The sequence below is a fragment of the Mycobacterium sp. pW045 genome, assembly GCF_041287085.1.
GTDB classification, from domain to species: Bacteria; Actinomycetota; Actinomycetes; order Mycobacteriales; family Mycobacteriaceae; genus Mycobacterium; species Mycobacterium algericum_A.
In genome coordinates, this window is the sequence record NZ_JBGGKU010000014.1 from 1 (window position 1) to 55,802 (window position 55,802).

Here is a 55,802-nt window from a genome sequence, read left to right on the forward strand (position 1 = left end):
CGGCGGTCCCAGTTTCGGCTCTGCTTCGTCGAGCCTCGCTGAACCGCGGTGTTGATGCGGCGGTCCCAGTTTCGGCTCTGCTTCGTCGAGCCTCGCTGAACCGCGGTGTTGATGCGGCGGTCCCAGTTTCGGCTCTCCTTCGTCGAGCCTCGCTGAACCGCCGGGGTTCGGCGATATACGGTTGCACCCATGGAACAGACGCCAGAACTGGCAGGGCGTGCGCTCGTTGTCGTGGTCGACGACCGTACCGCGCACGGCGATGAGGACCACAGCGGTCCGTTGGTCACCGAGCTGTTGGCCGAGGGCGGGTTCATGGTCGATGGTGTGGTCGCCGTCTCCGCCGACGAGGTGGAGATCCGCAACGCGCTGAACACGGCGGTGATCGGCGGGGTTGACCTGGTCGTATCGGTCGGTGGCACCGGGGTCACCCCGCGTGACGTCACACCCGAAGCCACCCGCGAGCTCCTGGACCGCGAGATCCTCGGGATCGCCGAGGCGCTGCGTGCGTCCGCGTTGGCTGCCGGCATACCCGACGCCGGGTTGTCGCGTGGCCTGGCCGGAGTCTCGGGCAGCACCCTGGTGGTGAACCTGGCAGGTTCCCGGGCCGCCGTTCGCGACGGGATGGCGACGCTGAATCCGCTGGCAGCCGTGATCATCGGCCAACTGTCCAGCCTGGAGATATAACGGCGATGCCCGGCCCCGACGAGCGCCAGGAATCTTCCGACGAGCGCGATCCGGACGACGCGCGGGAGGCCGAGGAGCGCGAGCGGTGGCTGCGTGACAACGTGCCGCCGCATCACGGTTGAGATTCGACTTCGCCCAAATTCCCTTATGGGCTCGGCGACCGATATTACGGTTCGCCGTAGGCGGCGTGACGCCGCTTGACAGTGGACTCCTACAAAAGGGGATTGCGGTGCTCAAGGGATTCAAGAATTTCCTGATGCGTGACGACGTCATCACTGTGGCCATCGGTCTGGTGGTGGCGCTGGCATTTTCCAACCTGGTCGAAGCCTTCACCGACAGCGTGATCAATCCGCTGGTCTCGGCCATGCAACCGGATGCCTCCGGCTTGGGCCTGGGCTACCAACTCGGCGAGGAAGGCAACGCCGCGACGTTCATAGACCTCGGGGCGTTCATCTCGGCGATCATCTACTTCATCGTGTTCATGGCCACCATCTACTTCTTCATCGTGTTGCCCTACAAGCACATTCAGAAGCGGCGCGGTAAGACGGTGTTCGGTGACCCGGCACCCACCAAGACCTGCCCGGAGTGCAAGTCGGAGATCGACCCCGAAGCGACCAAGTGCAAGTTCTGCGCCAGCCCGCAACCTGCCGCGGCCTGAGGCGGTTCAGCGCAGGGTGAGGGTCACGGCCTGAGCCAGCGTGGCGCCGGCCACCGCCACTGCGGCGGTGGCCGGTAGCGCCACGAGCACCACCCGATCGTCATGATTCTGTTTGTCGGACACCAGCACTACGATTCCGCCGGTCGCGAGCACCTTCGGTGCGCCAGGGGGATCCGAGGCGTCGTCGGTCGCCACAATGTCGACGACGTCGCCGGTGCGCACCAGATCGGTCAATGCGGCGTCGGCCGGGTGTACACCGACGATACGGGCGTCTCGCCCGGCGACCGCTTCGGTGAGGCGACTGCCCAGTAGTCGGACGTCGGTGAGTAGTTCGCCGCGACGCGCCGGCCCGGCCAGAGTGGTGTGCAGCACCGATGAGATGTCGGTGGCGACGCCGTCGGGAACCGTTCGGGCCGAGCGGGATTCGAGCGAGACGTCCTCGGGGGTCAACGGCGTGCCGGGAGCGATGTCGCGGCTGGCCACTACGACGTCGACCCGGTCGCTCTGCGGGTCGGAACGGATCGTTGCGACACCGGCCAACACCACCAGTGCGCCGGCGACCACCCGCCGCGCCAGCATGGTGCGGGCCCAATCCGGGCGCAGCAGCGAAGAGACCCGGCTGACCAAGGTCGGGTTGAGCGACTCGCCCATGACGGCCACGTTAAACGGCCGGACCGCCCGGGACGCTCGCCGCCGGAACCGGCCTGTGGATAACTGGTTAAGCGGAGGCGGCAGCAGTGGTGGAAGCGGTGCTTGCCTTCGGCTTGTCGGCCGATTTGGTGCCGCTGTCGCCGGAAGACTTGTCGGCGGACTTGGTGGCGCCCTCACCCGAGCTGCCGGAGTCGCTCGAGGCCCCAGCGGCTCCAGCCTTGGCGGAGCTGCTGCCGTTGGACGACTTGCCGGCATCGCGGCTGTCGGTGCGGTAGAAGCCGCTGCCCTTGAACACCACGCCGACCTTGCCGAAGATCTTGCGGAGACGGCCGTTGCACTCCTCGCAGGTGGTCAGCGCGTCGTCGGTAAAGGCCTGGACCACGTCGAAGCGGTTGCTGCACTCGGTGCAGGCGTAGCTGTAGGTGGGCACGCGAACCTCCGTGGATCGAACAATCGGGTTAGCACTCTACCGTGCTAAGTGCTAGAACCGCTATTCGGCCTTGCGCATTCCGGGCTGCGACGGGCCGTCGGGATCACGCCAGGGCCACTACGCCGAGCCCCGGGGTCAGCGCGTGGGTCATGGGCACATCGTGCGGCTCGGCGGGCAATTCGTCGAGCAGTTCGGTGTCGCGCACCACCGCTACCAGCGGGATCTGCGGCCGCCGCAGTAGCAGAGAGCGATCGTAGAAGCCCGCACCGCGGCCCAATCGCGCGCCCCGACGGTCGATGGCCAGCGCCGGGACGACGATCAGATCCGCCTCGGCCAGCACTTGGGCCGGTAGCCAGGGCGGCGCCGGTTCGAGCAGGCCGAACGGCCCGGGGACGAGGTTTTCGGGCCGGTACTCGCCCCACATCAGCGCCAGCGGTGTGCCGTCGTCTTCGGTGCGCACCACCGGCAGCAGCACCCGGATGCCCCGCCGCGTCAGGCCGTCGAGCATGGCGGTGGAGCCGGGTTCGCTGCCCACCGGCAGGTAGGCGCTGACCGTTCGGGCGCCGCCGGCGAGCTGCTCCAGGTGGCCGGCCAGCGCGCGGGCCTCGGCGTCGTGCACCTCGGGAGGTACCGCGCGTCGTGCCGCGAGCAGGCGCGCGCGCAGGGTGGACTTGGCGGTCACCGCCGCGTTGTCGGTCACGCCTTCAGCCTGTCAGTCCCGGCTCGCCCACCGCCAGCGGCGGAACTGGAGTTGATTGCGGTTATCGTGTGAACAATGCCCACGCCGAACGCTTCCATTCCGCGTACCGCCATTGTGCCGGCGGCCGGTTTGGGTACCCGTTTTCTGCCCGCCACCAAGACGGTGCCCAAGGAGCTGCTGCCCGTCGTCGACACCCCCGGCATCGAGTTGGTGGCCGCGGAGGCGGCCGAGGCCGGCGCCGAGCGACTGGTGATCATCACCTCGGAGGGCAAGGACGGGGTGGTCGCGCACTTCGTCGAAGACCTGGTGCTCGAAGGCACGCTGGAGGCGCGCGGCAAGAAGGCGATGCTGGCCAAGGTGCGCCGCGCCCCGCAGCTGATCAAGGTGGAGTCGGTGGTGCAGGCCGAGCCGCTCGGGCTGGGGCACGCCATCAGTTGTGTCGAGCCCACGTTGTCCGCCGACGAGGATGCGGTCGCCGTCCTGCTCCCCGATGACCTGGTGCTGCCCACCGGGGTGTTGGAGACGATGTCGAAGGTGCGGGCCCTCCAGGGCGGCACCGTGCTCTGCGCGATCGAGGTCAGCCCCGACGAGGTCAGCGCCTACGGTGTTTTTGACGTCGAGCCCGTTCCCGACGGTGACAATTCCGACGTGTTGCGGGTTAAGGGCATGGTCGAGAAGCCCAAGGCGGCCGACGCGCCATCGATGTATGCCGCCGCGGGCCGCTACGTGCTGGACCGCGCGGTATTCGACGCGTTGCGGCGCATCGACCGCGGCGCCGGCGGGGAGGTGCAACTGACCGACGCCATCGCGCTGATGATCGCCGAGGGGCACCCCGTACATGTCGTGGTTCACCGCGGCTCGCGACACGACCTGGGAAATCCGGGCGGCTACCTCAAAGCTGCGGTTGACTTTGCCCTGGATCGTGATGACTACGGTCCGGACCTGCGCCGGTGGTTGGTGGCGCGGTTGGGCTTGGCGGAGAACTAGGGGACCGTCAGCCCGAATCGGACCGAGGTTTTGAGAAAGGCGCGCCGTGCGTTCGGTTGAGGAGCAACAGGCTCGGGTGTCGGCTGCCGCGGTGGCGCCCCGCCCGGTCCGGGTGGCGATCGCCGAGGCGCAGGGCTTGATGTGCGCTGAAGAGGTGGTCGCCGAGCGGCCCATGCCCGCCTTCGACCAGGCCGCGATCGACGGTTACGCGGTGCGCAGCGTCGACGTACTCGGCGCCGACGCGATCGGCGACAGCTCCGATGAGCGCGGCGATATCGCTGATTCCCCCATCACGCTTCCGGTGTTGGGCACCATCGAGGCCGGGGCGCGCACCCCGACTCGGCTGCAGCCCAAGCTGGCGACCCGGATTCAGACCGGGGCGCCGATGCCCACCCTGGCCGACGCGGTGCTGCCGCTGCGGTGGACCGACGGTGGTAACTCCCGGGTGCGGGTGCTGCGAGCCGTGCGTCCCGGCGACTATGTGCGCCGCGTCGGCGACGACGTGCAGCCCGGTGATGTCGCCGTCCGCGCCGGCACGGTCGTCGGCGCAGCTCAGGTGGGGCTGTTGGCCGCCGTCGGCCGCGACCGGGTGCTGGTTCATCCGCGCCCGCGACTGTCGGTGCTGGCGGTGGGCGGCGAGTTGGTCGACGTGAACCGCACCCCCGGCAACGGGCAGGTCTACGACGTTGACTCGTATGCGCTGGCGGCGGCCGGCCGCGATGCCGGGGCGGAGGTCACCCGCGTCGGGATCGTCAGCAGCGAACCCACCAAGCTTCGCGAGGTGGTCGAAGGGCAGCTCAACCGGGCCGAGGTGGTGGTGATCGCCGGCGGGGTCGGTGGGGCCGCGGCCGACGCGGTGCGCGCGGCCTTGTCGGGTCTGGGCGAGCTCGAAGTCTCCCGGATCGCGATGCATCCCGGTTCGGTGCAGGGTTTCGGCCAGCTGGGACCGGAAGGGGTCCCGACGTTTCTGTTGCCGACCAACCCGGTCAGCGCGCTGGTGGTGTTCGAGGTGATGATCCGTCCGCTCATCAGGCTGTCGCTGGGCAAACGCGAGCCGATGCGCCGGATGGTGCGGGCGCGGACACTGGGCCCGATCAGTTCGATGCCCGGCCGCAAGGGCTATCTGCGGGGTCAGCTGATGCGCGATGAGCAAACCGACGAGTACCTCGTGCAGGTGCTCGGGGGCAGCGGGGGCACCTCGTCGCATCTGCTGGCGACCCTGGCCGAAGCGAACTGTCTGGTGGTGGTTCCCGAGGAGGTCGAGCAGATCGGCGCCGGGGAGATGGTGGACGTCGCCTTCTTGGCTCAGCGGGGTTGAGTCGGGGCGCATGCTGGTCAACCTGTGGCCTTTCAAGGCCGTCCAGCACCCCGGCTGGCCGACGGTGCTCGGACCGCTGCGAGTGCCGGCCGGGGTGATCCGGCTGCGGCCGGTGCGGATGCGCGACGGCGTGGCCTGGAGCCGGATCCGATTGGCCGACCGATCCCACCTGGAACCGTGGGAGCCCAGTGTCGAGGCGGACTGGGGCACCCGGCACAGTGCGGCCGCGTGGCCGCCGGTGTGTTCGACCCTGCGTACCGAAGCCCGCTACGGGCGGATGCTGCCGTTCGTCATCGAGCTTGACGGACGGTTCTGCGGCCAGTTGACGGTCGGCAACATCGCCCACGGCGCGTTGCGGTCGGCCTGGATCGGCTACTGGGTGTCCAGTTCGGCGGCCGGCGGGGGAGTGGCAACCGGGGCGGTGGCGCTCGGGCTCGACCACTGCTTCGGGCCGGTCCGGCTGCACCGGGTGGAAGCGACGGTCCGGCCCGAGAATGCGGCCAGCCGTGCGGTATTGGCGAAGGTCGGGTTTCGTGAAGAGGGCCTGTTGCAGCGTTATCTGGATGTCGACGGGGCGTGGCGGGACCACCTGCTGGTGGCGATAACGGTCGAGGAAGTCGCCGGGTCGGTGACCGCCGGACTGGTGCGGGCGGGCCGGGCGTCGTGGGTCTGAGTGATTTCGTCAGCCGTGTTGCCCGTGTGATAGTTGTGACTACCGAGGTCAGCGAGTAAATTACAACTGTGTAATTGGCTCGGCGCGCCGTCCGGAGTCGTGTGGGTCACAGACCTAGCCTTGGCTGGGAAAGGAGCAGGCCACCATGCCCAGCATCCCGCAATCATTGCTCTGGCTCTCCCTGGTCGTCCTCTGGCTGTTCGTACTGGTGCCGATGCTGGTCAGCAAGCGAGACGCGGTGCGGCGCACCAGTGACGTGGCGTTGGCGACCCGGGTGCTGACCAGCGGGAGCAGTGCACGGTTGCTCAAGCGCGGCGGCCCGGCCGCCGGCCACCGCAGTGACCCGGACTGGCAGCAGCGCGCCACCGACACCGACCTTGATGACGTCGATGCCGTCGACGACGTCGCCGACGACGAGCCGCCCCGCCGGCGACCGCGGGTCTTCGTCGCCGCGGCCGGTGAGCAGGGTGAACTGGACCTGGACGTGTTGGACGTCGAGGTCGTCGCCGACGATTCCGCTGAATTGCCGTTGTCGGAAGCCGGCTTGGCCGCCGAAGTCGAAGCGCAGGAGCGGGCCCAGGCCGAGGCCGAGGCCGAGGCCGAGGCGCAGGCAGCGGCAGCGGCTCGCGCTCAGGCGGAGGCCGAGGCGCTGGCGGAGGCGCAGGCCCAAGCCGAGGCTGAGGCGCAGGCCCAAGCCGAGGCGGAGGCGGAAGCCGAGGCGGAGGCCGAACCGGAAGCCTTTGCCGAAGACGAGGCCGAGGCCGAATCCGATGCTGACGGCTATGAGTACGAATACGTCGAGGACAGTTCGGGTTTGGAAGCCGAAGCCGATTCGTCGGCTCCGGTAGCGGCGCGGCCACGCCGCTACGACAGCAACACGGCCGCGGCCGTCAGCGCCCGCAAGTACGAGTTCCGCAAGCGGGTGCTGATGTCGCTGGCGGTGATCCTGGTGTTCTCGGCGCTCACGGCCTTCACCGTGGCACCGACCGCGTGGTGGCTCTGCGGCGGTGCGGCCGGTGCGACGGTGCTCTACCTGGCCTACCTGCGACGGCAGACCCGCATCGAGCAACAGGTGCGGGCGCGGCGCGCGCGGCGGGCGGACCGGCCTCGTGCCCGGCGGGAGAGCGTCGGTGCCGAGGCGTTCGAAGTGGTGCCCTCGCGGCTGCGCCGGCCCGGCGTCGCGGTGCTGGAGATCGACGACGAGGACCCGGTGTTCGAGCACCTCGAGTACGCGGCCACGGCGCGCGAGTACGGCTGGCGCGGCGATCTACCGCGGGCATCGGGCCAATAGCGTCTCGGTTTCAGGGCACCGGCCGCGGGCTGGTAGCCTGCTAGCGGTCAAGGGGCTATGGCGCAGTTGGTAGCGCGACTCGTTCGCATCGAGTAGGTCAGGGGTTCGATTCCCCTTAGCTCCACAGAGTTTGTGCAGGTCAGGATGTTTCCTGATGAGCGGCAGCATCCACTGCGTAAGGCGCACCGAGGAATCGGCGCACCGCGGCTTCTTCCTCGTCGGCGCCCTGGATGGGCCAGTACCAGAGCGCCAGAAACACCCGGATCAGCCACTGCGCGGCCAGCGGATCGGGGTTGTCGTCGCCGACCATTTCGGCGGCGAAGCGGGCGATGACCGGGGAGTCGGTCAGCCAATCCGTGCCGGGAGAGCCGGTCATGGCGCGCATGATCTGCGAGAGCGGTTCGGCGCGCAGCCGCTGTAGGGCGACGAGCGTGGCGGTGACAATGCGCTCCGACCCCGTCAGCCCGGTGATGGCTTCCCGGACCGAGTCGAGAATGCGTTCTGCTTGTCTGGTCAGCACCGTGTCGCGGATCGCCGCCTTGCCTCCGGCATGGCGGTAGATGGTCGCCGGCGAGCAGTGCACGACGGCGGCCAGGGCGTCGATGGTGAAGGCGTCGTAGCCCTGCCGCGATATGAGCTCGGCGGCTGCGGCGTAAATCCGTTCGGCGCCCTCGCTGCGGCGATCCCGGCCGATCAGCCAGTCGGGTGCTGCCACCGATATCTCGCCCTGGGAGAATCCATAACGCATTTTTATCATCATGAGAAAGATTTCGGCGGACCTCTCACCGCTGGCGCTGGTCGGCACGGTCGGCTGAGAAGGCCCGCACCTTTTCGTTTCGGACCCGCCTCGCAACTTCGATGCGCGCCGTTGACGCAGGTCACGAGTGCAATACAGCCTGGTGGGCATGAGTGCCGTGGTGGACGCGACCGACTTCTTCGGCCACGCCGCGATCCAAGATCCCAACCCGTTGTACGACACGATGCGCCGCCGCGGCGGAGTGAACCGGATCGGTGATTCTGTTTTCTACGCGGTATGCGGCTGGGACGCGGTCACCGACGCGGTGCACCGCGTCGAGGACTTCTCGTCGAACCTGACGGCGACGATGGTCTACCACGACGACGGGACGGTGACGCCGTTCGACATGGGGCCGCTCGGTGGACCGATGCATGCGCTGGCCACCGCAGACGATCCGCTGCACGCGGGACACCGGAAGTTGCTGCTGCCCCACCTCTCGGCCAAGCGGGTGCGCGTCATCGAAGAGTTCGCCGAAGCCACCGCCAAGCGACTGTGGGCCGAGGCGAGCGACGGCGGACAGGTCGAGTGGATGAGCACCATCGCCAACCGGCTGCCGATGACGGTGGTCGCCCGCCTGCTCGGTCTCCCGGATGACGACGTCGACAAGCTGATCCGGTTGGGCTACGCCACCACCACCCTGCTCGACGGCATCGTCAGTGCGTCCCAGCTCGAGGCGGCCGGCGTGGCCGCCATGGAACTTTCCGGCTATGTCCTCGAGCACTTCCAGAAGGCGGCCGAAAACCCGCAGCCGGGCCTGATCGGTGACCTCGCCACCCGCACCAAAGCCGGTGAGCTGGAGCAGCTTCCCGCGCTGGCAATCATGCTCACCCTGTTCAGCGCGGCCGGCGAGTCGACCGCTTCGCTACTGGGCAGCGCCGCGTGGATCCTGGCCGACCGCCCCCACATTCAAGAGCAACTACGTGCCCACCCCGAGTTGCTGGATGCGTTCCTTGAGGAGACCCTGCGCTGTGAATCGCCCTTTCGCGGCCACTATCGGCATGTGGTCGCGGATACCACCCTGGGCGGAGTCGAATTGCCCGCCGACTCACGCCTGCTGCTGATGTGGGGCGCAGCCAATCGCGATCCCCAGCATTTCGACGCCCCCAACGACTTTCGGCTCGACCGCAGCACCGGCAGAGGGCACTTGGCCTTCGGCAAGGGCGCACATTTCTGCGTCGGGGCGGCGCTGGCCCGCCTGGAGGCCCGGATCGTGTTTCGGATGCTGCTTGAGCAGACCAGCTGGATCGAGGCGGCCGAGGTCGGCGAATGGTTGCCCAGCATCCTGGTCCGCCGCCTGGAGCGGTTGCAGCTCAACATCCGCTGACGTCGCCGGCCCCTGGGAGGAGTCAGGGGTGGGTGACCAGATACGTCTCGTTGTCCAGCCCCTCGGTGAGTTCGGCAACGTCAAAGGGCCGGGCGAGGCGCGCACGCAACGCCGTCGGGTCGATCAACAGGCTTATCTCGGCGGTCTGCCGGGCGAACAGTCGCCCGATCAGCGGGTAGAGCCGGCGCATGATCACTCGCTCGGCCGCGGTGCAGCGCGATGCGCAGTAGCCGACGTGTCCGATCTCGTCGGTGAGAATCTCGCTGTAGAGCAGCGTGATGCGTTCCGCGACCTCGGGTTCGTCGGCGAACAGCTCGATGCCGACGCGGCGCAGTTCGTCGAACAGGATGCAGCCCGCCATCTCTGCGGCTCCGACGAACATGAAACCGAGCCGCTCGGGTAGGAACACACCGGCCTTGACGAACTGCCGCAACACAAATGGGGGCGGCACGACTTGGAATGTCAGGTCGAAGACGTCGAGGGCGTAGGCCAGCAGCCGGGTGTGGTAGTGCTCCTCAAGCTCGAGGTAGACGTTCTCGGGAGGCAGGCTCTCGTCGCTGTTGCGTCCGTAGGTCTCGCCGAGCCCGACGCCGAACCGTTCTGCCTGATTGAGTTTGGCGGTCGCCAGCAGGAACAGCATCTTGCGGTCCAGGCCAGGTTCGGGTCGCCGGCGCCGCAGGTTGCGAAGGAACGTCGCGCGGTCGGCGGGTGCAGCGGAGCGGACCGGGTTCGCTTCCAGCTCATCGAAGAACCTCTCGCGGTTCGCCAACCGCCGGTTGAGCAGGTCCGCCTCGCCGTCACGCCGGGCCAGGTAGTCTCGGTAGCCCTCGATACCGGTGCGATTCATCGGTTCTCCATTCCCTTGACAATCGTTGTCACATAACGGTCCAGCAGGTCGGCGTCGTGCGCTCCGGTGGCCAGCAGGGCGAACAGTCCGGTCAGGAAGAACGTTCCGAGTTCGCCCGCGTCGAGCTCCGGCGACACCTGTCGGCGGTGCTGCGCCCGGCTGATCACGCCTTGCAGGAACGACAGGAGGGGGTGTTGCGCGAACTCGTCTTCGGCGGGACGGGTCGAGGTGAAATGCAGCCCGAGCATGTCCCGGAAAACAACAGGCCCCAAACGGCGTTCGGCGCTGAGGACGTGGTCGATCAGTTGGGACAACACGGCGGCCAACTCGCCGTCGGCAGCCCCGAGTTCGTCGACGATTCGGGCCTCCTCGTTGTGCTCCAGCTCGACCAGGACGTGCTCCTTGGTGGGGAAGTGGAAGTAGAACGTGCCGCGCGCCACCCCCGCCGCGCCGGCGATCGCGCTGACGTCGGCGCCGGCGAGTCCGTACCGGCCGATCTCGGCTACCGCGGCCTCGAACAGCCGCGCCCTGGTCTCGAGCCGGCGAGTCTCCCGGATGCCTCCGGCCCGTGACGGCGGCGCGGTCAATTCGCCTGACGACATATCCGCACTCTAAGCATGTGGCTGACGACTGTCAATGACGGGCGTCAACGAATACCGCCGCGAGTAGGCTGGGTCCGTGGCCGATAACGCCCCGCCGGGCATGTCCGACTACGAGCGCAGGGCCTGGGAAGCGCTGCTTGAGGCCGCCACCGGCACCGAGCGATCCGGCCCGCTGGAAAGCCTGAGCCGCGGCATCACGGGACGTGCCAAAGCGCTGGCCGCCGAAGCCCGTTCCACGGTCGAACAGATCCCGGGTGCGACCGTCGCCATCGGCAAGGTCGATGATCTGACCACCAGGGCCATGGAGACCCTGCACGCCGTCGTGGTCGAGCGGGGACTCAATTCGGTCAAGCCGGCCGACGTTTTTGCGATGTTCGCCGACGAGGGCGTCACGGTGGCGTCCTACGAGGAGGTCAGAGAACTCGACCTGAAACACTGCGACCGCTCGGTGCCGCGGCGCAAGGAACGCTACATCGCCCTTGCGATGGCCGGCGGCGCGGCGTCATCGCTGGCGGTGACGGGGGCGGCCGTGTCGAGCCCCGTCACCGGCGGCACCACATTGACCGTCGCGGCCTCGGCCGTCGTTGCTGACATCACCGCCGTGATGGCCGGGATGGGGCGCATCGTGGCGTTGGTTGCGGCGCACTACGGTTACGACGTCAGGGTGCCCGATGAGCAGGCGTTCGCCTCCGGGGTGATCGCCTATTCTGCCGCGGGTGACCCGGCGGAGAAAGCCGCGGCGTTGGCTGCGCTGTCGCGGCTGACACAGCAGATGATGGGCCGGGCGTCGTGGCAGCGACTCCAGCCGCGGCAAGCCGACAACGTAATCCGGCAGGTTTCCCTGGCGCTGGGGTTCCGGCTGGCCAAACGCAAACTGGCGCAGGCGGTTCCGCTGCTGGGCGCGGTGGTCAACGGCGGGCTCAACGCCCGCATCGCGCAGCAGACCTTCGAACGGGCCCAGCAGGCCTACCGGCTGCGGTTTCTCACCGAAAAGCACGACCTGGACGCCGGCCGGTGGGCACCGGCGGGGTCGGACGACCCGATCGACATCCCGCTGATCGACGAGGTGCTCGACGCGGAACTCGCGTCCAGATCCGGTGACGCCGCGGGCGACACCGATTAGGTCAGGGTTTCAGGGCACAGTTCGTGCTGGGCGATGTTGATCACCGGGCGCAGGTTAACCGTCAGGTCATCGACCATCGACGGTCCACCGAACGACGGCCGGCGCACGTAAGCGTCCACGACCTGATCGACCGTGGCGCCGCTGCGCAGCTGGTTGCAGAACCGGTGTCCCGCCGACAGTCTGGCGTTCGGCGGGCCGGACCGGAAGACGCCGTTGGCGTCCAGGGCGGCGATGTAGCTGGCGTCGTCGGCGTGGGCTGCCGGCGGGCCGCCGAGCAGCGCCATGCACGCGACACCGGCAAGCGCGGCCGTGCGCAGAATCCAAGTCATACCGGCGATGCTACGTCCAAACAGTCCGCCAACGAGCCCACTTCTGCGTCACCGGCGCAAAGCTGCGAGCGCACTCCGCCCGGAAAGCCATGGCTCAGCGCCAACCGGGTTAGATCAGGCCCAGCGCGGTCATCGCGTCGGCAACCTGAATGAAGCCCGCGATGTTGGCCCCCACCACGTAGTTGCCGGGGGCGCCGTACTCGTCGGCGGTGACCAGACAGCGGTGGTGGATGCTCTGCATGATGGCCGCCAGGCGCTGCTCGGTGTATTCGAAGCTCCACGAGTCACGTGAGGCGTTCTGCTGCATCTCCAGGGCGCTGGTGGCCACCCCGCCGGCGTTGGCGGCCTTGCCCGGGGCCAGCGTCACACCGGCTTCGGTGAACAGTTTGGCGGCCTCCGGGGTGCAGGGCATGTTGGCGCCCTCGGCGATGATCTTGCAGCCGTTGCGGGCCAGCGTGGCGGCGTGGTTGCCGTCCAGTTCGTTCTGGGTGGCCGACGGGAACGCGATCTGGCAGGGCACATCCCAGATGGAGCCGCCGCTGTTGACGAACTGCGTCGCGCCGCCGCGGGCGGTGGCGTAGGCCTCGATGCGCTCGCGCTTGACCTCCTTGACCTCCTTGAGCAGCTCCAGGTCGATGCCCTTCTCGTCGACGATGTAGCCGCTGGAGTCCGAGCACGCCACCACGACGCCGCCCAGTTGGTGGATCTTCTCGATCGCGTAGATGGCCACGTTGCCCGATCCCGACACCACGGCCCGCTTGCCCTCGAAGGAGTCCTTGGCCGTCTTGAGGATCTCGTCGGCGAAGAACACCGCGCCATAACCGGTCGCCTCGGTGCGGACCTGCGACCCGCCCCAGGTCAGGCCCTTGCCGGTCAACACGCCCGACTCGTAGCGGTTGGTGATCCGCTTGTACTGGCCGAACAGGTAGCCGATCTCGCGGCCGCCGACGCCGATGTCACCGGCGGGGACGTCGGTGTACTCGCCCAGGTGGCGGTAGAGCTCGGTCATGAACGACTGACAGAACCGCATGATCTCGTTGTCCGAGCGGCCCTTGGGGTCGAAGTCCGACCCGCCTTTGCCGCCCCCGATCGGCAGACCGGTCAGCGAGTTCTTGAAGATCTGCTCGAAGCCGAGGAACTTGACAATCCCGAGGTAGACCGACGGGTGGAACCGCAGCCCGCCCTTGTAGGGCCCCAGAGCCGAGTTGAATTCCACCCGGAAACCGCGGTTGATCTGCACGTTGCCGTTGTCGTCGAGCCACGGCACCCGGAAGATGATCTGACGTTCGGGCTCGCACATCCGCCGGATGACCGCGCTGTCGACGTAGTCCGGATGCTTGGCCACCACAGGGCCGAGGCTGCTGAGTACCTCGAAAACGGCCTGGTGGAACTCGGCCTCGCCGGGGTTACGGCGCAGCACCTCTTCATAGATCTCGTGCAGCCTCGGATTCAGTTCGCTCATGTCCTGTGATCTCTTCCTCAACGTATCGCTGTCAGCGGGCACAGGGTAGCCGTCTTAAATCGCTAACGCCGAATCGAGTTGATTATGTCGCTGTTAAATCATCACCGCTCCGGGCCACCGGTTAGCCTTGATTGGCGAACAAAGGCGGAGCAATCCATGGGGATGTCGCGGCGAGACCGGGTGAGTGAAGCGTTGTCCACCCCGGAGCTCGCGGCGATGGAAATCTTCGCCGGTTGCAGCCACGCCGAGCTGTCGCCGCTGGCCGCCGGCTTGCAGCCGCTGCAGGCCACGACCGGAACCGAACTCATGCGGCAAGGCGAGCCGGCGGTGTCCTTCCTGCTCATCTCGTCGGGGTCAGCCCAGGTCAAGCATGTCGGAGACGACGGCGCGGTGGTCGTCAGCGAGGTGTCGGCCGGGATGGTGGTCGGCGAGATCGCGCTGTTGCGCAAGGGCCGCCGGACCGCGACCGTCACCACCTCGACGCCGCTGACCGGCTGGATCGGCGACGAGCAGGCCTTCGACGAGATGCTGCAGATCCCGGAGGTCATGGGCCGGCTGGTGCGCACCGCACGCCAGCGGCTCGCCGCCTACATCGAGGCCGTGCACTTTGCGGCCCGCGATGGCACCAGGTTCTTGCTGCGGCCGGTGTTGCCCGGCGACGGCGCGCGAACCGTGCACGGCCACGTCGAGTTCTCCACCGAGACGCTCTACCGCCGGTTCATGTCCACCCGCACCCCGAACCCGGCGCTCATGCACTACTTGTTCGAGGTCGACTACGTCGATCACTTCGTCTGGGTGGTCACCGAGCTGGACGGGTCGATCGTCGCCGACGCACGGTTCGTCCGGGACCTCAAGGACCCGACGGTCGCCGAGATCGCGTTCACCGTCGGCGACCGCTACCAGGGCCGGGGGATCGGCACCTACCTGATGGGAGCGGTGGCCGTCATCGCCCGGCTGGAGGGCATCGAGAAGTTCACCGCACGGGTGCTGTCGGAGAACGCGCCGATGCGCGCGATCCTGGACCACCTGGGCGCCTACTGGGAGCGCGACGATCCGGGCATCGTCACCACGATGATCGATGTGCCCGGTGAGCACCAGCTGCCGTTCGGTCGTGACATGGCCGAACAGATCAAAGAGGTTGGCCGCCAAGCCATCCAGGCCGTAGGGTGACCGCCGCCACCCGCGGCGGTCGGCGTTGGGTAGATTGGCTGCGATGTTGAACCTTCGCGCGGTGCTGGCAGTGGGCTGTGTCGGGTTGCTCGCGGCCTGCAGCTCCGATCCCGGCGAGGTGACCGCCGACATCGGCAAAGTGGCCGACCTCGAGTCCTCTTTCGGTCCGGAGTTCCAGGTCAAGGCCATCGCGCCGACCGGTCTGGACCCGAAGTTACTGGCAGCCAACACTTTGCCTCCGGGCTTGAAGTTCGAGCCCGCCGACTGCTCGAGGTTCGCAGTCAGCCAGCAACTGCCGCAGGGCGTGCAGGGCAATATGGCCGCTGTGGCTGCCGAGGGCAACGGCAACCGCTTCATCACCATCGCCCTGGAGACCTCCGAGCCGGTCCCGTTCAACGAACCCGGAAAGTCCTGCCGCCGAATCGGCTTCGCCGGCGAACGGATGCGCGGCCTGGTCGAAACGGTCGAGGCGCCGCGCATCGACGGCGTGCAGACCATCGGCGTGCATCGGGTGATCGAGGCGGTCACCGGCGGCCAGTCGCGCGTCGGCGAGCTGTACAACTACTCGGCGTATTTCGGGCCGTATCAGGTGCTTGTCACCGCCAACCCGCTGGTGGCGCCGGACAAGCCGGTCATCCCGGTCGACACCGCCCGAGCACGCGAGCTGCTGGTGGCCGCGGTCGCCGCGGTGCGGGGCTGATCCGTCGCGCTAGCGCACGCCGCGCGGCCGGAATTGAATGCTGATCCGCGGGCCGACGGGTGCGGCCGTCTTCGGTATCGAGTGCTCCCAGGTGCGCTGGCAGGAGCCGCCCATCACCAGCAGGTCGCCGTGGTGTTGCGACAGCCGCAGCGCAGTGCCGCCGCCCCGGGGACGCAGCGCGAACGTGCGGGTGGCGCCGACGCTGACGATCGCGACCATGGTGTCCTGGGTGGCGCCGCGACCGAGGGTGTCGCCGTGCCAGGCCACACTGTCGTTGCCGTCGCGGTACAGGCACAGCCCCACCGTGGCGAACGGTTCGCCGAGTTCCCCGGCGTAGATGTCGTTGAGCCGCCGGCGCAGCCGGCCGATCGCCGGGTGCGGTGCATCGCCGGCGGCCAGGTCGTGGAAGCTGACCAGTCTTGGTACGTCGAGCAGCCGGTCATACATCCGGCGGCGCTCGGCTCGCCAGGGGACGGCGGATCGCAGTTCGGCGACCAGATCGGTGCCTTCCGTCACCCAGTTGGGACGGACGTCGAGCCAGGCGCCGTCGCCCAGCTGCCGGCGTTCGCTCAGGTCGAACAGCGACTCCTGTACGGGTACCGCCACGGCCGCCAGCCTATCGCACACCAGTTCGATTCGTCGAGAACCCTACGACCAGCTGGGCAGCCAGATCTGCATGTTCCAGGTGGCCGGCGAGATCGGCACCCCGGTCAGGATCGGGTACAGCCAGGCGAAGTTCGTCAGCACCAGCGCGACGTAACAGCACACCGCGATCAACCCGAGCGTGCGCCGCTCCTCGCCGCGTGAACGCCCGCCGGAGACGATGTCGCTGCAGATCAACGCCAGCAGCACCGCGAGGAACGGTGCCATCGGCACGGCATAGAAGAAGTACATCTGCCGATCGATGTCGGCGAACCACGGCAGCCAGCCGGCGCAGTAGCCGACCAGTGCCGCGGCGTAGCGCCAGTCATGGCGCACCAGGGTTCGCCACAACGCGTAGCCCAGCACCGGCACCGCGAGCCACCACATCGCCGGTGTGCCCACCAGCATCACGGCTTTGACGCAGGACTGGGCGCCGCAGCCGGGCACGTCGTGCTGGTCGATCGCATAGAGCACCGGGCGCAGCGACATCGGCCAGGCCCACGGCTTCGATTCCCAGGGATGGTGGTTGCCGGCGGCGTTGGTCAGGCCGGAGTGGAAGTGATAGGCCTGATAGGTGTAATGCCACAGCGAGCGCAGCGCGTCGGGCACCGGGAACCGGCTCTCCAGCCCGATCGACTGGCCCTCCTCGTGGCGGTCCACGCCGGTCTCCGAGGCGAACCACGCCGCATACGACGCCAGATACACCCCGAACGGGATCAGCACCATCGCGTAGCCGGTGGGGCCTACATCGCGGCGCAGCGTTCCCAGCCACGGCCGGCGAACCCGGTACTGCCGGCGGGCGGCCACGTCGAACGCGCACGACATTGCCCCGAAGAACACCACGAAATACAGCCCGGACCACTTGGTGGCGCAGGCCAGACCCAGCAGCACCCCGGCGCCGAAGCGCCACCAGCGCACCCCCAGCCGGGGGCCCCACGGCGTTGCGCCGCAACGGCCTTCGGTCAGCACGGTATGCATTCGCATACGTACCTGATCGCGGTCGACGAGCAGCGCCCCGAACGCCGCCACCACGAAGAAGGTCAAGAAGCCGTCCAGCAGCGCGGTGCGCGCCGCCACGAAGCTGACGCCGTCTCCGACCAACAGCAGCCCGGCGATCCCGCCGGCCAGCGTCGAGCGGGTCATCCGGCGCACGATGCGCACCAGCAGCGCTATCGCGAGCACCCCAAGCAGCGCACTGGTGAAGCGCCAGCCCAACCCGTTGTAGCCGAACAGCGCCTCGCCGATCGCGATCAGCTGCTTGCCGACCGGTGGGTGGACCACCAAGCCGTAGCCGGGATTGTCCTCGACGCCGTGGTTGTGCAGCATCTGCCAGGCCTGCGGCGCGTAATGCTTCTCGTCGAAGATCGGGGTGCCGGCATCAGTCGGGGTGTGCAGGTTCGAGAACCGGGTCACCGCGGCCAGCGTGGTGATCGCCGCGGTCACCGCCCAGCCGCGGGCACGGTCGGTCGGCCCGAAGTCGGCCACCGGCACCAGTAGTCCCGGGCTGATCATCGGAGCGGTGCGCTCCGGCACGGCCGCGGAGCTGGTAGCGGTCGGAGCGCTCATCCCCACGATCGTAGGCTGTGCGCCATGGCCGCGCGCCGACGAACGATGCGGTGGGGGCACCCCCAGCCGCGCAGTGGCAAGGGGGACGAAGCGATGAGGAGGGGCGGCGCATGACCCACGGGCGACTGCTGCTGGGTGCCACTCCGCTGGGTCAGCCCGGTGACGCCTCGCCGCGGCTGGTCGCGGCACTGCGCACCGCCGACGTGGTCGCTGCCGAGGACACCCGGCGGGTGCGGACCCTGGCCAAGGCGCTCGACGTGCAGATCGCCGGCAAGGTGGTCAGCCTGTTCGATGCCAACGAGGCGGCGCGGGTGCCCGCGCTGCTGGCCGAGATACGGGCCGGGGCAACCGTGCTGGTGGTCAGCGACGCCGGGATGCCGTTGATCAGCGACCCGGGCTACCGCCTGGTGGTCGCCTGCGCCGAGGCGGGGCTGCCGGTGAGCTGCCTGCCCGGCCCGTCAGCGGTGACGACCGCGCTGGCGGTATCGGGACTGCCCAGCGAGAAGTTCTGTTTCGAGGGCTTCGCGCCGCGCAAGCCGGCGGCGCGCCGGGCGTGGCTGGCCACGCTGGCCGACGAACGGCGCACCTGCGTGTTCTTCGAGTCGCCGCGGCGGCTGGCCGGCTGCCTGCGGGACGCGGCCGACGAGCTCGGTGGGCAGCGGCGGGTAGTGGTGTGCCGGGAATTGACCAAGACCCACGAGGAGGTGCGGCGCGGGACGCTGGCCGAGCTGGCCGACTGGGCCGCCGACGGGGTGCTCGGCGAGATCACCGTGGTGCTGGCCGGGGCGACGCCGCGTGCCGACCTGCCGGCGCTGGTCGCGGAGGTCAACCGGCTGGCAGCTGATGGAATGCGGGTCAAAGACGCCTGCGCGCAGGTAGTCGCCGACGCGCCGGGTGCGGTATCGCGGCGCGAGCTCTACGACGCGGTGCTGCGCTCCCGGGACTGACCGGCGGCGACGATCGGGGCGGCCTTGTGCAGGCACTCCTGCCATTCGGCGTCGGGATCCGAATCGGCGGTGATACCGCCGCCCACCCCGAGCACCGCGCCACCCGCGGCGTCGAACTCCACGGTGCGGATCGCCACGTTGAGTTCACAGCCGGCCAGCGGTGACGCCAAACCCACTGTGCCGCAGTAGGCGCCACGGCGGGACCCTTCCCACTCTGAAAGCAACTGGCGGGCACGGTGTTTGGGGGTTCCGGTCACCGAGGCGGGCGGGAAGGCCGCGTCCAGCAGTTCGGACATGGTCAGCTCTTGCGGCACCCGGGCCGACACCGTCGACACCAGGTGCCATACTCCGGGCGCCGGCCGGACCGCCAAAAGCTCGGGCACCGTGACGGTGCCGGTGATGGCCACCCGGCCCAGGTCGTTGCGGACCAGGTCCACGATCATGATGTTCTCCGCGACGTCTTTGGCCGAGGCGCGCAACGCCGACGGGCGGGCGTCGAGTGGCAGCGTCCCCTTGATCGGGCTGGACGCCACGCGCTCGCCGCGGCGGCGCAGAAACAGCTCGGGCGACAGCGAGGCCACCGCACCCCAGCCGCCGGCGAGGTAGGCGGCCCGCGCGGGGCCGGTGCGGGCCACCGCGTCGGCGAAGAAGTCCAGCGGGGCGCCGGCGACCGTCCCGGTGAAGCGGGTGCAGACGCATGCCTGATACACCTCGCCGTCCCGGATCGCCTCCAGGCAGGCCAGCACCCCGGCGCGGTGCGCCTGCCGGTCGGGTGTCTCCCAGAAGATGCGGCAGCGGCGCTCGGGCGCGGGCGTGGTCAGCGCCTCGGCCAGCCAGCCCGGTATCGGCGCGCCGGAAAGACTCTCGAACCACCACTGCCCGGCCGTGGCGTCCTGGCGCAACACGCAGTCGGTCCAGCCGCCGGCAGCCTCGGGAATCCGGGGGCCCAGGTCGTCGGCGCCGGGGTCCGGGTAGGACAGGTAGCCGATCCAACCGCCGCCCACCGCGTCGCACCGCCGGCCGGGCGAGACGTCGAACACCCGGGCCGGGTCGACGGGCTCGACGGCCACACTGGGAGCGATCACGGCGCGGGCGCCGAACCACTCGCCGGTCAACGCGGCCGGCGGCGGCAGACCACACCGGGCGGTCGCCGCACCGACCGCGCGCAGCACCTGCGGTGCCGTGCCCAGGTCGCCGAGCGGCTCGATTCGCACCGCACCAGCTTGTCAGACGTCTTAGCTGCGGGTGATCTCCCGGGCGGCCGCCAGCGCCGCCAGCTTGTCCGGGTTGCGCATCGCGTAGAAGTTGGTGATCAGGCCGTCGATGATCTCGACGGTGAACACGCCTTCGAGCCGGCCCGCGCTGTAGAGCAGCACTGCCGGGGCCCAGTTGCAGTTCGCCACCTCGACGTGCACGTCGGGCAGCGCCGCGCCCCGGCGTAGCAACCCGATGACCGCCCGAGACACCTTGTCGGCTCCGACAACCGGCTGGCGTGCCGCGGTGGCCTTGCCACCGCTGTCGGCGGTCCACACCACGTCGGGAGCCAGCATCGACAGCACGGCCGTGATATCTCCGCCGGCTGCCGCAGTCATGAATTCCTCGGTGATCCGGGCGTTCTCGGCCGGGTCCACCGGGGTGAAGCGCGGCCGCCGGGCGTGCACGTGGCCGCGGGCCCGATGCGCGATCTGGCGCGCCGCGGCGGGGGATCTGCCCACCGCGGCGCCGATCTCGTCGTAGCCGAACCCGAACACCTCGCGCAGCACGAACACCGCGCGCTCGTCGGGGCCGAGCGTCTCCAGCACCACCAGCATCGCCATCGAGACCGACTCGGCGAGCACCACGTCGGCCGAGGGGTCCTGGTCGTCGAGCAGCAGCGGTTCGGGCAGCCACGGCCCGACGTACTGCTCCCGGCGCCGGGCACCCGCCCGCAGCGCGTTGAGCGCCTGGCGGGTGACCAGCTGAGCCAGGTAGGGCTTGGCGTCGCGTACCTCCGCCAGATCCACCTCCGCCCACCGCAGGTAGCTGTCCTGCAGGACGTCGTCGGATTCGGTCGCCGAGCCCAGGATTTCGTAGGCGATGGTGAACAGCAGCGGCCGCAGCTCGGTGAACCGTTCGGCGTGTTGGTTGCTCACACCGCCGTCTCCTGTTCAGCCGCGACCGGCCGCGCGCCGGCCTTCAGCCAACGGTACGAGCCGGGCTTGGCGCCCTCGCGCCGAATCCCCCACACGGTGGCTTTGCAGATCGTCTCCTTGATCGCCGCGGCCAGCCGGCCGCCGATGAACGCCTTGACCGGGGTGTCGTCGCGGCGGGCCAGCTGCACGGTGGCGGCCTGACGGCCGACGCTGATGCACTGCCCGGTGAAGGCCTGATCCAGTGCGCCCGCCGGGCTGCCGGCGATCCGCGCCAGCACGGTGTCGGCGGCCTGGGCGCCCAGCGGTATCGCAGCCTGGCAGCTCATCCGCAACGGTCGGCCCGACGGCGCCGCCGCGTCCCCGGCCGCGACGATCCACGGATTGTCGATGCTGGTCAGGGTCTCGTCGGTGACCAGCCGGCCCAGCGCGTCGGTGGCCAGCCCACTGGCAGTGGCCAGGTCCGGGACGCCGAAGCCGGCCGCCCAGACGGTTACCGCGCTCGGCAGCACGGAGCCGTCCTGCAACTGCACCTCGTCGGAGCGCACCGCGGTGACGGTGGCGGCTTGACGCACCTCGACACCCAACTTGCGCAGCGCCTTGGCCAGTGAGCGGCGCCCCGGGGCGCCCACGGACGGGCCCAGGATTCCGCCACAGACCAGGGTGACCGGCCGACCCTGCCCGGCCAGTTCGGAGGCGGCCTCGATGCCGGTCAGCCCGCCGCCGACGACAATCACCGGGGCGTCGGCGGTCACCTCGCCGAGCCGGGCCAGCAGCCGCTGTGCATGCTCCAATTCGCTGAGGGAATAGGCGAATTCGGCGGCACCCGGAACGGTGGGCGTGATCGCACCGGTGCTGCCCACGGCGTAGATGAGGAAGTCGTAACGCAGTACGGTGCCCGACGCCAGCCGGAGCCGGCGGTCGGCGGCGTCGATCCGGTCGGCGGCGTCGACCACCAGCTGGACACCATCGCCCAGCAGGTCGCCGTAGTCGCGGACGGCCTGGTAGTTACCGGCCACATGCTGGTGCAGCCGGATCCGCTCGACGAACACCGGACGCGGGTTGACCAGGGTGACATCGACGTCGGGACACTTCAGCAGGCGGTTGGCGGCCATGGTGCCGGCGTAGCCACCACCGACGACGACAACGTGGGTGCGAGTCATGAGTTGCTCCTGTCTCTGCAGATGAGTGATGCCCTCAAGACACCCCGGCCGGCCGGTATGTGACGCACTGTGAGCTGTCTCACCTCGACTCACCGCAACTTCTCCGGCGACGGCGGGCCGTTGACGATCCGGCTCGACGGCGCGGACCGCCCCGGGCACGCGGGCGCGGAGCGGGACGAGGGGGGCCGGGTGAAAGTGGTCGTCCGACTGGACCCGCGGTAGGTGTCTGGTCGGCTCAGGGCTGGTAGCGCGGGAATACCCCGGATGGCGCGGGCAGCGTCAGGCCGGGTGTCAGCCGGTGCGGCACGGCGGTGAACATCCGCTGCTCGGCGGTCTGGCCCAGCAGGTCGAGCAGCTTGCCCGCCGATTCGGGCATCACCGGCTGCGCCAGCAGCGCCGCGATCCGCACCACCTCCAGCGTGGTGTACAGGACGGTGCCGAACCGGGCCTGATCGGCGGCGGACTCGCTCTTGGCGAGTTTCCACGGCTCGTGGGCGGAGAAATATCGGTTGGCCGCACCCAGCATGAGCCAGATCGCCTCCAGACCCAGGTGCATGGCCTGGGTGCCGAACGCCGCGCGCACCTTCGCCAACAATCCGTCGGCCTGCGCCAGCAGCTCTTCGTCGTCACCGGTGGGCGCCAGCGGTTCCGGGACCACCCCGGCCAGGTTCTTGGCGACCATCGACAGTGACCGCTGCGCCAGGTTGCCCAGCTCATTGGCCAGGTCGGCGTTGATGCGGCTGATCAACGCCTCCTCGGAGATGCTGCCGTCCTGACCGAAGGGGATCTCTCGCAGCAGGAAATACCGCACCTGATCGACTCCGAACTTGTCGACGAACTCGACCGGGTCGATGACGTTGCCCACCGACTTGCTCATCTTCTCGCCGCTGTTGAGCAGGAAGCCGTGAGCGAAAACCTTGCGCGGCAGCTCGATTCCGGCCGACATCAGAAACGCGGGCCAGTACACGGTGTGGAATCGGATGATGTCCTTGCCGATCATGTGCAGATCGGCCGGCCAGTACCGGCGGAAGGACTCGGAGTCGGTGTCGGGATAGCCGACCCCGGTCAGGTAGTTGGTCAGCGCGTCCACCCAGACGTACATCACGTGGTCGGGGTGGCCGGGCACCGGCACGCCCCAGTCGAAGGAGGTGCGCGAGATCGACAAGTCCCGCAGCCCGCCGGAGACGAAGCTGACCACTTCGTTGCGGCGCACCTCCGGGGCGATGAAACCGGGGTTGGCCTCGTAGTGCGCCAGCAGCTTGTCGGTGTAGGCCGACAGCCGGAAGAAGTAGGTCTGCTCCTCGGTCCAGGTCACCGGCGCCCCGGTCTCGCCGGCCACCCGCGAGCCGTCGTCGGCGAGGCGGGTCTCGGCCTCGGTGAAGAACCGCTCGTCGCGTACCGAGTACCAGCCGGAGTAGGCGTCCAGATAGATATCACCGGCGTCGACCATGCGCTGCCAGATCGCCTTGGACGCCGTCAGGTGGTCGGCGTCGGTGGTCCGGATGAACCGGTCGAAGGAGATGTTGAGCCGTTCCTGCAGGCGCTGGAACACATCGGAGTTGCGTCGCGCCAGCTCCGCCGTCGGGATCCCTTCGGCGGCGGCGGTCTCGGCCATTTTCAGCCCGTGCTCGTCGGTGCCGGTCAGGTAGCGCACGTCGAACCCGTCGAGCCGGTGGAACCGGGCGATCGCGTCGGTGGCGATGTATTCGTAGGCGTGACCGATGTGCGGGTCACCATTGGGATAGGTGATCGCGGTGGTGACGTAGAAGGGCTCAAGCTGTCTCATCAAGCTTCACCCTAAGGTGTGCGGGTGAGCTCTAGACGATCAGCCGAACGCCCGGCGCCGCCTGCGCCGGAGCCGCTGACTCCGCTGGTCGACGCGCACACCCATCTCGATGCGTGCGGCGTCGACGACGTGCCAGCGATCCTGGACCGGGCCAGCGCGGTCGGCGTGCACGCGGTGGTGACCGTCGCCGACGACCTGGACTCGGCACGCTGGGTGACCCGGGCCGCTGACGCCGACGATCGGGTGTACGCCGCCGTCGCCCTGCACCCCACCCGCACCGACAGCCTCACCGACGGCGCGCGCGCCGAGATCGAGGCGCTGGCCGCCCACCCGCGGGTCGTGGCGATCGGCGAGACCGGCTTGGACCTGTACTGGCCGGGCCGGCTGGCGGGCTGCGCCGAACCAGCGACGCAAAAAGACGCCTTCGCCTGGCACATCGACCTGGCCAAACGCACCGGCAAACCGCTGATGATCCACAATCGTGACGCCGATGCGGCCGTGCTGGACGTGCTGCGCGCCGAGGGCGCCCCCGAGCGGGTGATCTTCCACTGTTTCTCGTCCGGCCCGGAGATGGCCCGCACCTGCGTCGACGCCGGCTGGACGCTGAGCCTGTCCGGCACGGTCAGCTTCAAAAATGCCCGTGACCTGCGAGAGGCCGTACCGTTGATCCCGCGCGAGCAGCTGCTGGTGGAGACCGATGCGCCGTTTTTGACCCCGCACCCGTACCGTGGCGCGCCCAACGAGCCCTATTGCCTGCCCTACACTGTCAGGGCGCTGGCTGAGCTGCTGGGAGTGTCGGCGGCTGAACTGGCGCAGGATACGAGCCGCAACGCCCGTCGGGTGTACGACTTGCGCTGAAGCCTGAAACGTAGTGCAGGTCACATTCGGTTGCCCGACGCTGGTGGGTTCGTTACCGTCTCGTTATAAATCGGGGCACCGCAAGGGCCCCTTTGCCATGTTTTCGCGTCGTGAGGTTTTTGTTCCTTGAACACTTTGACCAGGCTGCATCAGGCCCCCTCGCCGATGCTGCGGATGCTGGTCGGCGCGCTCTTGCTGGTGCTGACCTTCGCCGGTGGCTTCGCAGTCGCCAGTGCCAAGACCGTGACGCTGGACGTCGACGGCACCGCGGTCACCGTGACCACGATGCGGTCGCGGGTGATCGACGTCGTCGCCGAGAACGGGTTCGACCTGGGCGACCGTGACGACGTGACCCCGGCGCGCGACGCCCGGGTGCAGAACGCCGACACCATCGTGGTGCGGCGTAGCCGGCCGTTGCAGCTGTCCCTGGACGGCCGCGATCCCCAACAGGTCTGGACGACGGCGTTGTCCGTCGACGAGGCGCTGGCGCAGCTGTCGATGACCGACACCGCCCCGGCCGCGGCCTCTCGCGGCAGCCGGGTGCCGCTGGCCGGTATGGCCCTGCCGGTGCTGAGCGCCAAGAACGTCCGGATCGACGACGGCGGTGTGGTGCGCACGGTGCGCCTGGCCGCGCGCAACGTCGCCGAACTGCTGGCCGCCGACGGCGCCCCGTTGGAACAGGCCGATAAGGTCAGCCCCCCGGCCTCGACCCCGGTCACCGAGGGCATGGAGATCCAGGTGACTCGCATCCGGGTCACCCACGTCACCGAGCGGGTGCCGCTGCCCCCGACCGCGCGGCGTGTCGAGGACCCGTCGATGAACATCAGCCGGCAGGTCGTGGAGGATCCCGGCACCCCCGGCACCCAGGATGTGACCTACTCGGTGGCCACCGTCAACGGCGCCGAGACCGGCCGGCTGCCGGTGTCCAACGCGGTGGTGGCTCCGGCCCGCGACTCGGTGCTGCGCGTCGGCGCCAAGCCGGGCACCGAGGTGCCGCCGTCGGTGTACGGCGCGGCGTGGGACCGCATCGCCAACTGTGAGTCGCACGGCAACTGGGCGATCAACACCGGCAACGGTTTCTACGGCGGGGTGCAGTTCGACTACGGCACCTGGATCGCCAACGGCGGGCTGAAGTATGCCCCGCGCGCCGACCTGGCCACCCGCGAGGAGCAGATCGCGATCGCCGAGGTGACCCAGGCGCGGCAGGGCTGGGGCGCCTGGCCGGTGTGCAGCGGGAGACGCTGACCATCGGGCTACTCGGGGCCGGCGACATCAGGGCCCTGGCGGCCGAACTCGACCTGCGGCCCCGGAAAGCGCTGGGCCAGAACTTCGTTCATGACGCCAACACGGTGCGCCGGATCGTCGCGGGCGCCGGGATCACCGCCGCCGACCATGTCCTGGAAGTCGGGCCCGGACTCGGCTCGCTGACTCTGGCCCTGCTCGAGCACGGGCCGACGGTGGTCGCCGTCGAGAAGGATCCGGTACTGGCCGACCGGCTACCGGTGACCGTCGCCGAATACGCACCGGCCGACGCCGACCGCTTGACGGTGCTGAGCCGGGACGTGTTGACGCTGCAGCGCGCGGAGGTGGCCGTCGCGCCGACGGCGGTGGTGGCGAATCTGCCCTACAACGTCGCGGTCCCGGCGTTGCTGCACCTGCTGGCCGAATTCGCCTCGATTCGCACCGTGATGGTGATGGTGCAGTTGGAGGTGGCCGAGCGACTGGCCGCCGAGCCGGGCGGCAAGGACTACGGGGTGCCCAGCGCCAAGGCCCGGTTCTTCGGTGAGGTGCGCCGTTGCGGCACGGTGCCGCCGAGCGTGTTCTGGCCGGTGCCGCGGGTGAACTCCGGACTGGTGCGCATCGACCGGTATGACACCGCGCCCTGGCCGGTCGACGACGCGTTTCGCCGGCAGGTCTTCACACTCATCGACATAGCGTTCGCCCAGCGCCGCAAGACCATTCGTAACGCGTTGGCCGAGTGGGCGGGATCGGGAGCGCAGGCCGCGCAGCATCTGGAGGCGGCCGGGATCGACCCGGCGCGCCGCGGTGAGACGCTGTCGATCGCCGATTTCGTGCGCCTTCTTCAGGTCTCCGGGCCCGGCGGCGTGGCCAGTACCCGGGACAACTGTTCGACGAACTCGGTGCAGGAGTCGTAGCGCCGCGCCGGCAACTTCGCCATGGCGCGTTCGACGATGACGTCGAGGCCGCGGGCGGTCGGTCCGAACGCCGCCGAGATGGGCGGCGGCAGTCGCCGCAGGTGCGCGTCCACCAGTTCGGCGGCGCTCGACGCGGGGAACGGCGGCGCCCCGGTGAGCAACTCGACCGCGGTGCATGCCAGCGCGTATTCGTCGGTGGCGGCCGACGGGGCTTTGCCACAGAGGATCTCGGGTGCGGTGTAGGGCAGCGAGACCTCGGGGTTGCCGGGTTTCCGGGGCCGGTTCCACACGTCCTCGACGACGGCGTGGGCCGAGCCGAAGTCGGTCAGCACCGCCCCGGCGCGGGGGAAGTCGGCGGGGATCAGGATGTTGGCGGGTTTGACGTCGCAGTGCACGATGCCGCTGTGATGGGCGTGGTCGAGCGCGTCGGCGATCTGGGCCAGCGCGCTCAGTTGATCCGGCAACGCATGCAGCCCGGTCGAATTGCCGCCGTCGACGAACTGCATCGCCAGCCAGTACGGCCCGTGCCGATAGACGGTGACGATATGGGGATGGTCGAGGACCCGCGCGAACTCGAACTCGCGGTTCAACCGCGCCTGCTCTCCGGGTGTGCGATGCATTTCGTCGAGAACTTTCAGCGCCACCGGCGGGGCCTGGTCGGCGCGGAGGCGAGGGTCGTGGGCTCGGTAGACGGTGGCGTGTCCCCCGCGCCCGACTTCGTGGTCGATCACGTAGCCGCCGAAGTCGATGCCGGCGTCGCCCATGGGCCCAGGTTATGGGGCCCGGGCCGCCTCCGACGGCTGAAGCCGGGCACCTCCCGGAAAGCTAAGAAAAACATGATCGCAAAGCCAAAAATCAATGACATTTTGCTGGCGGAGGGTGATAATCATCCCAACTTCGTGCGGGAGGTCGTCATGGCAACGGTGGACAGTCGCAAGCTGCGTTCGTTGGGTGCGGTTCCGCTGGCCGTCGCCACCATCGTCGCACTGGGTGTCTCGCCGACGGTGGCGCCGGGCCTGGCCTCGACGGCCAAAACCGTGGTGGCCGAGGCGACGTTGCTGGACACCCAGTCCTGGATCATGGGCGGCAGCGGGCTGCCGGTCCCGCCGCCGCAGTATCTGGCGGCGCTCACCGACCGTTTCCTGGACCCGGCGACACCCAAATTCGCCGGCCAACCGCTGTTCCCGGTGGACGTCACCAACGCGCTGTTCACCCCGGAGGGCCTGTACCCGCTGACCGGCGTGAAGTCGCTGCCGCTGGACACCTCGCTGGACCAGGGTGTCGAAATCCTGCACCAGAAGATCATGCAGGAGACTGCTGCCGGCAATGACCTTGTCGTACTTGGCTATTCGCAGAGCGGTGTCATCAACGCGCTGGAGATCAAGCAGCTGCTGAGCATGCCCGAGGATGAGCGGCCCGACGCCGACCAGCTGTCCTTCGTGATGCTGGGCAGCCCCAGTACCCCCGACGGCGGCCTGCTGTCCCGTTTCGACCTGACGAGCCTGAATCCGAATCTGCCCGAGCTGTCGCTGCCCAGCCTGGGTGTCACGTTCAGCGGCGGCACCCCGGCCGACACGCCGTGGGAGACCGCGTTCTACACCCAGGAGTACGACGGCTTCGCCGACTTCCCCAAGTACCCCTTGAACTTGTTGGCGGACATCAATGCGTTCATGGGCATCATGTTCGTGCACGGCACCTATCCGACGCTGACCGACGAGCAGTTGGCGTCGGCGATCGAGCTGCCGGTCAGCGACGGCTACACCGGCAATACCCAGTACTTCATGATTCCCACCGAGAACCTGCCGCTGCTGGCGCCGTTGCGGGGCAGTGGATTCGGCAATGCGATCGCCGACCTGCTGCAGCCGAGCCTGCGGGTGTTGGTGAACCTCGGCTACGGCGACATCGAACACGGCTGGTCGCAGGGCCCGGCGGACGTGTCCACCCCGTTCGGCCTGTTCCCCGACGTCAATATGCAGGACGTGTTCACCGCCCTGGTGAACGGCGCTCAGCAGGGGTGGACCGACTTCGTCGACGCCCTGCAGAACATGTCGTCGAGCAGCGCGGCGGACCTGTTCGGCGGCGACCTGCTCGGCAGCGCCGACTTCGTCATGCCGAGCCTGACCGACATCGTCAACACGCTGACCAGCGCTGCAGCGACGCTGTATGCCACGTTGCTGCCCACCGCGGACATCCTCAACGCCCTGGTGACCACCTTGCCGGCCTACACCGCGACGATCTTCGCCCAGGAACTGGCATCCGGTGACCTGCTGAACGCGATCGGCCTGCCGCTGGCGGCCACCACCGGGTTGGTCACCATGGCTGCCGGGTTCGAGTTGGAGGTCCTGCTGGGGGCCTTCAGCTCCATACAGGCCGACTTCGCCGACCTGTTCAGCTAGACCGCGCAGCGGATGGACCCGCTAGTGTCATCGGCGTGACCGCATCCGACGGTAGTGCCGCCACCGAGTGGTCCCCGACCGGTTCTGTCACGGTGCGCGCGCCGGGCAAGCTCAACCTCTACCTGGCGGTCGGTGACCGCCGCGACGACGGCTACCACGAGCTCACGACGGTTTTTCACGCGGTTTCGCTGATCGACGAGGTGACCGTGCGCGACGCCGATCTGCTGTCGTTACGGATCGCCGGCGAGGGCGCCGAGGTGTTACCCACCGACGAACGCAATCTCGCGTGGCGAGCCGCGGAACTGATGGCCGAGCACGTCGGCCGGGCTCCTGACGTGGCGATCACCATCGACAAGTCCATTCCGGTGGCCGGCGGGATGGCGGGCGGCAGCGCCGATGCGGCGGCGGTGCTGGTCGGGATGAATGTGCTCTGGGAGCTGGGCGTGCCGCGACGCGACCTGCACGCCATAGCCGCCCGACTCGGCAGTGATGTGCCGTTCGCGCTGCACGGCGGTACCGCGTTGGGCACCGGACGCGGCGAAGAACTGGCGACGGTGCTCACCCGTGAGACGTTCCACTGGGTGCTGGTCTTCGCCGACCGCGGGTTGTCGACGCCGGCGGTGTTCGCCGAACTGGACCGGCTGCGCGACAGTGGGCGCGCCCTTCCGGAGGTGGGCGAATCCGAACCGGTGCTGGCCGCGCTGGCCGCCGGCGATCCGCAGCGGTTGGCGGGCCTGCTCGGCAATGACCTGCAGACGGCCGCGGTCAACCTCAATCCCGCGTTGCGAAGAACATTGCGGGCCGGCGTGGAAGCTGGGGCGCTCTCGGGCATCGTGACCGGGTCCGGACCGACGTGTGCGTTCCTGTGCGCTTCGGCGCCTTCGGCGGCCGATGTCGCCGTCGAATTGGCGGCGGTCGGTGCCGGCCGCGCGGTGCGGGTGGCCAGCGGCCCGGTCTACGGTGCCAGGGTGGTGCCGTCATCGGTAAGCGGGATGTGACGGCGGCCCCAATCTTGCGCCAAGATTTGCCCCTCGATTAAGAGGAGTTTAAGATACTGCGCGGTGACCAGTTGTGGCCAAGAACTCCCCGTCGACCAGACGCACATCGATCTGGTGGGCCGCGCATTACGGTATCGAGACGCAACCGCCACCTATTTGTGCGCGCGCGCCTCTTACGAAGTGGTCTCCGGCAGGTGGAACATGAAATCTCAGCCCGTGGGGAAAGCACCGGTGCCGGCTAGGAGGCCGTCGTGAGCAGGTTTACCGACAACATGTTCCGCAGTGCACGCGAGTCCACCAAGGGCATGGTCACCGGGGAGCCGCACGAACCGGTCCGGCACACCTGGGGTGAGGTGCACGAACGCGCCCGCCGCATCGCCGGCGGGCTGGCCGCCGCCGGTGTCGGCCCCGGAGACGCGGTCGGGGTGCTGGCCGGCGCCCCGGTCGAGATCGCCCCCACCGCGCAGGGCGTCTGGATACGCGCTGCGAGCCTGACCATGCTGCATCAGCCCACGCCGCGCACCGACCTGGCGGTGTGGGCCGAAGACACCATGACCGTCGTCGACATGATCGACGCCAAGGCCGTGATCATCTCCGACCCGTTCCTGGCCGCGATGCCGGTGCTGCAGGAGAAGGGCCTGAAGGTCCTGACCGTCGAGGATCTGCTGGCCGCCGACCCGATCGACCCGGTGGAGGCCGGCGAGGACGACCTGGCGCTGATGCAGTTGACGTCCGGGTCGACGGGTTCGCCCAAGGCCGTGCAGATCACCCACCGCAACATCTACTCCAACGCCGAGGCGATGTTCATCAGCGCCGAGTACGACGTCGACAAGGACGTCATGGTCAGCTGGCTGCCGTGCTTCCACGACATGGGCATGATCGGCTTCCTGACGGTGCCGATGTACTTCGGCGCCGAGCTGGTCAAGATCACCCCGATGGACTTCCTGCGGGACACGCTGCTGTGGGCCAAGCTGATCGACAAGTACAAGGGCACCATGACCGCGGCCCCCAACTTCGCCTACGCGCTGTTCGCCAAGCGGCTGCGCAAGCAGGCCACGCCGGGCCAGTTTGATCTGTCCACGCTGCGGTTCGCGCTGTCGGGCGCCGAGCCGGTCGAGCCCGCCGACGTCGAGGATCTGATCGACGCCGGCAGGCCGTTCGGCCTGAAGCCGGAGGCGATTCTGCCGGCCTACGGCATGGCGGAGACGGTGCTGGCGGTGTCGTTCTCCAAGTGCGGCGCGGGCCTGGTGGTCGACGAGGTCGACGCCGATCTGCTGGCGGCGCTGCGCCGCGCGGTGCCGTCGACCCGAGGCAACACCCGGCGGCTGGCCTCGCTGGGGCCGCTGCTGGAGGGGATCGAGATCCGGATCGTCGACGAACACGGCAATTCGCTGCCGCCGCGCGGGGTCGGCGTGATCCAGCTGCGCGGGGAGCCGGTCACCCCGGGCTACCTGACCATGGCGGGCTTCCTGCCGGCGCAGGACGAGCACGGTTGGTATGACACCGGCGACCTGGGCTACCAGATGGAGAACGGCCACGTCGTGGTGTGCGGCCGGGTCAAGGACGTCATCATCATGGCGGGCCGCAACATCTACCCGACCGACATCGAGCGGGCCGCGGGCCGCGTCGAAGGTGTGCGGCCGGGCTGTGCGGTGGCGGTGCGCCTGGATGCCGGGCATTCTCGCGAGACGTTCGCCGTCGCGGTGGAGTCCAACGCCTGGCAGGATCCCGCCGAGGTGCGCCGGATCGAGCATCAGGTGGCACACGAAGTCGTCACCGAGGTCGACATGCGGCCCCGCAACGTGGTGGTGCTGGGGCCGGGCAGTATCCCCAAGACGCCGTCGGGCAAGCTGCGCCGGGCCAACTCCGTCGCCCTGGTCACCTAGGCGCCCTTTTCCGCGAGGGAGCGTGTTTGTACCCGACACGCCGGGCTTTTGCGTACACACGCGCACGCTCGCGGGCGGAAGCTGGGTCAGCCCCAGGCGTGGACCACATTCTGCGCGGGCTCCAAGCCCAGCTCGATCAGTAACTCGGTGGCGTCGGCGGCCTGCTCGCAGATCGTCGGCAACTCGTCGCGTTCCCGCGCACCAAACGGCTGCAGCACGAACGCCGCCGGATCCTGCCGTCCTGGCGGCCGGCCGATCCCCAGGCGAACCCGCTGAAAGTCCTTGCTGCCCAACACGGTTGCGATAGAGCGCAGGCCATTGTGGCCGCCCTCGCCGCCGCCCTGCTTGAGCCGGATCCGGCCGTAATCCAAGTCGAGGTCATCGTGGATGACCACTACATCAGCCGGCGGCACCGAGTAGAACTTGGCCAGCGGCCCCACCTGGCGGCCGGACTCGTTCATGTAGCAACGCGGCCGGGCCAGCACCACCGAGCGCCCGCGCAGCCGCCCGGTGACCACATCGGCACCGGACTTCTTGTGCAGCTTGAACGCCGACCCGATGCGCTGGGCGAGCAGGTCGACGACCATGAAGCCCACGTTGTGCCGGGTGCGGGCGTAGGTCGGCCCCGGGTTGCCCAGGCCGACCACCAGCACCGGTGGTGACTCGGCCACGCCGTGCTCGGCCTACTCGGCCTCGGGGGCCTCGGCCTCGCCGGCGGCTTCGCCGGCCGCCTCGGCCTCTTCCTCCGAGGGCTCCTCCTCGACACGCGGCTCGACCACGTTGACCAGCAGCAGTTCGGGGTCGGACACCAGCGTCACACCTTCGGGCAGCTCCAGCTCACCGGCGGTGACCTGGGTGCCGGCTTCGGCGCCTTCGATGGAGATCGTCAGCTGCTCGGGAATCGACAGCGCCTCGGCCTCGATCTCCACCCAGGTGGCGTCCTGGGTGACCAGCGTGCCCGGGAACGACTCGCCCTCAAGGACGACGTTCACCTCGACGATGACCTTCTCGCCGCGCTTGACCACCAGCAGGTCGGCGTGCTGGATGGTGCGACGGATCGGGTGGATGTCCAGGGCCTTGGTCAGCGCCAGCTGCTCCGTGCCCTCGATGTCGAGGGTCAGCACCGCGTTGGTACCCGAGTTCCGCAGCACGGCCGCGTAGTCGCGGGCGTGCAACTCGAGGTGCCGCGGGTCGCTGCCGTGGCCGTAGAGGACCGCGGGGACCTTGCCGTCGCGGCGGGCCCGGCGTGAGGCGCCCTTGCCGGTCTCGGAACGCACCGCGGCGGTGAGCTTGTTCGGGGTGGTGGACTTGGCCATCGAAACTCCTGTGGTTGCTACCTGTGCATGAGGCACGGCCAGATCGAGACAACCATCAGGTCTTCGTCGATAACGGCAGCCGCAGGGGCCGCCCTCGCCGTGACGCCCGGTCAGGCTAGCGCATCAGCGCCTCAGAGCGGAAATTGCACCCCGGTGAGCTGCTCGGACAACGTCCACAGGCCGGCGGCGGTGGAGCCGCGCTTGGCCAGCAGGCTGCGCCCGACCGAACCGGTGCGGCCGATGAGGGCGAACCGCGGCCCGACGAAGGTGTTGCCCGACAGATCCTGGGAGGCCGCATACAGCGTCTGGCGCGCCCCGAAGTCGGGGCTGGTGGCCAACAGGCCGTTGCCGATCGTGCGCATCAGTGCGTCGCCGACCCGATTGCCGGTGTGGCCCTGCAGGTTGGTGCTCGAATAGCCGGGATGGGCCGCCAACGCGAGCAGCGGCGAGCCGGCCGCCACCAGCCGGCGCTGCAACTCGCTGGTGAACAGCAGATTGGCCAGCTTGGACTGGCCGTAAGCCAGCCACGCGCGATACCGCCGCGACTCCCAGTTCAGATCTTTCAGGCTGACATACCCCAGCCGGTGCATGAACGACGACACCGTCACCACCCGGTCGGTGAGCTTGGGCAGCAGCAGGTTGGTCAGCGCGAAATGGCCGAGGTGGTTGGTGCCGATCTGGCTCTCGAAACCGTCGACCGTCGTCGAGTACGGCACCGCCATGATCCCGGCGTTGTTGATCAGCACGTCGACGGCGGGGTCTCCTCGGCGAACCGCCGCACCGAGGACAGGTCGGCCAGATCCAGGGCGCGGACCTTGACCCGGTCTTTAGAGCCGGGCATGCCCGCCGCGGCGGCTTGGCCCTTGCCGGTGTCGCGGACAGCCAGTGTGACGCTGGCACCCACCCGGGCCAGCTCACGCGCGGTCACGGCTCCCAACCCACTGTTGGCGCCGGTGATGATCACGGTGCGTCCGGAGAACGAGGGCAGATCGGCAGCGGTCCACGAGGCCATGGCTCCCACCTTAAGGGTGCTCAGCGGCAGTTGTTGGTGTCGATCCAGCGGCCGTTGTAGCCGACACAGGTCTGCACCGGCGGCGGGGGAGGCGGTGGCGGGGGCACGTCCTCGGGCAGCGGGGCGTAATAGGCCGGCGGCGGGGTGAGGTCGGTGCACGTGCTGACGTGGAATCGGCGGCCCACGCCGACACACACGTCGGCGACCGCGGTGCCTGCCGGTGTGACGATGACGGTGCCCGGCAGCACGATCAGTGCCAGTGCCGCCGCGGCGCGGATCCGGCGAGCCATCACTGGCCCAACAAGCCGTGGTCGGCTTCGGGAAGTTCGCAGCGGCTACGGAACTCGACCAGCGGCTGCCGGATACCCAACAGGTCGGTGTGGGCCTGCGGATTGTCTGCGAAGTAGCCGCGGATGGCCTCAGGCACCTCGGAGTCGGGCCGGTCGCGCAGGCCGGAGTAGAACGCGTTGACGTCCGGATGTGCGAACAGGTAACCGGAGGTCGACGCGGCGACGCCCGCGGTCACGTTGGCCAGGTCTGCGGCGGTGCAACCCGGTGGCGGGTCGGCCAGTGCGGCAACCGGTGTCAGCAGAACCGTGGTGGCCGCGGTTACGGCGAGGCCGGCGAAAAGACGCGGCGACCGGCGGGCAAGGGGCATCGTGGAACTCCCTTCAGCAGGCGGGGTGCGTCGCACTGTAGCAAGCCGCGGAAGGGAATTGGGGTCACTTGCGCCGACCCGCTGCGGAATCACTTGGCGGCGACGGTGAACCCGTTCATGATCGCCTCGACGTCAGCGGCCTCCTTGGGCGCCTGTTCGTTGAAGCTGGTGATCGCCAACTGCACCAGGTAGCGCTGGTCGTCCGGTGCCGACCCGGTGGCGATCACCATCCGGAACCAGCTGTGCAGGCGCTGGCCGTCCATGTCGTGGGTGCCCTGCACCATCGACGACGGGAAGCCCTGGTAGTCCTCGTTGGAGGCGTCCAGCAGCCGGAAGTTCTTCGCCAGTTGCGCGTCGACCACACCGTGCTTGATGGCCTCGCGCGAATCGAAATTGCCGTTGAGTTTGACCACGCTCAGGATCGCCCGTGGAAGCTTCTCGCCCTTGCCGATGACCAGGGTGGTCGCCGGCAACATCGCGTTCTCCTTCTTCGTCCACCCCGGTGGCGTCGGGATCGACACCGTCAGGTCGGTCAGCGCGTTGGGGGCCACCGCCTCGGCGGCCACCCCCTTGTCTTCCAGGAAGCGCCCCACCGTCACCGGCGGCTGCGGCGCCTCTGACGTGGTGCTGGTGGTTGTGCCGTTCGACCAAATAGATTGATAGTCGGGGGTTTTGGCGCCGCATCCGGTCGCTGCTCCGGCCAGCGTCACGGACGCCAGCGCTGCGACGGCCGCCCAGCGCAGCAAGGTCACAGTATCTCGCGGACCGCGTCAATCGGGCGGGCCAGCCGGGTGCCTTTGCCGGTGACGACGAACGGTCGCTGGATCAGGATGGGGTTCGCGGCCATCGCGTCGAGCAGTTCGTCGTCGGAGGCGTCGGCCAGGCCGAGCTCCGCATAGACCGACTCGCCGGTGCGCACCGCGTCGCGCACCCCGATTCCGGCATCGCGGATCATGTCCGCCAGCTCCGCGCGCGACGGCGGGGTTTTCAGATACTCCACGATGGCCGGCTCGATACCGTTGTCGCGCAGCAGTTCCAGCGTCTTGCGTGAGGTGGAGCAGCGCGGGTTGTGGTAGACGGTCGCAGTATCGTCGCTGGCCATTTTAGGCTTCTCCGTTGAAAAGTCCGGTGACCGAGCCGTTTTCGAACACCGCCCGGATGGTGCTTGCCAGCAGCGGGGCGATCGAGAGCACGGTCAGCTGGGCGAACTGCTTGTCGTCGGGGATCGGCAGGGTGTTGGTGACGATCACCTCGCTGGCGCCGCAGGACGCCAGGCGCTCGGCGGCCGGCTCGGACAGCACACCGTGGGTGGCCGCGATGATCACGTCGCGGGCGCCGTCCTCGCGCAACAGGTGCACCGCGGCGGCGATGGTGCCGCCGGTGTCGATCATGTCGTCGATCAACACGCACGTCTTGCCGGCCACCTCACCGACCACCCGATTGGACTTGACCTGGTTGGGCACCAGCGGATCGCGGGTCTTGTGAATGAACGACAGCGGAACGCCGCCCAAGGAGTCGGCCCACTTCTCGGCGATGCGCACCCGGCCGGAGTCGGGGGAGACCACCACCATGTCGGAGTCGGCGTAATTCTCCTTGATGTAACCGACCAGCAGCGGTTGAGCGCGCATGTGGTCGACCGGGCCGTCGAAGAAGCCCTGGATCTGATCGGTGTGCAGGTCCACGGTGACGATCCGGTCGGCGCCGGCCGTCTTCAGCAGATCGGCCACCAGCCGGGCCGAGATCGGTTCACGGCCGCGGTGCTTCTTGTCCTGGCGGGCGTAGGGATAGAACGGCACGATCGCGGTGATCCGTTTGGCGCTGCCGCGCTTGAGTGCGTCGATCATGATCAGCTGTTCCATCAGGTGCTTGTTCAGCGGCGCCGGGTGCGACTGCAGAACGAAGGCGTCGCAGCCGCGGACCGACTCCTCGAAACGCACGAAGATCTCGCCGTTGGCAAAGTCGCGGGCGGTCTGCGCGGTCACCGGGACGTCCAGTTCTTTGGCGACCTGATCGGCCAGCTCCGGGTGCGCTCGACCAGCGAAGAGCATCAGGTTCTTGCGGTTGTCTGTCCACTCGTGGCTCACGCGCTGCCCCCGCCGTTGGAGATCTGGGAAATTGGTCGAGTTAATTCGGGCCTTATGGTACGTAGTCCGCCGAGCGATTTCGCTCCGGGCTGCCTCAACGCGACCAACCTCACGATGACGGGTCCGATCGCGAACCGCCGGAGGCCTGGGCCTTCGCGGCCGCCTCGGCGGCAGCGCTGCCGGGCCGCTTGTGCTGCACCCAGTTCTCGATGTTGCGCTGCGGGCCGGCCGACACGGCCAGCGCGCCCGGTGGCACATCGTCGCGCACCACCGTGCCGGCGCCGGTGTAGGCACCGTCGCCGACAGTGACCGGCGCGACGAACATGGTGTCCGAGCCGGTGCGCACATGCGAGCCGATCGTGGTGCGCCGCTTGTTCTGGCCGTCGTAGTTGACGAACACGCTGGACGCGCCGATGTTGGAGTGCTCGCCGATGTCGGCGTCGCCGACGTAGGTCAGATGCGGGACCTTGGTCCCGGTGCCGATGGTGGAGTTCTTGGTCTCGACGAACGCCCCCAGCTTGGCGTCGGCGCCCAGTGCGGTCCCGGGCCGCAGGTAGGCGAACGGCCCGACCGTGGCACCGGCGCCGATCGACGACGAGGCGGCGTGGCTGCGGACCACCGAGGCGCCTTCGTCCACGGTGACATCGGTCAGCGTGGTGTCCGGGCCGATCTCGCAGTGCGCACCGATCACGGTGGTGCCGAGCAGCTGGGTTCCGGGTGCGACGGTGGTGTCGCGTCCGATCGTCACGTCCACGTCGATCCAGGTGGTGGCGGGGTCGACGATCGTGACACCGGCCCGCTGATGGGCGGCGATCAGCCGGCGGTTGAGTTCGGCCGCCAACTCGGCCAGTTGCACCCGGTCGTTGACGCCGGCCACCAGGGCGGCGTCGTCGACGTGGCGCGCGTGCACCGGCCGGCCGTCGCCGCGCACGATGCCGATCACGTCGGTCAGGTACAGCTCGTGCTGGGCGTTGTCGGAGCCCAGCCGGCCCAGCGCGGACCGCAGCGCGGTGATGTCGAAGGCGTACACCCCGGCGTTGACCTCGCGGATCTCGCGCTGCGATTCGGTGGCGTCGGCCTGTTCGACGATCGCGGTGACTTCGCCGTCCTGGGTATGCAGGATGCGGCCGTAGCCGGTGGGGTCGGCCATCGTCGTGGTCAGCACGGTGACCGCCGCCGGGGCGTTGCGGTGGGCATCGACCAGCGCCCGCAGCGTCGCGGTGTCCAGCAGCGGAATGTCGCCGGAGGTGACCACGACGGTGCCGTCGAAGTCGTCCGGCAGCGCCGACAGGCCGCACAACACCGCGTGCCCGGTCCCCAGCTGCTGGTCCTGCAGGGCGATGTCGATGCGGCAGTCCAGGGCCTGCGCCAACTCGGCCACCGGCCCGGTGATGCGTTCGTGGGCGTGGCCCAGCACCACCACCAGGTGGCGGGGGCCGAGCCCGGCGGCCGCGCGCAGGCAGTGCGACAGCATGCTGCGCCCCCCCAGCGTGTGCAGCACCTTGGGGGTGTCGGAGACCATCCGGGTCCCGGCCCCGGCCGCCAGCACGATGACGGCGTCCTGGCGATCGGCGTCCTGGCGGTCGGCATCCTGGCGCGAGGGAGCGTGTTTGTGCGTCGACACGCCGTCTAGCCTGTCATTCTGCGCACGCTCGCGGCAAAGGGTGGGGCAAATCCGTGCCCGTTGAGCTCCGTCGCCAGGACTCGAACCTGAACTATCTGAACCAAAATCAGAGGTGCTGCCGATTACACCACGACGGATGGATTGCAAGGAGACTCTACCGAACTGGATATCCTGGGCATCGTGGCTGCTCTGGACAGGGATGGCAGGCCCCCGCGGGCCCGGATGACCGGCAGTGAACGTCGGCACCAACTCATCGACGTCGCGCGCTCACTGTTCGCCGAGCGCGGTTACGAGGGCACCTCCATCGAGGAGATCGCGCTGCGCGCCAACGTGTCCAAACCGGTTGTCTACGAGCATTTCGGTGGCAAAGAGGGACTGTACGCCGTGGTGGTCGACCGGGAGATGTCGGCGCTGCTGGACGGCATCACCACCTCGCTGACCAAGTCGACCAACAACCAGTCCCGGCTGCGGGTCGAACGGGTCGCCCTGGCGCTGCTGACCTATGTCGACGAACACACCGACGGTTTCCGGATCCTGATCCGCGACTCCCCGGCATCGATCAGCTCCGGCACCTATTCGACCCTGCTCAACGACGCGATCGGCCAGGTGTCCTCGATCCTGGCCGGCGATTTCTCCCGGCGCGGCCTGGACCCCGAGACCGCGCCGTTGTACGCCCAGGCGCTGGTCGGCTCGGTGTCGATGACCGCGCAGTGGTGGCTGGACGTGCGCGAACCCAAGAAGGAAGTGGTGGCCGCCCACCTGGTCAACCTGTGCTGGAACGGGCTGATGCACCTCGAGGCGGACCCGGCACTGCACGACGAATAAGGCATGCACCGCAACGCAAATCGGCGTCCGGGCAGCCACCGCCTAGAATTGCCCGCATCATGACCGCACCGGGGCACGCCAGCCCAGCCACCCCGATCGCGGGGCTCGTCGAAGCCGCATTGAGCGCGCCGACCTTCGTCGATCTCATCGAGCGCGCCGACAGCCGGCCCGCCGAGCTCAATGTGGTGGGCCCGGCCGCGACCAGGCCTTTCGTCGCGGCCGCATTGGCCCGCAACAGCCCGCTGCTGGTGGTCACCGCCACCGGCCACGAGGCCGACGACCTGGCCGCCGAGCTGCGCGGCGTCTACGGCGACGCCGTGGCGCTGTTCCCGTCCTGGGAGACGCTGCCGCACGAGCGGCTATCCCCGGGGGTGGACACCGTCGGAGCCCGGATGCTGCTGCTGCGGCGGCTGGCACGGCCCGACGACGCGCACCTGGGACCGTCGCTGCGCGTGGTGGTCACCACGGCCCGGTCGCTGCTGCAGCCGATGACCCCGCACCTGGATGCGATCGAGCCGGTCACCCTGACCGTCGGCGAGGAGACATCCTTCGAGGCGGTGATCGCCCGGCTGGTCGAGCTGGCCTACACCCGGGTGGACCTGGTCGGCAGACGCGGTGAGTTCGCGGTGCGCGGCGGCATCCTCGACGTGTTCCCGCCGACCGCCGAGCACCCGGTGCGCGTCGAGTTCTGGGGCGACGAGATCACCGAGATGCGGCCGTTCTCGGTGGCGGACCAGCGCTCCATCCCCGAGATCGACGCCGGCACCGTGGTCGCGGTGGCATGCCGGGAGCTGCTGCTCACCGACGACGTCCGCGCCCGCGCGGCGCAACTGGCCGGCGATCACCCGCTTACCGACAACACCGTCACCGGCGGTGTCGGCGACATGCTCGCCAAACTCGCCGAGGGCATCCCGGTCGACGGCATGGAGGCCCTCGGCCCGGTGCTGCGGCCCGGACCGCAGGCGCTGCTGACCGATCAGCTGGCGGCCGGCACCCCGGTGCTGATCTGCGACCCGGAGAAGGTCCGCGCCCGCGCCGCCGACCTGATCAAGACCGGCCGCGAATTCCTGGAGGCGTCCTGGTCGGTGGCGGCGCTCGGTGGTGACGCGCCGATCGATGTCGAGCAGCTGGGCGGTTCGGGATTCCGCGACCTCGCCGAGGTGCGCAAGGTGGCGCTGGACGCCGGGCATCCGTGGTGGACACTGAGCCAGTTGCCCGACCCGGAGGCGATCGAACTCGAGGTGCGCCCGTCGCCATCGGCGCGGGGGCGGCAGCGCGACATCGAAGCGATCTTCGCCATGCTGCGGGCGCACACCGCGACCGGCGGCGCCGCGGCGATCGTGGCCCCCGGCGTGGGCACCGCCCGTCGGCTGGTCGAGCAGCTGGCCGAATCCGACACCGCCGCAACACTGATGGAGCCCGGTGCGGCCCCGCAACCCGGCGTGGTCGGGGTATTGCAGGGCCCGTTGCATGACGGCGTGGTGATCGGCGGCGCCAACCTGGTGATCGTCACCGAGACCGACCTGACCGGAAACCGGGTCGCCGGACCGGAGGGCAAGCGGCTGGCGGCCAAACGCCGCAACGCCGTCGACCCGCTGGCGCTGACCGCCGGTGATCTGGTGGTCCACGACCAGCACGGCATCGGCAAGTTCGTGGAGATGACCGAGCGCACCGTGGGTGGGGCGCGACGCGAGTACCTGGTGCTGGAATACGCCTCGGGCAAACGGGGCGCCAACGGCACCGACAAGCTCTATGTGCCGATGGACTCGCTGGACCAGCTGTCGCGCTACGTCGGCGGCCAGGCGCCGGCGCTGTCCAGGCTCGGCGGCAGCGACTGGAGCCAGACCAAGACCAAGGCGCGCAAGGCGGTGCGCGAGATCGCCGACGAACTCGTCGCGCTCTACGCCAAGCGCCAGGCTGCGCCCGGCCACGCGTTCGCCCCGGACACTCCGTGGCAGGCCGAGATGGAGGACGCCTTCGGGTTCACCGAAACCGTCGACCAGCTCACCGCGATTGGCGAGGTCAAGGCCGACATGGAAAAGCCGGTCCCGATGGACCGGGTGATCTGCGGCGACGTCGGCTACGGCAAGACCGAAATCGCGGTGCGGGCGGCGTTCAAGGCCGTCCAGGACGGCAGGCAGGTCGCGGTGCTGGTGCCCACCACGCTGCTGGCCGATCAGCACCTGCAGACCTTCAGCACCCGGATGGCCGGATTCCCGGTGACCGTCAAGGGCCTGTCGCGCTTCACCGACGCAGCCGAGTCCAAGGCGGTCATCGACGGACTGGCCGACGGCTCCGTCGACGTGGTGATCGGCACCCACCGGCTGCTGCAGACCGGGGTGGCATGGAAGAACCTCGGCCTGGTGATCGTCGATGAGGAGCAACGGTTCGGCGTCGAGCACAAGGAGCACATCAAAGCGCTGCGGACTCACGTCGATGTGCTCACCATGAGCGCCACCCCGATCCCGCGCACCCTGGAGATGAGCCTGGCCGGCATCCGGGAGATGTCGACGATCCTCACCCCGCCCGAAGACCGCTACCCGGTGCTGACCTATGTCGGCCCGCACGACGACAAGCAGGTGGCGGCGGCGTTGCGCCGCGAACTGCTGCGCGACGGCCAGATCTTCTACGTGCACAACCGGGTCAGCTCCATCGACGCGGCCGCCGCCCGGGTGCGCGCGCTGGTGCCCGAGGCGCGGGTCGTGGTGGCGCACGGCCAGATGCCCGAAGAGCTGCTGGAGACCACCGTGCAGGGGTTCTGGAACCGCGAATACGACATCCTGGTGTGCACCACGATCATCGAGACCGGTCTGGACATCTCCAACGCCAACACCCTGATCGTCGAACGCGCCGACACCTTCGGGCTCTCGCAGCTGCACCAGTTGCGGGGCCGGGTCGGCCGCAGCCGGGAACGCGGCTACGCCTACTTCCTCTACCCGCGCGAGACGCCGCTGACCGAGACCGCCCACGACCGGCTGGCCACCATCGCCCAGAACAACGAACTCGGCGCCGGGATGGCGGTGGCGATGAAGGACCTGGAGATCCGCGGCGCCGGCAACGTGTTGGGCGTGGAGCAGTCCGGGCATGTTGCCGGGGTGGGGTTCGACCTGTATGTCCGGCTGGTCGGTGAGGCCGTCGAGGCCTATCGGGCGGCCTCGAATCTCGCTGAAGGCGAGACACTCACCACCGAGGAGCCCAAAGACGTCCGGATCGACCTGCCGGTCGACGCCCACCTGCCGCCGGAGTACATCAACTCCGACCGGCTGCGGCTGGAGGCCTACCGCCGGCTGGCCGCCGCGCCCGACGATGCCGCGATCAGCGCGGTGGTCGAGGAGCTGACCGACCGCTACGGGCCGCTGCCGGAGCCGGCGGGCCGACTGGTCGCGGTGGCCCGGTTGCGGCTGTTGTGCCGCAGCGTCGGTATCACCGAGGTCAGCGTGGCCTCGGCGACCACCCTGAAGCTGGCCCCGATGACGTTGCCGGACTCCGCCCAGTTGCGCCTCAAGCGGCTACACCCGTCGGCCAGTTACCGCGCCACCACCGCCACCGTGCAAGTTCCGATACCTCGGGCTGGGAGTTCGGTCGGTGCGCCGCGCATCCGCGACGTCGAACTGGTGCAGATGGTGGCCGATCTGATCGCGGCGCTGGAGGGCAAGCCGCAGGGCCAGGTCGACGTGACGGCACCGGTTTCTGAACCCGCCCCGGCCGGTCGGCGATGACCGTCGTCCTGGTCGACCCGCGCCGGCCTTCGTTGCTGCCGGTGGAAGCGTGCGCGCTGCTGACCGGCGACGTCGTCTACACCGAGGAACTGCCGATCGCGGTGCCGTGGTCGTTGCCCGCCGCCCGCTCGGTGCTGTCCGGTGCCGAGGCGCCGGTGCTGCTGTCCTCGGATCGCGACCATCCCGCCGTCGTCGCCCGGTTGGCAGCCGGTGAGCCGCTGATCGCCGCACCGGAGGCCCCGGCGGGGGAGCGGCTGCTCGACGCGGTCGCGATCATGGACCGGCTGCGCAGCACGGGCCCGTGGGAGAGCGAGCAGACCCACGATTCGCTGCGACGGTTTTTGCTCGAGGAGACCTACGAGTTGTTCGACGCGGTGCGCAGCGGGGACGCCGACGAACTGTGCGAAGAGCTTGGCGACGTGCTGCTGCAGGTGCTGTTCCACGCCCGCATCGCCGAGGACGCACCCGAGCGCCCCTTCGGCATCGATGACGTCGCCGACGCGTTGCTGCGCAAGCTGGCCAATCGGGTGCCGGCGGCCGTGCTGGCCGGCGAGGAGATCTCGCTCGACGACCAGGTGGCGCAGTGGCATGAGCGCAAAGCCCGGGAAAAGCTCGAGAAGAACGCCGGAAACTCAATCATGGACGATCTGTCGACCGCTCAGCCGGCATTGGCGTTGGCGAGCAAGGTGCTGCAGCGCGCCGCACGTGCCGGCCTGCCCGCCGAGCTGGTTCCCGACACCCTCACAACCGTCACGGTCGACGCCGACAGTGACGCGGAAAATGGGTTGCGCACAGCGGTTTTGGACTTCATGGATACCGTCCGTTCCGCTGAGCAGGCGATCGCCGCGGCGCGCGACGGCGGCGTGGACGTTCTCAATCCCGACAGCGCACCGCTGGGCGCGGTCAGCGAACAGGAGTGGCGCGCCCACTGGCCGGCGACCGGCGAGGAGGCTGTCAGACCACCCGCGGCGCCTGATCCACCTTACGAGGGGAAATAGATCACCTGATTGGAGAACAGCGCGGTCGGCTCGCTGATGTGGTTGGCGGCCGCGACGACCGACATCCGGGTGTCCAGATCCTCCTCGCCGTATTCCGTGCGGCACAGTGACGCCAGGGTATCGCCGGCGATGTGGCGGCGCCGGTTGAGGCCGGGGACGACGAGCACTTGGCCCGGGGCCGGTTCGGTGTTCGCGGGAAGGTTGTTCGCCAACCCGATCACGATCGCGAGGTGGTCGTCGCCGTACCACCGGGCGGCCAGCTCTGCCAAGCTTTCTCCGTCGACGACCGTGTGGTGTCCCACGTTGGACAGATCGGGGATGTGCAGCCAGCTGCCCTGCTGGATCTCCCGCTGGGCTACTCCGTTGACGATCTCCCAGATCAACTGCACGTTGGTGTCGTCGGTTCCGTAGTAGTGCTGGGTGATCGCCTTACGCGTCGCGGTGGAATCGGCCGCGGTGACCACGTGTCGATACGTGACATACGGGATCAGCAGCTGCTGCCCGGACAAGATCAGATCCGGGTTGGCGAGGTGGTTCTGCCGCGCGATCACCGGGTACAGGGTGCTGTCGCCGTACTCTCGCCGGGCCAGGGCGAACAGGGTGTCGCCAGGCTGAACTTGGTAGGTCTTCACGGTTGTCATTCCTTCCTGTCGGACTAGGGGATTCGCAGTACCTGCCCGACCCGGATCAGATCGGGATTGTCGATGCGGTCTCGATTGGCGATGAACAGTCGCTGCCACAGGTTGCCGTCGCCGTAGCGGTCCTGCGCGATCTTGAAAAGGGTGTCGCCGGGGACGACGCGATGCAGGGAGAAACTGTGGTACGGCCCGCCGAGCAGCGGGCGCCCGAACGTCAGCGGCACCGACACCGTGAAGTCGTTCTCGGGTAGCCCGCTGGGGTTGTCCGAGTGGACGATCAGCATGCCCTCCGCGGTGGTGGGCACCGGGTAGCTGACCGGGAAGTCGAACAGGGTGTAGCCGAATCCGGTGTTCGGCACGAACATCGGTGCGACGGTGGTCAGGACGGTGCCGTTGCGGTCGGTCAGGGTTGCCGAACCGATGACACCTTCGAAGGCGCCGCCGAGCCCGCACAAGACGAAACTGTCGCCCACGATGTCGAACGGTTGCGGAGTGCGGACCGCGAGTCGCGGAATCTCATTCATGCCCAGGGATCCTTTTCGCCGGCTTGGTCACGGCCATCCTGCTGCCGACGCCGCCGGGGACGCACGGGTAGTGGACTACTCCATTTCGCGACCCGCACCGGTGCCGCCCTGACCGTCACGGTTTCGCGTAGCCCGGTACTCGTGTCACGGCCGGTCGCCTGGGTGCAGCATCGGTGTCAACCGGAATCCCGCCGACCACTCGATCCGGGCCGGGGCGAGCAGAGGGAGGCACGGCCATGCCGATGTGGGTCGAAACAGCGGGCGCCGCGGCGTCTTTGCCGGTATTGCTGGTCAACCGGCGATGCCACCTGACGAACTACGCCAAGCAATCCATCCCGGCAGTGAGCGTGCACAGCGACGTCATCGCCTACGCGTCACCGGACTCCACCTACGCGGTGACCAAGAAACTCTTCGACGCGGCCACGCGGTCGATCCTGATCGGGATCTACGACTTCTCCGCCGCCTATATGAAGCAGCTTGTGCTCGACGCGTTGGCGCGCGGCGTCACGGTGTCGCTCATGCTCGATATCGACAGCGCGGCCGAGACCCGACTTTTCGGCGAGCTCGTCGATATGGGCGTGGTGGGGGTACCCGCGCCGTCCTGCGCCAATCCCAGCGTCCAGGTCTTCGCGGCCGCGCACGAGAAGGTCATCGTGATCGACGACGAGTGGACACTGGTGCAGAGCGGCAACTACAGCCCCAACTCCATCCCGCTCAACGAAGTCGACGGTGGTGGGCTGCCCGCGTTCCGCACCGGTAATCGAGACGCGGGCCTGGCGATTCGCTCCCCGGAGCTGGCCGGGCTGTTCACCGGCATCCTGACCCGGGACATGGCCCGGGTGACCGCAGGCACCGACCAAGCGCTCGGCGTGCCGCCGGAACCGGGGAGGATCCTCGTCGAACGAGCACCGACGCATCACCCGTCGAAACTGTTTCCCAGCCGCGTGTTCCAGCTCGATGTCCCGTTGACCGTCCAGCCGGTGCTCAGCCCGGACAATTACCTGGATGTGGTACCCGCCCTGCTCCGAACCGCAACGAGATCGATCGTCATCGAGCAGCAGTACATCAAGGCCCATCAGCCGGGAGTGCGCCAACTCCTGGATGCCGTCGCGGCGGCGCGTGCCCAACACCCGATGCTGCAGGTGCACATCGTCCTGGGCAAAGTCTTCGACCGTGGCGAGCTGCCGCGCGAGCACGCGAATCTCGATGTGCTGGCCAAGGATTACGGACTCAAGCTGGATGACAATATCCGTTACATCAATACCGATCAGTTGGTGCACTGTCACAACAAGATGATCGTGATAGACGGCGCTGCGGTGTTGGTGTCCTCGCAGAATTGGTCTGATTCCGCGGTCACCAAGAACCGTGAGGCCGGACTGTGGGTGCCGCACCCGGGCATCGCGCAGTACTTCGAGGCGATATTCAAGACGGACTGGGACAGCGCGTTCACCAGCCCCGAGCAGGGCCTCGGGGAGGCGCCGGTGACGCGTGCCGCGCTCGGCACCGGCGGATTCGTGCGCGTCGAGCCCGCCGACTACGAACAAATATGAGGCGGCAGTGCCGGGTTCACGTAGTCGGCTACTCGTGACCCGAGTCCGCGACGGCAGCCAGCATGGGTGATGTCCACCAATGAGCGCTCCTGGGATGGGAGCCTGAGCCACCCGGAGGGTGTCATGCACAGTTACTACGGTTGCTTCATCGTTCCCAGGGATGTGCTGGAGGAACTCGCCGCCGACGAATCCCTGTCCGCCCGGTCCCGTCAAGCGTTACGTGACACCGGTGCACTCGAGCCGGTGTGGCGTCAACTCAGGACCGCGCAGATCCGCGCCGCCCAGGCCGGCATGCTGTTCACCGGTGCGGAGATCGCCAACAGGCTGGCATCGCAACCGGAATCTACGGTGTTCAACTGTAAGAACACCCGGTCGCTGCCCGGCGCCCCGGTTCTCAACCCGGACTCGTCCTCGGACGAGACCGCCAGCCGTGCCCACCGAGAGACGCTGGCGGTGGCCGACTTCTACGCCCAGTGCTTCGGACGCAACTCGGTCGACAACGCCGGCATGACGCTGGTGTCGTCGATCCACTACGACGTCCACTACTCGAACGCCTTCTGGAACGGCACCCAAATGACCTATGGCGACGGCGACGGCGAGGTGTTCGTCGATTTCACCGCATCGACTGATGTGATCGGACACGAATTGACCCACGGCGTCACCCAGTTCACCGCGGGCCTGAACTACACCAACGAAGCCGGCGGCCTCAACGAAAGCGTTTCCGACGTGTTCGGCACCATGTTCCGCCAGTGGCGGAAGAACCAGACCGTCGATCAGGCCGACTGGCTCATCGGAGCCGACATCATCGGCCCGAAAGCCGCCGCGAAGGGTTACACCTGTCTTCGCGACATGGCCGATCCGGGCGCACAGCACTGTCTGTCCCGGCAGCCGGGGCACTACCGCGACTACGTGCCGGGCGGCGATCCGCACACCAACAGCGGCATACCCAATCGCGCGTTCTATCTCGCCGCCAAGGCCATCGGCGGACAGTCATGGGAGAAGGCCGGTAAGGCCTGGTATGCGGCACTCACCAGTCCCAAAGCCACTCCCAACATGAAGATGAAGTCATTCGCCAACCTGACCCGGTCCGCGGCCAAATCCTTGTTTGCAGCGGATACCGCTGTATACAGTGCGATTGACGCCGCATGGGAAGCGGTCGGCATCGCGTAGCTGAAGCGAGGCGGGCGATGAGTGAATATGTCATCGAACGGCGCGGCGGCCTGGCCGGATTGCCGGCGGCCGGCCGGGTTCAGGCCGACGCGCTGGAACCCGAGGCCCGGGCGGAGCTGGACCGCCTCATCGACAGCGCGGCGTCGTTGCCGGGGGATGTCGGCGCTGATCGCTACATCTATGTGGTGACGCGCCGGACGCCGGCGGGGGAGACCCGCCGTGAGATACCCGAAAGCCTGTTACCGCAGTCGGTGACAAGCCTGGTGCGAGAAACGATCTAGCGCGCCCGAGGAGTACCGATGATCACTCTTGAACGACCCGTCGATGAAGCCGACGATCACGAGGCGCCCGGCAAAGACCCCGATCTCGCCGACGTGCCCGGATCGCTACGCATCCTGTTGGCCGGGTGGGTCGGTGCCGACGCCGCGCTCATCCTCGGCTTGGCCGTGCGGAATGCAACGCTGACCAGCACCGCATGGGACCTGGTCGGGACGGCGCTGTTGAGCTCAATCGGCATCACCTGCGCGCTGGCTCTGGTTCAGATCGCCAAGCGATCCCGCGGTGCCGCGCTGACCGCGATGGTGAGTCAAGTCTTCGTCGCGGGCCTGGCAATCTACGTCTGGATGGTCGACCAGCGCAGCCCCGACAGTCAGCTGATGGGCGTGACGGGCATCGCGTTGGCGGTGGGCGGTACCGCCCTGCTCTGGGTGATCTACTTGGGCAGGTACGCCCGCGGTGCCTTCAGCAGGGGCGCAGCCGTCGCTGTCGCACTGTTCCCGTTGGTGGGCCTTGGCCAATTCTGGATGCAGACCGAGTACCTGCCCGCGTCGGCACGTCCGCTCGTCGACATCAGCACCGAGCTCTCGCCGACGGGCTCGACCGGCCCGATCATCCACTTGTTGGCGAAAGCGACCCTGCACAACCGTGGTTCGGTTCAGGCCGAGATACACGCGGCATTGATGCGCGTGACGGCGTACCCCGTTGGAACACCGTCGGAACCGGCCAGCACCGAACGCCTGCTTGCCGGGCTGACTCCGCTGGGGCGGGTGCTGCGAGGGGAGTACCGCGAAACCCCCAATCTGCCCGCCGACTCCCAGCTGCTGTACGCCGATCTGTTCGCCGCCCCGTACGACGACGCCTTTCTCTCACCCGGCGGGACGGCCGAGCAGAAGCTGGTGATCGACATCGACTCGCGCAAGGTCCGGCTGGTACGCCTCTCGGTGAACGGGGTTTTCGTCACCCACCGGATTCTCAAAGACACCCACTCGTGTTACCCGCCCCAGATCTCCTTCGCCAAGGACCCGGCGGCCTTCTTCGACGAGGCGGGGAAGGTCCACGACTTCGGCGACACCAAAGCGGGCGTGTTGTGCTCGGAAAGTCAGTTCGCCTCGACGGGTGCGATCCAGGACCTGGTTTCGGATCATCCGATGTCACGGGTCTTCGTCATGGTCGCTCCCCCCGCACCGACCATGGATGTGCCGGAACTAGTGCCGTTCTTCGGCACCCGAGAAACCCTCAAAGATCCGCTCCGGCACATCGACACGATGTATCAGATCGACAAGGCCAACCCGACCTCGATCATCAGCAGTTCGGCCGAGTATGTGCCGTCAGACGCCGACGTTCACCCAGGTGCGCGTTAGCGACCGAATTCGGGTAGACCGCTACTCGTGCCGACCGGTCGGGCCGGGACAGATGCTGGATTCAGACGCCCACCGCCCGGAGGGATATGCGTCATGACCCGAGCTCTCGGCAAATGCACGAACACCGACACCGACGCCGTTGTCCGCTGGATGGACGCCGGCGCCACCCGATCCGATCCGGAGCCGACGCCGCTGCCGGGTATTCAGCCGGCGAAACGACGGCTGCACGCCGCGTGGCGAGAAAATGCACAAAGCCGGATCGTCGAGCTCGATGTCGAAATCGACTGTCTGATCGATCAGTTGGGAAGCGCGGCATCCGCCACCCAGCGACGTCGGCTGGTAGAGGCGAAGGTCAGGCTGCGCGCCGCGGATGCAGTCGTCAAAAGCCGTCCGGGACTGCGAAACGCGTGGACGGGGGTCGATGTCGCCCGTGCGCTGGCGCACATCAATGCGGTCGACGTCACGCTCACCCGGCTGTCGCCGCCGAACACCGTCGCCGCGAAACTTCCCGACATCATCACTCACGCGGCGCTACTGCTCAAACCCCACGATGCCCGCCTGGATGACTTGCGGCGCTACGCCGCGAAACCCGACCTGACCGACGACGACCGTGGCCACATCGCACAGGACATGCGGGCGATCTTTGCGGCCTGTGCCGACGAACACGTCCGGACGCGCAGCTTTCGCAATCTCCTCTTGGGAGCCACCTTCGTGCTCACGCTGTTCGCCGTCGGGATCGGTCTCCTGGGCTGGTGCGCTCCGAATTGGTTTGTGCTGTGCGCGTCAAACCATCCGACCGTGGCCTCCTGCCCCACCGGGGGATCGGCGCCGAGCGGCGGCGATGTCTTTCTGGTGGAGCTCATCGGACTGTTCAGCGCCGGCCTGATGGGATCGGTCGCGATTCGCCGAATGCGTGGCTCCTCAACGCCCTACGCGGTTCCGATGGCCTCGCTGCTGGTGAAGCTGCCGACCGGCGCACTGACGGCATTGGCCGGGCTGCTGCTGGTCCGCGCCGGTGTCCTGGGCCCGGACGTCGCCGTCGCCGGTACAACGCAGCTGGTCGCTTACGCGCTGATCTTCGGCGGTTCGCAGCAGGCGTTCACCCGGCTGATCGACATTCAGACCCAGAATGTGCTCGACAGCATTCCCACCCCGAACCGCGACGCGGCTAAACCCCCGAACACCGCCGTCCGGCCCAACCAGGAGGGGCCGTGAGGCGCCGCGCCGTCACAGCGTGGTCTGGATCGGCGCTGCCGGGGCGGCGGCGATCGCGTCGAGCACCTGGATGTTCCGGACGATATCCTGGCTTTCCCGTTGGGCGATCTCGCGGATGACCGCCGCGGACACGGCGGTCAGCGCGGGCGCATCGAAGACCGACACCACCTGCGCGGCGACCGCGCGGTCGCGGATCCGGATCGTCGCAGGGCGCACGAACGCCGGCTCCAGGGCCAGCAGCGCGGCGAAGCGCCACGCGCTGTCGCGCATCGCCCGCACGGCACCGTTGATCGCGAACAGCTCGCTGGATGCCAGGACCGCATACAGATCGCTCAACGCTGGTGACAGCTGATTCAGCCGGGAGGCGACATCGTTGACCTGGCCGGCCAGCACGGCGTTGATCGTGTCGAAATCGTGGTGCAGTGTCCACAGGTCGGGCCCGGGCGAGATCTGCGTCGCGGCAATGCCGAGATCAAAAGCGATATGCGCGGTGACTCCGGCGACCAGGTGCTGTACCAGGATCGGCTTCGCAGTGTCCGCAGCCGCGAACACCGCCCACCAGGAGCGGGTCGGCTCCGGGTAGCGCTGCGGATGGAGATATCCGTTGAGTGCGTCGAAATAACGGTTGGCGAAGGCGACATCGAACCGCTCCATCCGCGGGCCGTCCTCGAACGTGTCGTGTGCCACCGCTGTTCGCACCGCGATGGTGATTCGTTTATACAACGCCGCAAAATATCCCAGACGGTTCGACGCACCGATCGACCAGTCGATGACGGTGCCGATCGTTTCGACCACGTCGTCCAGCGTGGTGGCGCGGGGCAACGGATCCGGCGGTGACGGGATGGCGCTCATCATCCGAGGATCCGCCAGTCGAGTCGCCATACCTAGCGTAACCGACTACTCGAATTGCCACGGCTGGCCCGGGACGCGCCGAGGCGGGTACTGCGCTACTCGTGTCGTGAGAGACCTTGCGCCCCTAGCGTTGTGGACGGACAGGGGAAGGGGAGTCGATGTCTTCGAACAATCCGCTCTGGCTGCCCGACGTGCTGCGAGCAGAAGGGCTCGACGTGGTCGAGTTCCCCCGATGGCGGTTCTGCGGCCACGGCGACTTCACCGACATCTGGGGGGTGATCTGCCACCACACCGGCGCTGACGAGGCCCCGCCGGAGCGCATCGCGGCTGGCACAGCCGCTGTGACCGGCCCGCTCGCGCAGCTCCACCTTGCTCAAAACGGCACCGTCACCGTCATCACGGCCCGGATCGCGCGGCATGCCGGCTCGGGGCGCTATCCCGGTCTGCCCACCGACGACGCGGATCGGCACACGATCGGTATTCGGGCGGTGAACACCGGCACCGAAGGCTGGTCGACACCCCAATACGGCGCCTTAGTGCGGTGTTGTGCCGCCATCCTGCGCAGGCTGGGCCAACCCAGCTCCCACGTGATCGGGCACCGGGAGTGGAATCCGCGCAAATGGGATCCGGGCGCACTCGATGTGGACCGCTTGCGTTGTGACGTCGCGGCTCGGCTGCCGGAAGGCAAGCGGAAAAGCGAAAAGCCCGATGTCACAGTCGAATAACTGAGGTAGTGCCGTACTCTAGGCGCGCGCTATCGGCTGCTCGATGCTCGGGGGAGTAACTCAACATCGAGATTGGAGTCGATATGCCCACGAAGAAGTCGGGATTGAAGACGCTGGCCACAACCACAACCGGTCCCAGCGTCACCCCTGCCGCCGCGCCCAGTAAAAACGGGACCGCCCGGATGGTTTTGAGTAATTCAGTCGGTGACAACCCCCTCGGGGAGCTGTCCCCTTCCGTTGCCGGGGACGGCGCCGCTCGTGGTGGCGCAAATGCCTACGGTGCCTTCTCCATCGAAACGTTTGCCGACGCCGGGTCGCTGATGTATACCCACGAGGATGCCGCCGGCTTCCTCGGCTATGTCGGCAAATTCACCGCGCCGAACTTCTGGTATAAGGACGGCAATGTCCAAATCTGGTCCTACTACGAGGACTTCGATGATTGGCAGGACACCTACGGAATGGACGCGGTCAACGTCGCCTACCATTCCGGACACGGCGGCCGCCGCGCGGACGGAAGTGTGTGGTTCCCGCTGGGCGGCAATTGGAACAACCAGGGCACCAATGCGTGGGCCGGCAATATGCGTCTGGGCAACGAACGCGCCAACTACCTGTTCTGGTCGACCTGCTTCGCCTGCCCGGTGTACGCCCCGCTGAATCCGATCATCACCTGGAATTCGGCGAATCTGGGCTTCCGGATGTTGTTCGGCTTCGAGACCACCAGCGTGGACGACGGCAACTACGGCAAGTACTTCTTCGAGGAGTGGAACAAAGGCAAGTCCTTCAGCACCGCCTGGATGGATGCCAGCTGGCGAATCTCCCACGGCCAGGTGCCGTCTGTCGTGGCCTGCGGGGCAACCCAGGCCGAAGCCACCGATCGTCTCAACAACGAACGCCTCTTCAACTTCGGTCACGTCAGCAAGAACTGGTGGCAGTGGCGCTGGTACTACGCATCCAGCCTGGCGCCGACGAACCTGAGTACGCGCGAACGACAGCTCGCGGTCCCAGCCGACCTACGGGGCGCGCGACTGCGGCCGGTCGAGGTCATCCCGAAACTTCTTCGCTCGACGGTCGACCGCTTCGGATTGCGGGTCAGTATTCCTCGCGAGGTGCCGGTGTCGGCCAGCGGAGCCCTCCGCATCGGCGACGGCGACTCCCAGCTGGCATATGGCGCCGACGGGTCCATCGAAGCCCAACTCGACAACCACAACTACGCCAACCGCGACCAGATTCCGGTGAGCCAAGCGGCGGCGATCGCCCAAGAGGCTCTCGGCCGGTACGGGTTGACCAGGGACACGGAGTTGGTCTTCGACAAGGTCCAATATGCCGCCGAGGCCGGCGGTAGCGCCCAGGGCGACGGCGAGCTGCTGGACCCGGTGGTGACCGGCACGACCGTTCAGTTCAAACAGATCATCAACGGTCTGCCGGTGGTCACCCCCGGTGCCGGCGAGGTCCGGGTGTCGGTCGACAACGACGGCAAGGTCACCCGGGTCGCCAGCTCGGTCCGGGCGGTGGACCGGCTCGCTGCTGCCGCGGGCGGTGGCGGACCGACACCGACCCCCGACGGCGCCGAACAGCCCGCCGCGGTCGGGGCCGACCAGGATCCGGTGGAGCAGCGGCTCGGGGCGTCGTGGGCGCAGCATCTGGCGCGCTGGGCGACCAAGGGGCAGATGCCGGTCGGTTACTCGCTGGTGCCCGGCACCACCGAAGTCGGCTACGCCATGCAACTCGACCAGGCGGTCGTGGTGGCCACGCGCGAGATCGAGGTGGACTTCGGCAACGGCCTGCGCAAGCGCTACCGCGTCGAGGCACCGCTGGGATGACACCTCCCGGCTGGACTGGACCCGGGCTCGCTCAACTGAGCCCGGGTTCTTCCAGTTCTGCATCGGCCCTAGCCGGCGATCGCCTGGACGTCGACGGCGAACCGCCTCTGCACGCCGGCGGCGCCCTCCCAACTCCGGCCGTAGGTGAACCGCAGGGTGCCTTCCCCCGATGCTCGCACCGTGACTCGAAAGTACGCCTCGCCAACCGAACCCACAGTGGCAGTGCGGTAGTCACCGCGTTCCTCGGTGAGTTCGAACAGTCGTTCATCAAGACTGTCAACGCCCCAGCGGTAGCCCGCTGGGGCGTTCTCAGGCAGCCGAACCTCGATCGTGTCGCCGACGCGTACCTGAATCCGGCGGCCGTCGTCGCGTTCGGTCAGGCCGATTGCCATACCGTATTGCGCCTCGTGATCACAGTGTCACTCCGTAGCTTTCGTTGAAGAAGGCTCCGTTGATGTACTCCGGGCTTGCGTAGCCGAAGCCGTCGTCGCCCCACCCGGTGCCCCAACTGTTGCGGATGATGAAGCGCCCGTCGCCGGTGTAACCGACCACCGTCACAGCATGGCCGCCCCGGACCGTTGCGGGCTGGAATTCATCCAGTTTGCCGCCCGTTGTCGCAGCGTTGTCCCACGTCGCATCGACATTGAGACCCACCAGGATCGGGCCGTGCTGGCTCACCCAGGCGCGCCAGTTGTCCAGATTGAGCTGCAGGTTGAAATACGACGCGACCTTGTGCGTGGCGGCTGTGGCGTAGAAGGTGTTCTCGTTGCCGGAGTACATCGCCGTGTTGATCTTGAACGGCAGCATGTTCTCGGGCACCGCGCCGTAGTTGCGCAGCACGTCAACCGCAGCCTTGAGCGTGGTGCCCGCGCCTTCGATCATCGTCTCCGGCCGCGACGTGAACTGGTCGGTCTCCTTGGAGGCCATCCAGGCGAAACGCGGTGACAGCTTCTCGGTCTTCGCCAGCCTGCCGGCCGTGACGAACATGTAGCGCGCCACGCCGTCGGTGGACGCCCAGCCGACACACGAACCGGTGTTGCCCTGATCGCCGACGCCCCACCAGGAGTTGCGCAGATCGACGCTGGCCGGGAGCGCGGCCGGGGCGCCGAGAACTCCCGCGGCCAGCGCGTCGGTGAACTTCCAGTCGGTCTTCATGCTCT

56 protein-coding genes, 2 tRNA genes and 1 pseudogene (1 of these 59 running past the window's edge) are annotated in these 55,802 nt (G+C 68.3%); 29 read left to right on the forward strand and 30 right to left on the reverse strand.

All coding sequences use genetic code 11. From position 1 onward, the window contains the following. Nucleotides 1–189: 189 nt before the first annotated feature. Complete coding sequence (locus ACAG20_RS19410) at nt 190–684, forward strand: molybdenum cofactor biosynthesis protein B (RefSeq protein ID WP_112686476.1); 495 nt, start codon at nt 190–192, stop codon at nt 682–684. Between the two features lie 229 nt (nt 685–913). Then, nucleotides 914–1,342, forward strand: coding sequence for an MscL family protein (locus ACAG20_RS19415; protein ID WP_083038806.1), 429 nt, complete (start codon nt 914–916; stop codon nt 1,340–1,342). Between the two features lie 6 nt (nt 1,343–1,348). Here the strand turns inward: ACAG20_RS19415 and ACAG20_RS19420 are convergent, their stop codons facing one another. From ACAG20_RS19420 to ACAG20_RS19430, 3 genes are all read right to left on the reverse strand, one after another. Beyond that, nucleotides 1,349–1,993, reverse strand: a complete 645-nt coding sequence (locus ACAG20_RS19420) for an SAF domain-containing protein (protein ID WP_370493753.1) — start codon at nt 1,991–1,993, stop codon at nt 1,349–1,351. Nucleotides 1,994–2,060: 67 nt separating this feature from the next. Continuing rightward, nucleotides 2,061–2,423: an FmdB family zinc ribbon protein gene (locus ACAG20_RS19425; RefSeq protein ID WP_370493754.1), complete on the reverse strand. Its 363-nt coding sequence runs from the start codon at nt 2,421–2,423 to the stop codon at nt 2,061–2,063. Between the two features lie 103 nt (nt 2,424–2,526). Beyond that, nucleotides 2,527–3,123 carry a 5-formyltetrahydrofolate cyclo-ligase gene (locus ACAG20_RS19430; RefSeq protein WP_370493755.1) on the reverse strand — a complete coding sequence of 199 codons (597 nt, stop codon included), beginning with the start codon at nt 3,121–3,123 and terminating at the stop codon, nt 2,527–2,529. Between the two features lie 75 nt (nt 3,124–3,198). On the opposite strand from ACAG20_RS19430, the gene ACAG20_RS19435 reads away from it, so the two are divergent. From ACAG20_RS19435 to ACAG20_RS19455, 5 genes are all read left to right on the forward strand, one after another. Continuing rightward, nucleotides 3,199–4,110: a UTP--glucose-1-phosphate uridylyltransferase gene (locus ACAG20_RS19435; protein ID WP_112686468.1), complete on the forward strand. Its 912-nt coding sequence runs from the start codon at nt 3,199–3,201 to the stop codon at nt 4,108–4,110. Between the two features lie 46 nt (nt 4,111–4,156). Beyond that, nucleotides 4,157–5,428, forward strand: coding sequence for a gephyrin-like molybdotransferase Glp (gene glp / locus ACAG20_RS19440; RefSeq protein WP_370493756.1), 1,272 nt, complete (start codon nt 4,157–4,159; stop codon nt 5,426–5,428). 10 nt (nt 5,429–5,438) lie between these two features. Then, entirely contained in the window at nt 5,439–6,101 is a 663-nt protein-coding gene (locus ACAG20_RS19445) for a GNAT family N-acetyltransferase (protein WP_112686464.1), read from the forward strand. Nucleotides 6,102–6,246: 145 nt separating this feature from the next. Then, nucleotides 6,247–7,392, forward strand: coding sequence for a gephyrin-like molybdotransferase receptor GlpR (gene glpR / locus ACAG20_RS19450; RefSeq protein WP_370493757.1), 1,146 nt, complete (start codon nt 6,247–6,249; stop codon nt 7,390–7,392). A 51-nt stretch (nt 7,393–7,443) separates the two neighbouring features. Continuing rightward, a tRNA-Ala gene (locus tag ACAG20_RS19455) sits at nt 7,444–7,516 on the forward strand. Between the two features lie 15 nt (nt 7,517–7,531). On the opposite strand, the gene ACAG20_RS19460 is transcribed toward ACAG20_RS19455, so the two are convergent. Next, complete coding sequence (locus ACAG20_RS19460; RefSeq protein WP_112686484.1) at nt 7,532–8,107, reverse strand: TetR/AcrR family transcriptional regulator; 576 nt, start codon at nt 8,105–8,107, stop codon at nt 7,532–7,534. Between the two features lie 190 nt (nt 8,108–8,297). Between ACAG20_RS19460 and ACAG20_RS19465 the strand changes: the two genes are divergently transcribed. Next, complete coding sequence (locus tag ACAG20_RS19465; RefSeq protein WP_370493758.1) at nt 8,298–9,512, forward strand: cytochrome P450; 1,215 nt, start codon at nt 8,298–8,300, stop codon at nt 9,510–9,512. A gap of 22 nt (nt 9,513–9,534) precedes the next feature. Here ACAG20_RS19465 and ACAG20_RS19470 read toward each other — a convergent pair whose 3' ends face one another. Next, nucleotides 9,535–10,359, reverse strand: coding sequence for a hypothetical protein (locus ACAG20_RS19470; protein ID WP_370493759.1), 825 nt, complete (start codon nt 10,357–10,359; stop codon nt 9,535–9,537). Next, nucleotides 10,356–10,961: a TetR/AcrR family transcriptional regulator gene (locus tag ACAG20_RS19475; RefSeq protein WP_370493760.1), complete on the reverse strand. Its 606-nt coding sequence runs from the start codon at nt 10,959–10,961 to the stop codon at nt 10,356–10,358. Before ACAG20_RS19475 ends, ACAG20_RS19470 begins: the two co-directional genes overlap by 4 nt. Nucleotides 10,962–11,037: 76 nt before the next feature. On the opposite strand from ACAG20_RS19475, the gene ACAG20_RS19480 reads away from it, so the two are divergent. Continuing rightward, nucleotides 11,038–12,084 carry an EcsC family protein gene (locus ACAG20_RS19480; RefSeq protein ID WP_370493761.1) on the forward strand — a complete coding sequence of 349 codons (1,047 nt, stop codon included), beginning with the start codon at nt 11,038–11,040 and terminating at the stop codon, nt 12,082–12,084. Here the strand turns inward: ACAG20_RS19480 and ACAG20_RS19485 are convergent. Next, nucleotides 12,081–12,413 (reverse strand): DUF732 domain-containing protein, encoded by a 333-nt coding sequence (locus ACAG20_RS19485; RefSeq protein WP_112686455.1) that lies wholly within the window; start codon nt 12,411–12,413, stop codon nt 12,081–12,083. The two genes, ACAG20_RS19480 and ACAG20_RS19485, sit on opposite strands and share 4 nt — an antisense overlap. 109 nt (nt 12,414–12,522) lie before the next feature. Beyond that, nucleotides 12,523–13,875: an NADP-specific glutamate dehydrogenase gene (gene gdhA, locus ACAG20_RS19490; RefSeq protein WP_112686453.1), complete on the reverse strand. Its 1,353-nt coding sequence runs from the start codon at nt 13,873–13,875 to the stop codon at nt 12,523–12,525. A gap of 156 nt (nt 13,876–14,031) precedes the next feature. Between gdhA and ACAG20_RS19495 the strand changes: the two genes are divergently transcribed. Further along, a complete protein-coding gene (locus ACAG20_RS19495; RefSeq protein WP_370493762.1) occupies nt 14,032–15,045 on the forward strand; it encodes a GNAT family N-acetyltransferase in 1,014 nt (337 codons plus the stop codon). 43 nt (nt 15,046–15,088) lie between these two features. Then, nucleotides 15,089–15,745 (forward strand): DUF5642 family protein, encoded by a 657-nt coding sequence (locus ACAG20_RS19500; protein WP_370493763.1) that lies wholly within the window; start codon nt 15,089–15,091, stop codon nt 15,743–15,745. A gap of 9 nt (nt 15,746–15,754) precedes the next feature. On the opposite strand, the gene ACAG20_RS19505 is transcribed toward ACAG20_RS19500, so the two are convergent. Both ACAG20_RS19505 and ACAG20_RS19510 read right to left on the reverse strand, forming a co-directional pair. After that, on the reverse strand, nt 15,755–16,351 hold the full coding sequence (locus ACAG20_RS19505; RefSeq protein WP_205868877.1) for an alpha-ketoglutarate-dependent dioxygenase AlkB: 597 nt from the start codon (nt 16,349–16,351) through the stop codon (nt 15,755–15,757). Between the two features lie 42 nt (nt 16,352–16,393). Continuing rightward, complete coding sequence (locus ACAG20_RS19510; RefSeq protein WP_112686445.1) at nt 16,394–17,953, reverse strand: dolichyl-phosphate-mannose--protein mannosyltransferase; 1,560 nt, start codon at nt 17,951–17,953, stop codon at nt 16,394–16,396. Between the two features lie 110 nt (nt 17,954–18,063). Here ACAG20_RS19510 and rsmI point away from each other — a divergent pair, with 110 nt between their 5' ends. Next, nucleotides 18,064–18,900, forward strand: a complete 837-nt coding sequence (gene rsmI / locus ACAG20_RS19515) for a 16S rRNA (cytidine(1402)-2'-O)-methyltransferase (RefSeq protein WP_370493764.1) — start codon at nt 18,064–18,066, stop codon at nt 18,898–18,900. Here rsmI and ACAG20_RS19520 read toward each other — a convergent pair. The 3 genes from ACAG20_RS19520 to ACAG20_RS19530 are packed head-to-tail and all read right to left on the reverse strand — an operon-like array spanning nt 18,870 to nt 22,192. After that, nucleotides 18,870–20,114 carry an aminodeoxychorismate synthase component I gene (locus ACAG20_RS19520; protein WP_370493765.1) on the reverse strand — a complete coding sequence of 415 codons (1,245 nt, stop codon included), beginning with the start codon at nt 20,112–20,114 and terminating at the stop codon, nt 18,870–18,872. The two genes, rsmI and ACAG20_RS19520, sit on opposite strands and share 31 nt — an antisense overlap. Before the next feature lie 21 nt (nt 20,115–20,135). Beyond that, nucleotides 20,136–21,032 carry an RNA polymerase sigma-70 factor gene (locus ACAG20_RS19525; protein ID WP_370493766.1) on the reverse strand — a complete coding sequence of 299 codons (897 nt, stop codon included), beginning with the start codon at nt 21,030–21,032 and terminating at the stop codon, nt 20,136–20,138. After that, entirely contained in the window at nt 21,029–22,192 is a 1,164-nt protein-coding gene (locus ACAG20_RS19530; RefSeq protein ID WP_370493767.1) for an NAD(P)/FAD-dependent oxidoreductase, read from the reverse strand. The genes ACAG20_RS19525 and ACAG20_RS19530 overlap by 4 nt, the downstream gene beginning before the upstream one ends. Nucleotides 22,193–22,261: 69 nt before the next feature. Here ACAG20_RS19530 and ACAG20_RS19535 point away from each other — a divergent pair, with 69 nt between their 5' ends. Further along, on the forward strand, nt 22,262–22,414 hold the full coding sequence (locus ACAG20_RS19535; protein WP_370493768.1) for a hypothetical protein: 153 nt from the start codon (nt 22,262–22,264) through the stop codon (nt 22,412–22,414). Between the two features lie 13 nt (nt 22,415–22,427). Here the strand turns inward: ACAG20_RS19535 and metG are convergent, their stop codons facing one another. Then, complete coding sequence (gene metG / locus ACAG20_RS19540) at nt 22,428–23,978, reverse strand: methionine--tRNA ligase (protein ID WP_370493769.1); 1,551 nt, start codon at nt 23,976–23,978, stop codon at nt 22,428–22,430. Between the two features lie 18 nt (nt 23,979–23,996). Here metG and ACAG20_RS19545 point away from each other — a divergent pair, with 18 nt between their 5' ends. From ACAG20_RS19545 to rsmA, 3 genes are all read left to right on the forward strand, one after another. After that, entirely contained in the window at nt 23,997–24,836 is an 840-nt protein-coding gene (locus ACAG20_RS19545; RefSeq protein WP_370493770.1) for a TatD family hydrolase, read from the forward strand. A gap of 126 nt (nt 24,837–24,962) precedes the next feature. Continuing rightward, on the forward strand, nt 24,963–26,081 hold the full coding sequence (locus ACAG20_RS19550) for a transglycosylase family protein (RefSeq protein ID WP_370493771.1): 1,119 nt from the start codon (nt 24,963–24,965) through the stop codon (nt 26,079–26,081). Continuing rightward, nucleotides 26,054–26,992, forward strand: a complete 939-nt coding sequence (gene rsmA, locus ACAG20_RS19555) for a 16S rRNA (adenine(1518)-N(6)/adenine(1519)-N(6))-dimethyltransferase RsmA (protein ID WP_370493803.1) — start codon at nt 26,054–26,056, stop codon at nt 26,990–26,992. The genes ACAG20_RS19550 and rsmA overlap by 28 nt, the downstream gene beginning before the upstream one ends. Here the strand turns inward: rsmA and ACAG20_RS19560 are convergent. Further along, the gene (locus tag ACAG20_RS19560) at nt 26,920–27,756 is read right to left on the reverse strand and encodes a serine/threonine-protein kinase (RefSeq protein ID WP_370493772.1); all 837 of its coding nucleotides are present in this window, start codon (nt 27,754–27,756) and stop codon (nt 26,920–26,922) included. The two genes, rsmA and ACAG20_RS19560, sit on opposite strands and share 73 nt — an antisense overlap. A gap of 150 nt (nt 27,757–27,906) precedes the next feature. On the opposite strand from ACAG20_RS19560, the gene ACAG20_RS19565 reads away from it, so the two are divergent. The 3 genes from ACAG20_RS19565 (at nt 27,907) to ACAG20_RS19575 (ending at nt 32,272) form a co-directional block, all read left to right on the forward strand. Further along, nucleotides 27,907–29,388 (forward strand): PE-PPE domain-containing protein, encoded by a 1,482-nt coding sequence (locus ACAG20_RS19565; RefSeq protein ID WP_370493773.1) that lies wholly within the window; start codon nt 27,907–27,909, stop codon nt 29,386–29,388. Between the two features lie 29 nt (nt 29,389–29,417). After that, the gene (locus ACAG20_RS19570) at nt 29,418–30,386 is read left to right on the forward strand and encodes a 4-(cytidine 5'-diphospho)-2-C-methyl-D-erythritol kinase (RefSeq protein WP_370493804.1); all 969 of its coding nucleotides are present in this window, start codon (nt 29,418–29,420) and stop codon (nt 30,384–30,386) included. 251 nt (nt 30,387–30,637) lie between these two features. Beyond that, nucleotides 30,638–32,272 carry a fatty acyl-AMP ligase gene (locus tag ACAG20_RS19575; RefSeq protein WP_112684400.1) on the forward strand — a complete coding sequence of 545 codons (1,635 nt, stop codon included), beginning with the start codon at nt 30,638–30,640 and terminating at the stop codon, nt 32,270–32,272. Between the two features lie 86 nt (nt 32,273–32,358). Here ACAG20_RS19575 and pth read toward each other — a convergent pair whose 3' ends face one another. The 10 genes and pseudogenes from pth to ACAG20_RS19625 form a co-directional block, all read right to left on the reverse strand. Then, nucleotides 32,359–32,943 (reverse strand): aminoacyl-tRNA hydrolase, encoded by a 585-nt coding sequence (pth, locus tag ACAG20_RS19580; protein WP_370493774.1) that lies wholly within the window; start codon nt 32,941–32,943, stop codon nt 32,359–32,361. 12 nt (nt 32,944–32,955) lie between these two features. Further along, nucleotides 32,956–33,588: a 50S ribosomal protein L25/general stress protein Ctc gene (locus ACAG20_RS19585; protein ID WP_370493775.1), complete on the reverse strand. Its 633-nt coding sequence runs from the start codon at nt 33,586–33,588 to the stop codon at nt 32,956–32,958. Between the two features lie 131 nt (nt 33,589–33,719). After that, nucleotides 33,720–34,600 (reverse strand): annotated as a pseudogene (locus ACAG20_RS19590) (oxidoreductase). Between the two features lie 20 nt (nt 34,601–34,620). Beyond that, nucleotides 34,621–34,890 carry a hypothetical protein gene (locus ACAG20_RS19595; RefSeq protein WP_112684403.1) on the reverse strand — a complete coding sequence of 90 codons (270 nt, stop codon included), beginning with the start codon at nt 34,888–34,890 and terminating at the stop codon, nt 34,621–34,623. After that, nucleotides 34,890–35,258 (reverse strand): heme-binding protein, encoded by a 369-nt coding sequence (locus tag ACAG20_RS19600; RefSeq protein ID WP_370493776.1) that lies wholly within the window; start codon nt 35,256–35,258, stop codon nt 34,890–34,892. Before ACAG20_RS19600 ends, ACAG20_RS19595 begins: the two co-directional genes overlap by 1 nt. 89 nt (nt 35,259–35,347) lie before the next feature. Then, nucleotides 35,348–36,010: an LpqN/LpqT family lipoprotein gene (locus tag ACAG20_RS19605; protein ID WP_370493777.1), complete on the reverse strand. Its 663-nt coding sequence runs from the start codon at nt 36,008–36,010 to the stop codon at nt 35,348–35,350. Continuing rightward, nucleotides 36,007–36,360 carry an arsenate reductase (glutaredoxin) gene (arsC, locus tag ACAG20_RS19610; RefSeq protein WP_370493778.1) on the reverse strand — a complete coding sequence of 118 codons (354 nt, stop codon included), beginning with the start codon at nt 36,358–36,360 and terminating at the stop codon, nt 36,007–36,009. The genes ACAG20_RS19605 and arsC overlap by 4 nt, the downstream gene beginning before the upstream one ends. 1 nt (nt 36,361) lies before the next feature. After that, nucleotides 36,362–37,342, reverse strand: a complete 981-nt coding sequence (locus tag ACAG20_RS19615; RefSeq protein WP_112684406.1) for a ribose-phosphate diphosphokinase — start codon at nt 37,340–37,342, stop codon at nt 36,362–36,364. Between the two features lie 109 nt (nt 37,343–37,451). After that, nucleotides 37,452–38,966 (reverse strand): bifunctional UDP-N-acetylglucosamine diphosphorylase/glucosamine-1-phosphate N-acetyltransferase GlmU, encoded by a 1,515-nt coding sequence (gene glmU / locus ACAG20_RS19620; RefSeq protein WP_370493779.1) that lies wholly within the window; start codon nt 38,964–38,966, stop codon nt 37,452–37,454. A 65-nt stretch (nt 38,967–39,031) separates the two neighbouring features. Further along, nucleotides 39,032–39,103: transfer RNA gene (locus ACAG20_RS19625), tRNA-Gln, on the reverse strand. 85 nt (nt 39,104–39,188) lie between these two features. Here ACAG20_RS19625 and ACAG20_RS19630 point away from each other — a divergent pair. The 3 genes from ACAG20_RS19630 to ACAG20_RS19640 are packed head-to-tail and all read left to right on the forward strand — an operon-like array spanning nt 39,189 to nt 44,508. Further along, on the forward strand, nt 39,189–39,791 hold the full coding sequence (locus tag ACAG20_RS19630; RefSeq protein ID WP_112684408.1) for a TetR/AcrR family transcriptional regulator: 603 nt from the start codon (nt 39,189–39,191) through the stop codon (nt 39,789–39,791). Nucleotides 39,792–39,850: 59 nt separating this feature from the next. Then, nucleotides 39,851–43,510, forward strand: coding sequence for a transcription-repair coupling factor (mfd, locus tag ACAG20_RS19635; protein WP_370493780.1), 3,660 nt, complete (start codon nt 39,851–39,853; stop codon nt 43,508–43,510). Beyond that, complete coding sequence (locus ACAG20_RS19640) at nt 43,507–44,508, forward strand: nucleoside triphosphate pyrophosphohydrolase (protein ID WP_112684410.1); 1,002 nt, start codon at nt 43,507–43,509, stop codon at nt 44,506–44,508. Before mfd ends, ACAG20_RS19640 begins: the two co-directional genes overlap by 4 nt. Here ACAG20_RS19640 and ACAG20_RS19645 read toward each other — a convergent pair. Both ACAG20_RS19645 and ACAG20_RS19650 read right to left on the reverse strand, forming a co-directional pair. Further along, the gene (locus tag ACAG20_RS19645) at nt 44,493–45,140 is read right to left on the reverse strand and encodes a LysM peptidoglycan-binding domain-containing protein (protein ID WP_370493781.1); all 648 of its coding nucleotides are present in this window, start codon (nt 45,138–45,140) and stop codon (nt 44,493–44,495) included. The genes ACAG20_RS19640 and ACAG20_RS19645 overlap by 16 nt on opposite strands. A 23-nt stretch (nt 45,141–45,163) precedes the next feature. Then, a complete protein-coding gene (locus tag ACAG20_RS19650) occupies nt 45,164–45,670 on the reverse strand; it encodes a LysM peptidoglycan-binding domain-containing protein (RefSeq protein ID WP_370493782.1) in 507 nt (168 codons plus the stop codon). A 236-nt stretch (nt 45,671–45,906) separates the two neighbouring features. On the opposite strand from ACAG20_RS19650, the gene ACAG20_RS19655 reads away from it, so the two are divergent. From ACAG20_RS19655 to ACAG20_RS19675, 5 genes are all read left to right on the forward strand, one after another. After that, nucleotides 45,907–47,220, forward strand: coding sequence for a phospholipase D-like domain-containing protein (locus ACAG20_RS19655; protein WP_370493783.1), 1,314 nt, complete (start codon nt 45,907–45,909; stop codon nt 47,218–47,220). Nucleotides 47,221–47,343: 123 nt separating this feature from the next. Next, on the forward strand, nt 47,344–48,390 hold the full coding sequence (locus ACAG20_RS19660; protein WP_370493805.1) for a M4 family metallopeptidase: 1,047 nt from the start codon (nt 47,344–47,346) through the stop codon (nt 48,388–48,390). A 17-nt stretch (nt 48,391–48,407) separates the two neighbouring features. After that, nucleotides 48,408–48,671 (forward strand): protealysin inhibitor emfourin, encoded by a 264-nt coding sequence (locus ACAG20_RS19665; RefSeq protein ID WP_370493784.1) that lies wholly within the window; start codon nt 48,408–48,410, stop codon nt 48,669–48,671. Nucleotides 48,672–48,689: 18 nt separating this feature from the next. Then, on the forward strand, nt 48,690–50,030 hold the full coding sequence (locus ACAG20_RS19670) for a hypothetical protein (protein WP_370493785.1): 1,341 nt from the start codon (nt 48,690–48,692) through the stop codon (nt 50,028–50,030). A 93-nt stretch (nt 50,031–50,123) separates the two neighbouring features. Beyond that, a complete protein-coding gene (locus ACAG20_RS19675) occupies nt 50,124–51,245 on the forward strand; it encodes a hypothetical protein (RefSeq protein WP_370493786.1) in 1,122 nt (373 codons plus the stop codon). 12 nt (nt 51,246–51,257) lie between these two features. Here ACAG20_RS19675 and ACAG20_RS19680 read toward each other — a convergent pair whose 3' ends face one another. Beyond that, entirely contained in the window at nt 51,258–52,040 is a 783-nt protein-coding gene (locus ACAG20_RS19680; RefSeq protein ID WP_370493787.1) for a DUF5995 family protein, read from the reverse strand. 215 nt (nt 52,041–52,255) lie between these two features. Between ACAG20_RS19680 and ACAG20_RS19685 the strand changes: the two genes are divergently transcribed. Beyond that, nucleotides 52,256–52,822 carry an N-acetylmuramoyl-L-alanine amidase gene (locus ACAG20_RS19685; RefSeq protein WP_370493788.1) on the forward strand — a complete coding sequence of 189 codons (567 nt, stop codon included), beginning with the start codon at nt 52,256–52,258 and terminating at the stop codon, nt 52,820–52,822. Nucleotides 52,823–53,010: 188 nt separating this feature from the next. Beyond that, a complete protein-coding gene (locus ACAG20_RS19690; RefSeq protein ID WP_370493789.1) occupies nt 53,011–54,642 on the forward strand; it encodes a DUF6345 domain-containing protein in 1,632 nt (543 codons plus the stop codon). Nucleotides 54,643–54,710: 68 nt separating this feature from the next. On the opposite strand, the gene ACAG20_RS19695 is transcribed toward ACAG20_RS19690, so the two are convergent. Next, nucleotides 54,711–55,034 (reverse strand): protease inhibitor I42 family protein, encoded by a 324-nt coding sequence (locus ACAG20_RS19695; protein ID WP_370493790.1) that lies wholly within the window; start codon nt 55,032–55,034, stop codon nt 54,711–54,713. Nucleotides 55,035–55,053: 19 nt separating this feature from the next. Further along, on the reverse strand, nt 55,054–55,802 hold the 3' portion of the coding sequence (locus tag ACAG20_RS19700; RefSeq protein WP_370493791.1) for a C1 family peptidase. It continues 67 nt past the right edge of the window; only the last 749 of its 816 coding nucleotides appear in the window; its start codon lies off the right edge, out of view; it ends in the stop codon at nt 55,054–55,056.

Excerpts from the sequence above, each read along its gene's own strand:
- ACAG20_RS19410 (WP_112686476.1), top strand. The coding sequence starts at position 190 with ATGGAACAGACGCCAGAACTGGCAGGGCGTGCGCTCGTTGTCGTGGTC.
- ACAG20_RS19420 (WP_370493753.1), bottom strand. The coding sequence starts at position 1,993 with ATGGGCGAGTCGCTCAACCCGACCTTGGTCAGCCGGGTCTCTTCGCTG.
- ACAG20_RS19435 (WP_112686468.1), top strand. The coding sequence starts at position 3,199 with ATGCCCACGCCGAACGCTTCCATTCCGCGTACCGCCATTGTGCCGGCG.
- ACAG20_RS19445 (WP_112686464.1), top strand. The coding sequence starts at position 5,439 with ATGCTGGTCAACCTGTGGCCTTTCAAGGCCGTCCAGCACCCCGGCTGG.
- glpR (WP_370493757.1), top strand. The coding sequence starts at position 6,247 with ATGCCCAGCATCCCGCAATCATTGCTCTGGCTCTCCCTGGTCGTCCTC.
- ACAG20_RS19465 (WP_370493758.1), top strand. The coding sequence starts at position 8,298 with ATGAGTGCCGTGGTGGACGCGACCGACTTCTTCGGCCACGCCGCGATC.
- ACAG20_RS19470 (WP_370493759.1), bottom strand. The coding sequence starts at position 10,359 with ATGAATCGCACCGGTATCGAGGGCTACCGAGACTACCTGGCCCGGCGT.
- ACAG20_RS19475 (WP_370493760.1), bottom strand. The coding sequence starts at position 10,961 with ATGTCGTCAGGCGAATTGACCGCGCCGCCGTCACGGGCCGGAGGCATC.
- ACAG20_RS19485 (WP_112686455.1), bottom strand. The coding sequence starts at position 12,413 with ATGACTTGGATTCTGCGCACGGCCGCGCTTGCCGGTGTCGCGTGCATG.
- gdhA (WP_112686453.1), bottom strand. The coding sequence starts at position 13,875 with ATGAGCGAACTGAATCCGAGGCTGCACGAGATCTATGAAGAGGTGCTG.
- ACAG20_RS19495 (WP_370493762.1), top strand. The coding sequence starts at position 14,032 with ATGGGGATGTCGCGGCGAGACCGGGTGAGTGAAGCGTTGTCCACCCCG.
- ACAG20_RS19500 (WP_370493763.1), top strand. The coding sequence starts at position 15,089 with ATGTTGAACCTTCGCGCGGTGCTGGCAGTGGGCTGTGTCGGGTTGCTC.
- ACAG20_RS19510 (WP_112686445.1), bottom strand. The coding sequence starts at position 17,953 with ATGAGCGCTCCGACCGCTACCAGCTCCGCGGCCGTGCCGGAGCGCACC.
- rsmI (WP_370493764.1), top strand. The coding sequence starts at position 18,064 with ATGACCCACGGGCGACTGCTGCTGGGTGCCACTCCGCTGGGTCAGCCC.
- ACAG20_RS19530 (WP_370493767.1), bottom strand. The coding sequence starts at position 22,192 with ATGACTCGCACCCACGTTGTCGTCGTCGGTGGTGGCTACGCCGGCACC.
- metG (WP_370493769.1), bottom strand. The coding sequence starts at position 23,978 with ATGAGACAGCTTGAGCCCTTCTACGTCACCACCGCGATCACCTATCCC.
- ACAG20_RS19560 (WP_370493772.1), bottom strand. The coding sequence starts at position 27,756 with ATGGGCGACGCCGGCATCGACTTCGGCGGCTACGTGATCGACCACGAA.
- ACAG20_RS19565 (WP_370493773.1), top strand. The coding sequence starts at position 27,907 with ATGGCAACGGTGGACAGTCGCAAGCTGCGTTCGTTGGGTGCGGTTCCG.
- ACAG20_RS19585 (WP_370493775.1), bottom strand. The coding sequence starts at position 33,588 with ATGGCCAAGTCCACCACCCCGAACAAGCTCACCGCCGCGGTGCGTTCC.
- ACAG20_RS19595 (WP_112684403.1), bottom strand. The coding sequence starts at position 34,890 with ATGGCTCGCCGGATCCGCGCCGCGGCGGCACTGGCACTGATCGTGCTG.
- ACAG20_RS19600 (WP_370493776.1), bottom strand. The coding sequence starts at position 35,258 with ATGCCCCTTGCCCGCCGGTCGCCGCGTCTTTTCGCCGGCCTCGCCGTA.
- arsC (WP_370493778.1), bottom strand. The coding sequence starts at position 36,360 with ATGGCCAGCGACGATACTGCGACCGTCTACCACAACCCGCGCTGCTCC.
- ACAG20_RS19630 (WP_112684408.1), top strand. The coding sequence starts at position 39,189 with ATGACCGGCAGTGAACGTCGGCACCAACTCATCGACGTCGCGCGCTCA.
- mfd (WP_370493780.1), top strand. The coding sequence starts at position 39,851 with ATGACCGCACCGGGGCACGCCAGCCCAGCCACCCCGATCGCGGGGCTC.
- ACAG20_RS19640 (WP_112684410.1), top strand. The coding sequence starts at position 43,507 with ATGACCGTCGTCCTGGTCGACCCGCGCCGGCCTTCGTTGCTGCCGGTG.
- ACAG20_RS19650 (WP_370493782.1), bottom strand. The coding sequence starts at position 45,670 with ATGAATGAGATTCCGCGACTCGCGGTCCGCACTCCGCAACCGTTCGAC.
- ACAG20_RS19655 (WP_370493783.1), top strand. The coding sequence starts at position 45,907 with ATGCCGATGTGGGTCGAAACAGCGGGCGCCGCGGCGTCTTTGCCGGTA.
- ACAG20_RS19660 (WP_370493805.1), top strand. The coding sequence starts at position 47,344 with ATGCACAGTTACTACGGTTGCTTCATCGTTCCCAGGGATGTGCTGGAG.
- ACAG20_RS19665 (WP_370493784.1), top strand. The coding sequence starts at position 48,408 with ATGAGTGAATATGTCATCGAACGGCGCGGCGGCCTGGCCGGATTGCCG.
- ACAG20_RS19670 (WP_370493785.1), top strand. The coding sequence starts at position 48,690 with ATGATCACTCTTGAACGACCCGTCGATGAAGCCGACGATCACGAGGCG.
- ACAG20_RS19675 (WP_370493786.1), top strand. The coding sequence starts at position 50,124 with ATGACCCGAGCTCTCGGCAAATGCACGAACACCGACACCGACGCCGTT.
- ACAG20_RS19685 (WP_370493788.1), top strand. The coding sequence starts at position 52,256 with ATGTCTTCGAACAATCCGCTCTGGCTGCCCGACGTGCTGCGAGCAGAA.
- ACAG20_RS19695 (WP_370493790.1), bottom strand. The coding sequence starts at position 55,034 with ATGGCAATCGGCCTGACCGAACGCGACGACGGCCGCCGGATTCAGGTA.